43 protein-coding genes are annotated in these 47,936 nt (G+C 35.1%); 14 read left to right on the top strand and 29 right to left on the bottom strand.

Annotated features, from left to right (window positions below; translation table 11 throughout):
• The 4 genes from U9Q18_01160 to U9Q18_01145 form a co-directional block, all read left to right on the top strand.
• On the top strand, nt 1-620 hold a 620-nt coding region (locus U9Q18_01160), incomplete at its 5' end, for a copper amine oxidase N-terminal domain-containing protein (protein MEA3312969.1).
• Between the two features lie 161 nt (nt 621-781).
• Nucleotides 782-1,693: an NAD(+) synthase gene (gene nadE / locus U9Q18_01155; protein ID MEA3312968.1), complete on the top strand. Its 912-nt coding sequence runs from the start codon at nt 782-784 to the stop codon at nt 1,691-1,693.
• Entirely contained in the window at nt 1,677-3,671 is a 1,995-nt protein-coding gene (gene uvrB, locus U9Q18_01150) for an excinuclease ABC subunit UvrB (GenBank protein MEA3312967.1), read from the top strand. The genes nadE and uvrB overlap by 17 nt, the downstream gene beginning before the upstream one ends.
• Nucleotides 3,668-4,468, top strand: coding sequence for a patatin-like phospholipase family protein (locus U9Q18_01145; GenBank protein ID MEA3312966.1), 801 nt, complete (start codon nt 3,668-3,670; stop codon nt 4,466-4,468). Before uvrB ends, U9Q18_01145 begins: the two co-directional genes overlap by 4 nt.
• Nucleotides 4,469-4,492: 24 nt before the next feature.
• On the opposite strand, the gene U9Q18_01140 is transcribed toward U9Q18_01145, so the two are convergent.
• The 3 genes from U9Q18_01140 to U9Q18_01130 all read right to left on the bottom strand — a co-directional run bounded on the left by U9Q18_01140 (nt 4,493) and on the right by U9Q18_01130 (nt 7,217).
• The gene (locus U9Q18_01140) at nt 4,493-5,704 is read right to left on the bottom strand and encodes a PLP-dependent aminotransferase family protein (GenBank protein MEA3312965.1); all 1,212 of its coding nucleotides are present in this window, start codon (nt 5,702-5,704) and stop codon (nt 4,493-4,495) included.
• A gap of 103 nt (nt 5,705-5,807) precedes the next feature.
• Complete coding sequence (locus U9Q18_01135) at nt 5,808-6,089, bottom strand: DUF503 domain-containing protein (protein MEA3312964.1); 282 nt, start codon at nt 6,087-6,089, stop codon at nt 5,808-5,810.
• 9 nt (nt 6,090-6,098) lie between these two features.
• Complete coding sequence (locus U9Q18_01130; protein ID MEA3312963.1) at nt 6,099-7,217, bottom strand: ABC transporter ATP-binding protein; 1,119 nt, start codon at nt 7,215-7,217, stop codon at nt 6,099-6,101.
• Nucleotides 7,218-7,321: 104 nt separating this feature from the next.
• Between U9Q18_01130 and U9Q18_01125 the strand changes: the two genes are divergently transcribed.
• The 8 genes from U9Q18_01125 to gmk are packed head-to-tail and all read left to right on the top strand — an operon-like array spanning nt 7,322 to nt 17,734.
• Nucleotides 7,322-8,797, top strand: a complete 1,476-nt coding sequence (locus U9Q18_01125; protein ID MEA3312962.1) for a glycoside hydrolase family 57 protein — start codon at nt 7,322-7,324, stop codon at nt 8,795-8,797.
• Nucleotides 8,794-10,731, top strand: coding sequence for an alpha-amylase/4-alpha-glucanotransferase domain-containing protein (locus tag U9Q18_01120; protein ID MEA3312961.1), 1,938 nt, complete (start codon nt 8,794-8,796; stop codon nt 10,729-10,731). Before U9Q18_01125 ends, U9Q18_01120 begins: the two co-directional genes overlap by 4 nt.
• A 15-nt stretch (nt 10,732-10,746) precedes the next feature.
• Nucleotides 10,747-11,751, top strand: coding sequence for a galactose-1-phosphate uridylyltransferase (gene galT / locus U9Q18_01115; GenBank protein ID MEA3312960.1), 1,005 nt, complete (start codon nt 10,747-10,749; stop codon nt 11,749-11,751).
• A 3-nt stretch (nt 11,752-11,754) separates the two neighbouring features.
• Nucleotides 11,755-13,179 carry a glycogen synthase GlgA gene (gene glgA, locus U9Q18_01110; GenBank protein ID MEA3312959.1) on the top strand — a complete coding sequence of 475 codons (1,425 nt, stop codon included), beginning with the start codon at nt 11,755-11,757 and terminating at the stop codon, nt 13,177-13,179.
• Nucleotides 13,180-14,595: a phosphoglucomutase/phosphomannomutase family protein gene (locus U9Q18_01105; protein MEA3312958.1), complete on the top strand. Its 1,416-nt coding sequence runs from the start codon at nt 13,180-13,182 to the stop codon at nt 14,593-14,595.
• Between the two features lie 32 nt (nt 14,596-14,627).
• Nucleotides 14,628-16,019, top strand: a complete 1,392-nt coding sequence (locus tag U9Q18_01100) for a glucose-6-phosphate isomerase (protein MEA3312957.1) — start codon at nt 14,628-14,630, stop codon at nt 16,017-16,019.
• A gap of 21 nt (nt 16,020-16,040) precedes the next feature.
• Nucleotides 16,041-17,189: a S41 family peptidase gene (locus U9Q18_01095; protein ID MEA3312956.1), complete on the top strand. Its 1,149-nt coding sequence runs from the start codon at nt 16,041-16,043 to the stop codon at nt 17,187-17,189.
• Nucleotides 17,186-17,734 (top strand): guanylate kinase, encoded by a 549-nt coding sequence (gene gmk / locus U9Q18_01090; protein ID MEA3312955.1) that lies wholly within the window; start codon nt 17,186-17,188, stop codon nt 17,732-17,734. Before U9Q18_01095 ends, gmk begins: the two co-directional genes overlap by 4 nt.
• Nucleotides 17,735-17,741: 7 nt before the next feature.
• Here gmk and U9Q18_01085 read toward each other — a convergent pair whose 3' ends face one another.
• The 12 genes from U9Q18_01085 to U9Q18_01030 all read right to left on the bottom strand — a co-directional run bounded on the left by U9Q18_01085 (nt 17,742) and on the right by U9Q18_01030 (nt 31,660).
• Nucleotides 17,742-18,464: a hypothetical protein gene (locus U9Q18_01085; protein ID MEA3312954.1), complete on the bottom strand. Its 723-nt coding sequence runs from the start codon at nt 18,462-18,464 to the stop codon at nt 17,742-17,744.
• 81 nt (nt 18,465-18,545) lie between these two features.
• Nucleotides 18,546-20,162, bottom strand: a complete 1,617-nt coding sequence (locus U9Q18_01080; GenBank protein MEA3312953.1) for a stalk domain-containing protein — start codon at nt 20,160-20,162, stop codon at nt 18,546-18,548.
• A gap of 79 nt (nt 20,163-20,241) precedes the next feature.
• Complete coding sequence (locus U9Q18_01075) at nt 20,242-20,985, bottom strand: PD-(D/E)XK nuclease family protein (GenBank protein MEA3312952.1); 744 nt, start codon at nt 20,983-20,985, stop codon at nt 20,242-20,244.
• Nucleotides 20,958-21,557: a dephospho-CoA kinase gene (gene coaE / locus U9Q18_01070; protein ID MEA3312951.1), complete on the bottom strand. Its 600-nt coding sequence runs from the start codon at nt 21,555-21,557 to the stop codon at nt 20,958-20,960. Before coaE ends, U9Q18_01075 begins: the two co-directional genes overlap by 28 nt.
• A complete protein-coding gene (gene polA / locus U9Q18_01065) occupies nt 21,554-24,058 on the bottom strand; it encodes a DNA polymerase I (GenBank protein MEA3312950.1) in 2,505 nt (834 codons plus the stop codon). The genes coaE and polA overlap by 4 nt, the downstream gene beginning before the upstream one ends.
• Before the next feature lie 27 nt (nt 24,059-24,085).
• A complete protein-coding gene (locus U9Q18_01060) occupies nt 24,086-25,984 on the bottom strand; it encodes a ComEC/Rec2 family competence protein (protein MEA3312949.1) in 1,899 nt (632 codons plus the stop codon).
• Between the two features lie 95 nt (nt 25,985-26,079).
• Entirely contained in the window at nt 26,080-26,673 is a 594-nt protein-coding gene (locus U9Q18_01055) for a ComEA family DNA-binding protein (GenBank protein MEA3312948.1), read from the bottom strand.
• A gap of 71 nt (nt 26,674-26,744) precedes the next feature.
• The gene (eno, locus tag U9Q18_01050) at nt 26,745-28,034 is read right to left on the bottom strand and encodes a phosphopyruvate hydratase (protein MEA3312947.1); all 1,290 of its coding nucleotides are present in this window, start codon (nt 28,032-28,034) and stop codon (nt 26,745-26,747) included.
• Nucleotides 28,035-28,051: 17 nt separating this feature from the next.
• Entirely contained in the window at nt 28,052-28,651 is a 600-nt protein-coding gene (gene recR / locus U9Q18_01045; protein MEA3312946.1) for a recombination mediator RecR, read from the bottom strand.
• 9 nt (nt 28,652-28,660) lie between these two features.
• The gene (locus tag U9Q18_01040) at nt 28,661-28,975 is read right to left on the bottom strand and encodes a YbaB/EbfC family nucleoid-associated protein (protein MEA3312945.1); all 315 of its coding nucleotides are present in this window, start codon (nt 28,973-28,975) and stop codon (nt 28,661-28,663) included.
• Nucleotides 28,959-30,542, bottom strand: coding sequence for a DNA polymerase III subunit gamma/tau (dnaX, locus tag U9Q18_01035; protein ID MEA3312944.1), 1,584 nt, complete (start codon nt 30,540-30,542; stop codon nt 28,959-28,961). Before dnaX ends, U9Q18_01040 begins: the two co-directional genes overlap by 17 nt.
• A 56-nt stretch (nt 30,543-30,598) precedes the next feature.
• Nucleotides 30,599-31,660: a mechanosensitive ion channel family protein gene (locus U9Q18_01030; GenBank protein ID MEA3312943.1), complete on the bottom strand. Its 1,062-nt coding sequence runs from the start codon at nt 31,658-31,660 to the stop codon at nt 30,599-30,601.
• A gap of 180 nt (nt 31,661-31,840) precedes the next feature.
• Between U9Q18_01030 and U9Q18_01025 the strand changes: the two genes are divergently transcribed.
• A complete protein-coding gene (locus U9Q18_01025) occupies nt 31,841-32,875 on the top strand; it encodes a low specificity L-threonine aldolase (protein MEA3312942.1) in 1,035 nt (344 codons plus the stop codon).
• 68 nt (nt 32,876-32,943) lie between these two features.
• Nucleotides 32,944-34,242 carry an MFS transporter gene (locus U9Q18_01020; protein MEA3312941.1) on the top strand — a complete coding sequence of 433 codons (1,299 nt, stop codon included), beginning with the start codon at nt 32,944-32,946 and terminating at the stop codon, nt 34,240-34,242.
• A 143-nt stretch (nt 34,243-34,385) separates the two neighbouring features.
• Here the strand turns inward: U9Q18_01020 and U9Q18_01015 are convergent, their stop codons facing one another.
• The 14 genes from U9Q18_01015 to U9Q18_00950 all read right to left on the bottom strand — a co-directional run.
• Complete coding sequence (locus U9Q18_01015) at nt 34,386-35,024, bottom strand: TIGR01906 family membrane protein (GenBank protein MEA3312940.1); 639 nt, start codon at nt 35,022-35,024, stop codon at nt 34,386-34,388.
• The gene (locus U9Q18_01010; protein ID MEA3312939.1) at nt 35,021-37,279 is read right to left on the bottom strand and encodes a DEAD/DEAH box helicase; all 2,259 of its coding nucleotides are present in this window, start codon (nt 37,277-37,279) and stop codon (nt 35,021-35,023) included. Before U9Q18_01010 ends, U9Q18_01015 begins: the two co-directional genes overlap by 4 nt.
• Nucleotides 37,280-37,366: 87 nt before the next feature.
• Nucleotides 37,367-37,801, bottom strand: a complete 435-nt coding sequence (locus tag U9Q18_01005; protein ID MEA3312938.1) for a hypothetical protein — start codon at nt 37,799-37,801, stop codon at nt 37,367-37,369.
• A 33-nt stretch (nt 37,802-37,834) separates the two neighbouring features.
• Nucleotides 37,835-38,602, bottom strand: coding sequence for a triose-phosphate isomerase (gene tpiA, locus U9Q18_01000; GenBank protein ID MEA3312937.1), 768 nt, complete (start codon nt 38,600-38,602; stop codon nt 37,835-37,837).
• Nucleotide 38,603: 1 nt separating this feature from the next.
• Nucleotides 38,604-38,999 carry a cytidine deaminase gene (gene cdd / locus U9Q18_00995; GenBank protein ID MEA3312936.1) on the bottom strand — a complete coding sequence of 132 codons (396 nt, stop codon included), beginning with the start codon at nt 38,997-38,999 and terminating at the stop codon, nt 38,604-38,606.
• An 8-nt stretch (nt 39,000-39,007) separates the two neighbouring features.
• Complete coding sequence (locus tag U9Q18_00990; GenBank protein MEA3312935.1) at nt 39,008-40,288, bottom strand: hemolysin family protein; 1,281 nt, start codon at nt 40,286-40,288, stop codon at nt 39,008-39,010.
• Nucleotides 40,288-40,728 (bottom strand): rRNA maturation RNase YbeY, encoded by a 441-nt coding sequence (ybeY, locus tag U9Q18_00985; protein ID MEA3312934.1) that lies wholly within the window; start codon nt 40,726-40,728, stop codon nt 40,288-40,290. Before ybeY ends, U9Q18_00990 begins: the two co-directional genes overlap by 1 nt.
• On the bottom strand, nt 40,721-42,811 hold the full coding sequence (locus U9Q18_00980) for an HDIG domain-containing protein (GenBank protein ID MEA3312933.1): 2,091 nt from the start codon (nt 42,809-42,811) through the stop codon (nt 40,721-40,723). The genes ybeY and U9Q18_00980 overlap by 8 nt, the downstream gene beginning before the upstream one ends.
• Nucleotides 42,798-43,775 (bottom strand): PhoH family protein, encoded by a 978-nt coding sequence (locus U9Q18_00975; protein MEA3312932.1) that lies wholly within the window; start codon nt 43,773-43,775, stop codon nt 42,798-42,800. Before U9Q18_00975 ends, U9Q18_00980 begins: the two co-directional genes overlap by 14 nt.
• Before the next feature lie 101 nt (nt 43,776-43,876).
• Nucleotides 43,877-44,923: a flavodoxin-dependent (E)-4-hydroxy-3-methylbut-2-enyl-diphosphate synthase gene (gene ispG / locus U9Q18_00970; GenBank protein ID MEA3312931.1), complete on the bottom strand. Its 1,047-nt coding sequence runs from the start codon at nt 44,921-44,923 to the stop codon at nt 43,877-43,879.
• The gene (gene rseP, locus U9Q18_00965) at nt 44,920-45,945 is read right to left on the bottom strand and encodes an RIP metalloprotease RseP (protein ID MEA3312930.1); all 1,026 of its coding nucleotides are present in this window, start codon (nt 45,943-45,945) and stop codon (nt 44,920-44,922) included. Before rseP ends, ispG begins: the two co-directional genes overlap by 4 nt.
• Nucleotides 45,942-47,093 (bottom strand): 1-deoxy-D-xylulose-5-phosphate reductoisomerase, encoded by a 1,152-nt coding sequence (gene dxr, locus U9Q18_00960; protein MEA3312929.1) that lies wholly within the window; start codon nt 47,091-47,093, stop codon nt 45,942-45,944. Before dxr ends, rseP begins: the two co-directional genes overlap by 4 nt.
• Nucleotides 47,090-47,788 carry a polyprenyl diphosphate synthase gene (gene uppS / locus U9Q18_00955; GenBank protein MEA3312928.1) on the bottom strand — a complete coding sequence of 233 codons (699 nt, stop codon included), beginning with the start codon at nt 47,786-47,788 and terminating at the stop codon, nt 47,090-47,092. Before uppS ends, dxr begins: the two co-directional genes overlap by 4 nt.
• On the bottom strand, nt 47,788-47,936 hold a 149-nt coding region (locus tag U9Q18_00950), incomplete at its 5' end, for a ribosome recycling factor (protein ID MEA3312927.1). The genes uppS and U9Q18_00950, both read right to left, overlap by 1 nt.

Here is a 47,936-nt window from a genome sequence, read left to right as displayed (position 1 = left end):
TATCTCTTTCTGCAGTAGGCTTACCAACTGGTGTAACAGCTACATTTGCTCCATTCACTCTTGTCCCTACAAATTCCTCAACTTTAACAGTTTCTACTTCTGCTTCAACACCAGCAGATAGTTACACAATAACAATCACTGCAACAGGCGGAGGTAAAACACATACAGCTACTGTTACATTAAATGTTACTTACGAGAAGCCTGTTCAGAAAATTGTTATTACTTTGCAGCCTGATAATCCATATATGGTCGTTAACGGCGTTTCACAGGAAATAGACCCTGGAAGAGGAACAAAGCCAGTTATTATCCCTGAGTGGGAGAGGACAGTTGTGCCAATCAGAGCAATTGTTGAAGCACTTGGTGGAACAATCAGCTGGGAAGGTGAGACAAGAAAGATAACGATTAATTTTAAAGGAACAACAATTGAGCTCTGGATAAAAAATCCAGAGGCAGAAGTAAATGGTGTTACAAAATGGATAGATGAAAACAATCACGCCGTAATGCCAATTATAATAAATAGCAGAACAATGTTGCCTCTAAGATTTGTTGCAGAATCCCTTGGCTGTACAGTCGGTTGGGACAATGATACCAGGACAATAACGATAACATACGGTGGGTAATTAAATTAAAAAATAATTAAATTTTTGAGGGGGCAGGTGTACACCTGCCTTTTTTTCTTTGTCATTCTGCTCTTTTCCTTGGCATGCATTACGCCAAGTGACAAGAAAAAAGGGTAGCCCTCACTTTTTCTCATTCAAAATTGTTGTATAATTAAACCGAAATGAAAGAATTTAAATTGATTGGAAAGGAAATAGTTCAGCAAATTGTTGATTTTATTGCTCAATACGCCGGCAAACTTAAAAAAGAGGGTGCAGTAATTGGGATAAGCGGAGGTATTGACAGTGCAGTTATTGCAGCAGTTGCAAAAGAAGCAATCGGAAAAGACAACCTCACTCTCGTACACATATCTGAAAGAGATACACCTAAAGCAAATAAAATTAATGCACAGATCATTGCCGATTTTATAGGCGTGCCACTTAAAAAAAAGAATATTACCGCCTCGCTGCTCAACCTTGGTGTTTATAACCTTCAGTCGGTTTTGGGCTTTTTCGTTCCTGAAAACGCAAAAGTAAAGTATGCAAAAAAACGTTTTAATGAAATTAACAAAGAGAAACAAGCATATCTGAATCATATTTCAGGAAAAGGTAATGAGCAATACAGGAAAGATATTGCATATTATGAAACAAAAGCCCGCTTTATAACTGTCGTTCTATATGTGTACGCTAATTTAGAAAACAAAATAGTAATAGACACAAGCAATAAAACAGAATTAAGCATTGGCCATTGCATAAGATACGGCGAAGTCGGAGATATAATGCCTCTTGGAGATTTGTATAAAACCGAAGTGATAGAATTAGCAAAATATATGGGCGTACCGGAGCAAATTTTAAACAAACCACCATCTCCAGATATTATACCAGGTATTACAGATGAATTAGCGATAGGTTTGCCATATAAAAAAGTCGATCAAATCCTTTTATGCCTTGAAAATAAATTGCACGAAAAAGAAATAGCGAAAGAACTCAAAATCGACGAGAGAGAGATACAATACATCAAAAAGCTATGTGAAAGTGCAAAATTTTACGCAGATATTCCTGTAAAATTAAAACTAAAATATGGAAAACAAATTTAAGCTCGTTTCAGACTTTAAGCCCACGGGTGATCAACCAGAAGCTATAGAAAAACTTATCGATGGCATAAAAAAAGGTTATAAGTTTCAAACACTACTCGGAGTCACAGGGTCAGGCAAAACATTTACAATGGCAAATGTAATCGAAAAGATACAAAAACCCACACTGGTTCTGTCTCACAATAAAACATTAGCAGCACAACTATACGCAGAGTTTAAGCGATTCTTCCCTGAAAATGCAGTGCACTATTTTGTAAGCTACTACGATTTTTATCGGCCTGAAGCATACATACCACAATTCGACCTGTATATCGATAAAACGGCAGACATAAATGAAGATATAGCGAGGCTAAGACATGCAACAGTAAGAGCCCTGCTAGAACGAAAAGACGTGATTGTAGTAGCATCAGTCTCCTGCATATATGGATGGGACTCGCCCGAAGAATACAAAGAGCAGCTGTTAACAGTAAAAATAGGACAAAAGATATTAAGAAATACTTTGGCAGTAAATCTTGCAAGATTACAATACGAGAGAAACGATTTTGATTTTCGCAATGGACGTTTTAGGTTGAAGGGAGATGTAGTTGAAGTGTTTCCAAAAGAATCAGAAACTGCAATTCGCCTTGAACTTTTTGATGATAAAATCGATTCAATTGCAGAATTTGACCCTCTGACAAGAGATATTATAAAAAAGTATTCTTCGTACACATTTTTCCCGGCGTCACAGTTTATTACAACTACAGAACGAATTCATAAATATGCAAAGGAAATACGAAAAGAGCTTGCACAACGCGTTGAGTTTTTCAAACAAAGACAAAAATTTGTAGAGGCACAAAGAATAGAAGAAAGGACAAATTACGACCTTGAAATGTTAGAAAACGTTGGTTACTGCCCCGGTATAGAGAACTATTCACGATACTTTTCAGGAAGACAGCCAGGAGAAGAACCCTACACTTTGTTAAATTTCTTTCCAAAAGATTTTTTCATGATTATCGACGAATCACATATAACACTTCCTCAAACACGAGGGATGTTCAGTGGAGACCATCAAAGGAAACTCACTCTGGTAAAATATGGGTTTAGACTTCCATCTGCATTAGACAATAGGCCACTACGGTTTGATGAATTTCTTAAACATATCAATCAATGTATTTTTGTGTCTGCAACACCTTCCAAAAACGAGATAGATTATAGCAACCAAGTAGCTGAACAGCTTATTCGCCCAACAGGACTCGTAGACCCAGAAGTTGAGATACACCCAGCAACGAGCCAGATCAACAGTCTTATAAAAGAGGTACAGAAAAGAGCGAAAAAGAGAGAAAGAGTACTCGTCACAACGCTCACAAAAAAATTTGCAGAAGATCTAGCAATGTTCCTTACAGAAAAAGGAATAAAAGCAAAATACCTTCACTCCGACATAAAAACACTGGAACGAGTAAAAATTCTTAAATCACTACGTGAGGGAAGCTTTGACTGCCTTGTAGGCGTAAACTTATTGAGAGAAGGGCTTGATTTGCCTGAAGTTTCACTGGTTGCCATCTTAGATGCAGATAAAGAAGGCTTTTTAAGATCCGAAGTATCGCTCATACAAACAATGGGACGAACAGCAAGAAATGTATCCGGAAAAGTAATTATGTATGCAGATAATATCACAGATTCAATGAAAAAAGCAATAAAAGAAACAGATAGAAGAAGGAAAAAACAAATTGCCTACAACACAGAACATAATATTACGCCAAAAACTATAAGAAAGGCCATTTCAGATCTGATCGACCTTCCGTGGAAGAACGAAAAAGAAATTGAAAAAATAGGTGATAAAACACTTTTAGCTCTTTCCGCAGAACAGTTCAGTGCTTTGATTACAGAACTCGAAGAAGAAATGCACCTCAAAGCAGATATTTTAGAATTTGAAGAGGCTGCAAAGATAAGAGATAAAATTGGCGAGCTGACCAAATTTTATAAAAAAAGGAGAAAAAAATGAGAAAAATTGGACTTGCGCTGGGAAGTGGCGGTCCGAAAGGACTTTCCCACATAGGAGTACTTAAAGTATTAGAAAAAGCTGGCATTCAAATTGATATGATTGCAGGTTCGAGTATTGGTGCGCTAGTGGGAAGCATCTATGCAGTGACAGAGAGCGCAAAAAGAATTGAAGAAATCGCTGTAGGCACAAATATGAATACTGTGCTTTCTGTTCTCTTTGATCCAACATTGAAACTAGGGCTTGTACGAGGAAAAAAAATAACAAAACTGTTTCAGGAAATAATCGGAGACTATAAAATTGAAAGTTTGCCAAAAAAATTTATTGCCGTTTCCACTGACCTTGCCACAGGAAACCCAATTTTCTTTGAAGAAGGTAATCTTCTTGACGCAGTCCGTGCTAGTATCTCAATACCTTTCATGTTTCAGCCAATAAGAATAGAAAATACACTACTTGCCGATGGAGGACTTTCTCTACAAGTACCAATAGAGCCACTTAAAAAATGTGGAGCAGATATTGTCATTGCAGTAAATTTATTAGAAAACTCTTTTAAACCATCAAAATTTACTGGAAAATTCATAAACACTCCCAGAGAACTTTACGAAGTTGCATCAAATTCAATAAATATCTTACAATATAACATTGCAAGAGAAAATTGTAAAAAAGCAGACATCATTGTTGCTCCTGATGTAAAAAATATCAAATGGGATAGCTTTTGGAAACCACAAAAAGCTATCCGAAGAGGAGAAAAAGCAATGAAAGAAAAACTGCCAGACCTCCTTAAAATCCTAAAGGAATAAAAAAGCCCCTTACGGGGCTTTATATTAATGTATTTTTTTCTTTAGTAAAATACCCAGTCGTTTTATTCCTTCATCAATTTGTTCCGGTGTTGGAAGAGAAAAGTTAAGTCTCATATGATGTTTATCCTCTCCATGGGGATAGAAAGCACTACCTACGACATAAGCAACTTTTTCCTCAATTGCTTCCTTAAACATCTCGGTTGTATCGATATAATCCGGCAGAGTAACCCAAATAAACATGCCACCTTCCGGTTTTGTCCATTCTGCTTCTTTTGGGAAGTACTTTTCAATCGCTTGAAGCATTAAGTCTTTTTTCTTTTTATATGTTTGCCGCACAAGCTCAAGATACTGTTTTAAATGTCCCTTCCTGATAAATTCATAAGCAATATACTGAGTAGAAGAAGGAGAACAAAGGTCTGAGCTCTGCTTTGCAATCACAAATTTGCTAATAGCCTCTTGGTCTGCAATCATCCAACCGAGTCGCAATCCAGGAGCAAGGATTTTAGAAAAGGTTCTGAGTGCAATGACATTACCAATATTGTCCATTTCCACAAGAGAAGGAATTTTTTCTCCTTCAAAGCGAATTTCTCCATACGGATCGTCTTCTATAATAGGTACATCATGTTGATGACTCAATTCTAATATCTTTTTCCTTCGTTCAAAGCTAAGCGTAACACCTGCTGGATTTTGAAAATTAGGAATAAGATACATAAATTTTATATTTACCCCATTTTTTTCAGCTTCTCTGAGCTTTTCTTCTAAAATATCTGTTTTTATCCCATCTTTATCAAGCGGTACTGTAATAAAATCTGCTTCATAAGCACAAAAAGCTTGTAAACCACCTACATAAGACGGAGCTTCAACAATAATTGCATCTCCCGGATCAATAAATACTTTACCTACAAGATCCAGTCCTTGCTGAGACGCAGTAGTTACAATAAGATTCTCTTTCACAAGGTTCTGTATTCCCTCCTCTATACCAGCGTTAACAAGCGCCTCCCTTAGAGCTGGGATTCCTTCGGTTGCACCATACTGAAGTGCTTTGTTGCCATAGTTAAGAAAGATATCTCTGGAAATCTCTGCAAGAACTTTTTTAGGAAATAGAGTCGGATCAGGCATACCTCCGGCAAGTGAAATGATTTCCGGATTGTCTACAAGTTTTAATAATTCTCTAATTGCTGAGGCTTTCATTGCTTTGCTTCTAGTAGAAAACTTTTTGCCCCATTCTAAAGCCATCTTTGCCTCCTTTAACTATTTTTATTTTAGTGACACTTTTTAATTATATCAACAAACTACAAATAGTTTAAACAATCAAAATGTCCTTACAAAAATAACGATGCTACAACACTTCAGTTGTATAGTTTTCTATATTCAGTCGACAATCTTTCTTTATAAATTCAACAACCTTTGATAGTGTGCTGTATAAATGTGCCTTCTCCGTATTCACAGTAACAACAGCAATAACAGATTTTCGGTACGAATTTTGCTGTCCAATCTCTACCAATGAGATGTTGAAATTTTTCCTGAGACGTGAAAAAAGGCTCGAACATACCTGCCGTTTCTCTTTTAAAGAAAACGTACCGGGTATGCCAAGCCAAACTACGCAAATTCCTATTTGCATCCGGCTGTATCAAATGATGGTTTTCAAACTTTCTTCATCAAAAAGATGAATATTAAAAGGATCAATATAAAACATCACGGTATCTCCCATTGCATAATCATGATCAGAGCTTGCCCTTGCAACAAACTTTATATCGCCATCACCAAGTCTAAAATGAATGAACGTTTCAGAGCCCATGAGCTCTACAAAATCTATCAGCACCTTAAACGGCTGCATTGCCATTTTTCCATCCTTTTTAACTTCAACCTCGCTGAATAAATCCTTGGGCCTTATCCCCATTATCATATTTTTGCCAATATAACCTTCTTTCGCAAGAATGTCTTGATGTGCATCTACAATTTTCAATTCAAATCCTTCTGAAACTGCATATATCTTTTTGTTTTTTTCTACAATTTGAACATTAACAAAATTCATTGGTGGAGTCCCGACAAAACCTGCAACAAACCTATTCACCGGATTATCAAATACTTCCTTTGGTTTTCCTTCTTGTTGTATTTCACCTTCGTTCATAACAACTACTCTGTCGCCAAGTGTCATTGCTTCCACCTGATCATGAGTGACATAAACAGTAGTAACTCCCAGCCTTTTATGCAACTTTATAAGTTCGCCTCTCGTCTGCACACGAAGCTTTGCATCAAGATTGGATAAAGGTTCATCCATAAGATACACCTTCGGATTTCTTACTACTGCCCTTGCAAGTGCAACTCTTTGTTTTTGTCCGCCTGAAAGCTCCTTTGGTTTTCTTTTAAGAAGCTCCTCGATACCTAACATCTCAGCAGCCTTCTTTACTCTTTGATCTATTTCATCTTTTGGTGTTTTCCTTAACCTTAGCCCAAAAGAAATATTTTGATACACATTCATATGGGGGTATAACGCATAGTTTTGAAAAACCATTGCAATATCTCTATCTTTCGGAGGGATATTGTTCACAAGCTTATCCCCGATATAGATTTCTCCTTCAGTCGGTTCTTCCAAGCCCGCAACAAGTCTAAGCGTAGTAGTTTTGCCACACCCAGATGGTCCTAAAAGGACGAGAAATTCTCCATCATTAATTTTGAGATTTTCGTTTCTTACTGCGACAACGTTACCAAATTTTTTTGTCACACCTTTGAGCGTTACTTTGGCCATATTTTTCTCCTTCACTAATTTTTAATCTAACGTAATGATTTTGTTTAAAGTATATCTTTGTATAGAATATAGTCAAGATTAAGCCAGCTAAAAGGAGAAACCAGATGCATAAAGAAAATAAAATTATGTTGTGGTTGCATATGCACCAGCCAGATTATTTAAACCCTCTCAGTAATGAACAAACCCTGCCGTGGACAAGAAGGCATATGCTTAATAGTTATTATGAAATTCCAAAACTGTTATTGTCATCGTCTGCAAGGATTAATATCAATTTTTCCGGAGTACTGTTAAAACAAATTGTCTCCTATGCAGAAGAAGGGTTGGAAGATACCTGGGAAACATTGGAAAAAAAAGATGCAGATTCTCTTACTGAAAGCGAAAAAGAATTTATACTAAGAAATTTCCTTAACCCTATGGCCAATTTCAACTCAAATAGATTTATTGAACTAATCAACCAGAAAAAAAACAGAGAGAAATTTAGCACACAAGATATGCGAGATGCTCAAATGCTTTATGCTATATCGGCAATTTCTCCTATCCTTACCGAAGTTAAGGATTTAATAAATAAAAAAGAAAATTATTCAGAAAAAGATAAGATAGAAGAAAAAAAGATAGAGAGAAAGATATTCAAATCAATCATTCCAATGTACAAAGAACTTTTTGACAGAGAACAGATTGAACTAACAATATCTCCGATGCAACATCCCATTTTGCCTCTTCTTATAGATTCGTCCATTGCATACAGAAGTAAGCAAGAAACAATTCTACCCCTGGCTCAATTTGCTTACTTAGACGATGCGATAAAACAGATAGAAGATGCCATTTCATTGTTCAGCAAAACTTTTGGTAAAATTCCACAAGGCATGTGGCCATCTGAAGGAAGTATTTCAAACAAGACAATAGATATTATAAAGCAGAAAGGAATCAAGTGGATTGGAACAGATGAAAGTATACTAATAAAAACCAATCCCTATATAAAAAAAGAAGACATATCCATTCCAAGAAATGTAAGAGATTTAAAAATATTTTTCCGGAATCATTCCCTCTCAGACAAAATAGGATTTGTATACAATAAAATGAATGCAGTAGATGCAGTAAAAGACTTACTTCAAGCAGTAAAATCATCAAAAAACGGAGAAATAATTATATTAGACGGAGAAAATCCATGGGACTTCTACCCCGAACATGGAGTACCATTTCTCTCTAAATTATTCAGCGCATTAAATCAAAAAAACAGTGCATTAGGCCATGAAATAGAAGCCACAGGCAGCATTGAATCCATACACCCCGGCTCCTGGATAAACGGTTATTTTGATACCTGGATAGGCGATGAAGAATCAAATAGGGCATGGACATATCTCGCTGATGCAAGAAAAACGGTGGGAAACATACAAGAATCTCTCAATCAAATCTATATTGCAGAAGGAAGCGATTGGTTTTGGTGGTACAGCAATTTTCACAAAAATGAAGTAGACTTTACCTTTGACACACTATTTCGAGCTCACCTTATTACTGCTTATCAAAAGGCAGGAATAAAGATACCTTCATATCTATTCCAGCCCATAAGAGAGGTAAAATGAACCTAATATTTATCATACATAACCACCAACCGGTAGGAAACTTTGATTATGTGATTGAAGATGCATACAAAAAAGCATATTTACCCTTTATAAATGAAGTCCTAGATACAAATCATTTCAGATTTGGCATACATTTTTCAGGATATCTTCTGCAATATATCGAAAAAAATCATCCTGAATACATAGAGAAACTTCGCCTTCTTATCAAGAAAAATAGATGCGAAATTCTTTCGGGAGGCATGTATGAGCCAATTCTCACATTGCTCCCTGAAAAAGACCGGAATGAACAGATTAAGAGAATGAACGAATACATATGGAGGTTATTCAAAACACAACCAAAAGGCTTCTGGGTCGCAGAAAGAGTATGGGAACAACATCTAACAAAAACACTTTCGCAAAATGGAATACAATATACCGTACTGGACGATACACATTTTAAAAAAGAAGGCAAAACAGATGAGGATTTATCAAGGCATTTTATTACAGAAGATGATGGAGAAACATTAAACATATTTCCCATAAGTAAAAATCTACGCTATCTCATACCGTTTAAACCAGTAGAGCAAATAATAAAATATTTTGAGGAAACAGAAAAAAAAGATAAAAACCGCCTTGAGCTATTTGGAGACGATGGAGAAAAATTTGGCATCTGGCCCAAAACATATAGTTATGTTTATGAAAAAAAATGGTTAAAAAAGTTTTTGAAGGCTCTTAAAGATAACTCGAGTTGGCTTACAATCAATCTTCCTTCGGAATATATTGCTAATAACCCCCCGAAAGAATTGATTTATTTGAGAGAATGCTCATATGAAGAAATGATGGAATGGTCTAAAGGTAATTTCAGAAAATTTCTTACTAAATATCCCGAGAGCAACGATATGAACAAAAAGGCACTTTCCCTGAGTAAAAGAGTGAAAGGAAAATTTCCTGAGGAATTGCTAAAGGGAGAAACAAACGATGCCCTATGGCACGGAGTTTTTGGTGGGTTGTACCTTCCACATTTAAGAATAGCAATATATGAAAACCTGATAAAAGCAGAGAAAAAGATAGATCCACTTTCATTTAAAATAGAAGAAAACGATGTCAATAAGGACGGCAAAAAAGAGTTTATACTGGAAACGCCAAAGCTAAATTTATACTTTACAAAAAAAGGCGGAACCCTTTACGAGCTGGACGACAAAATAAAGGAACTAAACATACAAAATGTGCTTACAAGAAGAAAAGAGCCATATCATAAAAAAATTCTCAAATTAAATAAAATAAATAATAAAAATCAGGAAGAAATAGACACAATTCATAATATTACAACAACAAAAGAAAGCAATTTAGATAAATTTTTAATATACGATTGGTATAGAAGAAATTCTTTTATTGACCACTTTTTTAGAGCAGATACAACAGTTGAATCCATTCACAAAATGCAGTTTGGAGAGCAAGGAGATTTTGTGCTTGGCAAATATAATGGAAAAACAGAAAAAACAAACAACAGTTTATCCCTTTTACTTCAAAGAGACGGACATGTTTGGTGTGGAGAAAATTGGGAAGAGGTTTCGTTAAAAAAAGAAATTATTGTTCCAAAAGAAAGGAGAGAAATTCGGGCTAAGTATGAAATACACGCCGATAAAGAACTCCCCTTATTCTTCGGAATAGAATTCAATTTCATGTTCTTTAAAGATGGACTTAAGATAAACAAGCAAGATTGTAAAAACCACATAAAGCTTCAAGACAAAGAGTTTGAAATAGAAGAATTTATCCAGAACATAAGCCTTAGCATTAGCTTCACGGAAAAGGTTCAATTATGGACATTTCCCATATATACTGTTTCACAATCTGAAAGCGGGTTTGAAAGAACGTTTCAAGGACTTTCTTTTATTTTTAGCAAAAAAGATATAATTAAAGAAAAGATAATAAATATAAACTTGCAAATAAAATAGGGAGGTTAGTTATAAATGCCAGAATTAAGAAAAGATCCGATCACGGGAAGATGGGTAATCATCGCAATTGAGCGAGCAATGAGACCAAGTGATTTTAAGACAAAAGAAATAGTTGAAAAAGAACCAAAAGCAGGCCCATTTTCTGAAGGAAATGAGTCACAAACACCGCCAGAAATTCTATCATACAGAACACCAGGAACTGCGCCCAATACACCCGGATGGTGGGTGAGAGTGATCCCCAACAAGTTTCCTGCACTAAAAATAGAGGGAGATTTAAATAGAAAAGGGATTGGCGTATATGATATGATGAACGGCATCGGAGCCCATGAAGTCATTATTGAATCTCCAAATCCAGCAGATTCACTAGAAAATCTGCCTGTAAAGCACATAGAAGATATTTTATGGGCATTTAGAGACCGATTCTTGGATTTAAGAAAGGATACACGTCTTAAGTATATCATCGTATTTAAAAACAAAGGGAAGGAAGCAGGAGCATCACTCTCACACACACATTCACAACTTATTGCAACACCTGTTGTGCCAAAAACGGTAAAAGAAGAATTGGAAGGAAGCAGACGATATTATGATTATAAAGAAAGGTGTGTATATTGTGATATGGTAGCACAAGAAATAGGAGATAAACAAAGACTTGTTTTAGAAAATCAAGGATTCGTTGCCTTTGTGCCATTTGCATCAATTGTTCCTTTTGAAACATGGATTCTTCCAAAACAACATAGTTCAGACTATGCAGAAATAAAACGTAGTGAAATTTCTTATTTAGCAGATGCATTACAACGGACATTGAAAATGCTATCTAAAGTAGTACCGAATGTGCCGTACAACTTTTATATACATTCTGCTCCGCTTAACAATTTGCGCTTGCCACATTACCATTGGCATATAGAAATTGTCCCACGGCTCACGCAAACAGCTGGGTTTGAATGGGGTACAGGGCTCTATATTAACCCGATGTCGCCAGAAAATGCAGCAAAATTCTTGAGAGAAACGGAAGGGAAATAAGATATGAAAATAGGAATAGTAACAAGCGAAGCAGTTCCTTTTGCAAAATCAGGAGGATTAGCTGATATAGCAGGAACACTATTCAATGTATATCATACGGAAGAAAATGAAATTTATCTCTTTATGCCAATGTATAAAACAATTAAAAATACCCCATCTGATCTAAAAATAGAAGGAAGCATTGCAATTCAAATAGGATCTCAAGAAACAAAAGGACAGATTTTATCAAAAGAGATAGAAAAAGGTAAAACTCTGGTTTTAATAAAGCAAGACCATTATTTTGGAAGAGACAGCTTGTACGGAACAAAACAAAGAGATTATCCAGATAATGCAGAACGGTTTGGATATTTCGCCCTTGCAGTACTTAAGGCAATCGACATTATGGGGATAAATATAGACATTCTTCACTTAAATGATTGGCAAACAGGACTTATTCCTCTATTTATTAAAGATAAACGCCTCAATATAAAAACTCTGTTTACCATTCACAACCTGGGATACCAGGGTAATTTTCCACCGGGTATTCTTGATTTGCTTCATATCGATAGAAAATACTTTAGCCCTGATAAAATCGAATTTTACAGTAATGTAAGTTTTCTTAAATCAGGAATTGTCTACTCAGATTTTATCAGCACTGTAAGCCCGACATACGCAAAAGAAATTCGCACAAAAGAGTACGGAGTTGGGATGGACGGCATATTAAATACAAGAAAAAATTTTCTAATAGGCATCTTGAACGGTATTGATTACTCTCTGTGGGATCCGGAAACAGATCAATTGATCTACAAAAACTATTCAATCAACACAGTCAAAGACAAAGAAGAAAATAAAATAAAATTGGGCGAAGAATTTAACTTTGATGTAAAAGGCAAACCGCTTTACGGTCTGGTCGGTAGACTTGCAGGGCAAAAAGGAATAGATATACTGGTAGACATGCTGAATAGTTTTCTTAAGGAAGACATAAGAGTAATTATACTCGGCACCGGGGAAAAAGCATTGGAAGATGTTTTGATTAGCTTACAAAAACAGTACCCGGATAAGCTTAAGACACTAATCAAATTTGATGAAGCAACTGCCCACAAAATTTATGCCGGAAGTGATTTTTTTATGATGCCATCACAATATGAACCATGCGGATTGGGACAACTCATCTCCCTCAAATATGGTACACTCCCCATAGCACGAGAAACTGGCGGTCTCAAGGATACGGTAGATAATTATAATGAATATACTCATTGCGGAAATGGCATATCGTTTAGTGAGTATTGTTCAGATGATTTTCTTGAGGCTATGCAGAGAGCAAAAAAAATATACGACAATGTAAAACTATACAAACAACTACAACAAAATGCCATGCAATGTGATTTTTCCTGGAAACGCTCTGCCGATATTTATATGAAATTATTTAAACGAATACTTCAAAGTTAAATGAACATACACTTCGGCACATCAGGTTGGAGAAGTATCATAGCCAAAGATTTTACATTTGAAAATGTAGAAGTTGCAAGTTATGCAATAGCTCAACATCTTTTAGCTAAAGGTGGCAAATCTTTAGTAATAGGATACGACACAAGATTTTTATCAAATGAATTTGCAAAAACTTCTGCAAAAGTTCTTGCAGCGTATGGAATAAAGAGTTATTTTTCTCTTACTGATATTCCGACCCCCGTTATAGCATATCTCACTGTAGCAAAAAAGACAGATGGCGCAATTAATATTACAGCTTCGCACAATGATCCATACTATAATGGGATTAAATTCTCTTCAAAATCTGGCGGACCTGCCCTGCCTGAAGAAACAGAAGACATAGAAAAAAGAATAAATAAATTTTTTAAAAATAAAAAAATAATTAAAAAGATGCTGTTTGAAAAAGCAGTAGAAAAAAAACTAATAATTCCTTTCAACGAAAATGAATATACGGATGCAATAAGAAAACTGATTGACTTCACGCCAATAAAGAAAAAAAGACCAAAAATAATTTACGATCCTTTTTATGCAACAGGTAGTCGCTATTTACCAAAAATATTAAAAGAGTACACGGATTTTACAATGATCCACGGCAAAAAAGATGTACTGTTTGGTGGCCTGCACCCTGAACCTACGGGAGAAAATCTCGATCCCTTAATTAAAAAAGTTCAATCATCTAAAGCTGATTTGGGTATTGCAACAGATGGAGATGCTGACAGATTTGGAATTATAGATTTTGACGGGAGTTATATTTCTCCCAATATGGTACTCCCTATTATATACTACTACTTTCTCACTGAAAGAGGAATTAATGGTAATGCTGTGAGAACCGTTGCTACAACACACTTAATAGATAAGATTGCAAAGCATTTTGGCTACCAGGTCAAAGAAACACCCGTAGGATTTAAATACATTGGAGACGCAATCATGAAAGGCGAAGCTGTATTTGGAGGAGAAGAAAGCGGAGGAGCATCAATGAAGGGATGGCTAGCCGACAAAGACGGGATTCTTGTGGATCTCCTCGTCACGGAAATCTTTTCTCGAAGAAAAAAACCGATGAAAGAATTATTCAAAGAACTCACCAATAAATTTGGGGATACATACTCAAAGCGGCTTGATTTTGAGTATAAAGGCGATAGAAAAACAATTGAAAGAAAATTAAAAAATACCGTAAAAACCTTTTCAAAAGAGATGTCTATCAAAAAGATTAACGAACTAGATGGAACAAAAATTATTTTAGCCGATAAAAGTTGGATTCTATTTAGATTCTCAGGGACAGAACCTAAAATACGTATATATGCAGAGTCTGACAATGAAAAAAAGTTTAAAACACTACTTGAAAAGGGAAAAGAAATAGTTCAAAGAGCAACATTTTGAGATAGGAATATGTTTAAACGGGAGGAGAGAAAATGAAACTTAACTATGGAAACATACTGGAAGAAGCCATAGGCAAGCATGGATTGCCACTAAATAGTCTGCTAAAATCTAGAACCTCTCTAAATCAAATTAAAGAACGTATTCAGAAAAAAATAAATAAAGATTACTATCCGTTGCAACTCCCGGAAGCAATGATGCCGTATCTTGATAAAATAAAAAAAACAGCAAAAAAAATTAAAGAAAATTATGAAAACTTCGTCATTGTAGGAATAGGGGGCTCTTCCCTTGGTAACGAATTACTTCACTATGCAATAAACGGCATATACTATAATGATTCCATATATAGAAAAACGCCTCGCATATACTTTATGGATAATATTGATCCAGAATCTACAAAGACACTACTCACAGCCATAGACCTAAAAAAAACTATGTTCAATGTTATTACAAAATCAGGAAATACTGCTGAAACAATGCAGAATTTGCTATCAATTACGGATGCTTTAAAAAAGGAAAATCTTGATTTGAAAAAACACCTCATATTTACTACTGACCCGGAAAAAGGATCGCTTCGTAAATTATCACATGAATTCTCTATAGAAACTTTTGCAATTCATCCACTTGTCGGAGGAAGATACTCGGTACTTTCTTCCGTAGGGCTTTTATCTGCAGCTGTAGAAGGAATAAATATTGATGCTTTGCTACATGGAGCAGGGCTTGTTAAAAAAAATATAACAAAAGAGAGCAATTCTACGCACTGTGCCGCACTTCTCCTCCCACTCATCCAATATAAATTATATAAAGAAAGAGGAGTAAATATAAATACGCTATTTATTTATTCAGATGGATTAAGTCATTTAGGAACATGGTACAGACAGCTTCTCTCCGAGAGCATTGGTAAACGATTCACGCGCAGTGAAGAACAAATATTTACAGGCATAACACCAATAGGAGTACGAGGTGCAACCGATCAACATTCTATGCTCCAACTGTTTATGGAAGGTCCATTTGATAAATTTATTATATTTATTGCACCTGTTAAATACCGTAAAGATTTTATCCTGAAAGGAAATCTTATAAATAACGAAGATATTAATTATTTAAAAAATAAAAAAGCATCACAACTCATAAAAAGTGAATTTCTAGCAGCACAAGCAGCAATAAAAGCATCAGGAAAACCGTCTGTCGCAATTGAAATTCCAGAAATAAATGAAGAAGAACTAGGCAAGCTTATATATTTTGCTGAATACGAAGTCATTGCCTTAGGAGAAATGCTAAATGTAGACCCAATTAGCCAACCTGCAGTGGAGTTTGGAAAACAGCTTACATATGGTATTATGAAAAGGAAAGGATTTGAAGAAAAAAATGAAAAAATTATGGAATTTAAAAAAGTACATAAAAAACATATAATTAAAATAGAATAATCAAGGAAGAAGGAGTAATAAATGCATAGAATAAAAAATAAAATTTCGGTGATACTTATAGTTGTACTCTTGTTAGTCGGAGGGTACTATTTAGGACTTAAATATCCGCCTTCGCGCATAATAAATATCATGCATACACAAGATGGATTCGAAAATTTAATCGATGACCACTCCTTGCTTAAAAGAACAATAGACATCATTGAAAACAATTTCTATAAATCAATAAAAGAAGAAGATTTGATAAAGGGTATGGTAGATTCATTAAATGATCCATATAGTGTATTTTACAATCCCGAACAAACAAAACAATTCAATGAAGAAATACAGGGAAAATATACAGGCATAGGCATCGTAATCACTAAAAATGAAGATCTAGCCCTTCCGGAAATTGTTTCTGTATTCCCCGACTCTCCTGCAAAAAAAGCAGGACTTCAAAAAGGAGACATCATAGTTGACGCTGATGGCGCACAGCTAGTAGGATTATCTCTTGAAGAAGTAGCTATGAAAGTAAAAGGGAAAAGCGGAACAGAAGTAGAATTAAAAATTAAAAGAAACGGTGAAACCATTATTGTTGCAGTAAAAAGAGCAGAAATCCATATTCCGCTTGTCGAGGTAAATTACTTAAATGATGGAAAAATCGGATATCTAAAAATTAATATGTTTTCCGAGGGAGTAGGAAAACAAGTTGCAAACATAATTAAAGAGATGAATAAAAACAACGTAAAAGGTATTATACTTGATTTAAGAGACAACCCAGGAGGGCTTCTCTATGAATGCGAAAAAGTAGCCAGCCAATTCATTTCTTCCGGAGTATTGCTCTGGACAAAAGATAGAGAAGGCAAAATGGTTTCTCTAAAAATTTCAGGACATAAACCTACCGTGCCTATAATCGTACTTGTAAATAAAGGAACGGCAAGTGCAGCAGAAATACTTGCCGGAGCCATAAAAGATTATAAAACCGGAATAATAATAGGCGAAACTACATTCGGCAAAGGAGTAATACAAAAAATATTTTCACTACCAGGAGAATATACACTTAAAATTACAGTACAAGAGTATCTTACGCCAGATAAAAAGGAAATAAATAAAAAGGGAGTAGAGCCTGACATTCAATTAGAAGAAACCGAAGATCCATTAGATAAAGCTTTGGAGTTATTGGAAGAACAATGATCATTGTAATATCAGGACCATCTGGAGTAGGTAAAGGAACTGTCGTGCAAAAACTGATAGAGAAAAATCCATGTTTTGTGCGGTCCATTTCTTGTACAACAAGAAAACCAAGAGAGGGAGAAAAAAACGGAAGGGATTACCATTTTATAAATGAAGATAAATTTTTTGAGCTTGTACAAAAAAATGATCTAGCAGAATTTGCTTTTGTTCATGGATGCTACTATGGAACCCCATTAAAAAATCTTACAAAAGAAAAAACAGACGTAATTTTACAGATTGATGTACAGGGAGCAAAAAAAATTAAGAACCGCTTCCCAAAAGCATTGCTAATTTTTTTACTCCCACCCAGCATGGAAATTCTTATTAATCGCCTTACCGAAAGAGGAACGGAAACAGAAGAGGAACAGGAAAAACGATTAAAAAGAGCAAAAGAAGAGATAGAAGAACGTACGTTTTATGACTACATTTTAGTAAATGATGATATTGAAAGAGTAGTTAGCAAAATTGAAAAAATCATAGAGAAAGAACATAAGTTGCACCACTAAAACAAAACTACTTCTTCTTAATAATTGTTTTGAGTTTTTCTAAAGTTTCTTTAAGTCTATTTTTTAAAGGATCATTCCCTTCTGTGGTCACATCATCTTTATTCTCAAAAATTGCATACGGCACTTTCATTCCCTTGCATTCAATAAATTCTGAATTTCCGCTGCTAAATTCTTCCCAATCAATTTCTTTATAAAGTCTTGTTAGTTTTTCATCTGTTAAAGAATGATGGAGAATACTATCGGGACGCAATGGATCAAACCGCATTTTATTTTTTCTTAAAGATTCTTCAAATGGTACATTCACATATATGATAACGGCATATTTAAGGAGTTCTTCCGAAACATGCTGAAACGCCTTTTTGTAACCACCATGTTCTTTGCCTCTGGAAAACTCTACAATTGTAGTATAGTCTTTCGTATAATCAGAAATATCCCGAATTCGTTTTTTATATTCTAAAGAAATTCTTTCAATAAGGAGATGCCAGAAATATTGGTGCTTAAAGTACCCGTCGTCAGTAGTATGAAGTCTTTGCTTATGAAATTTGCTTTCAAGGATGTCATCCTCCTCGTACCAGGTCCAAAGCATTGGGAAATCATCAATCACATCAATTTTTCCCATACAGAACTGTTCTTTTCTTGTTCTGTCTGGAAGTTTTAAAAGAAAATTGATAATTTCTGATTTTCCAGCTGCCGGACGCCCTAATAAAAAAATCACGTTAAACTTATCCATTTTCTTGCTCCATCATAATAAATTCATAAGGAAAGCAATAAAATAATTAAATTCCCACGAGACAGATCTTTCAAGCATAGACTAAGGTGTATAATAGATAGTAATTTCACGCGTGTTGCCATTCCATTGCACAGTACTTCCAAAAGTTTCAGTGATGAACCGAATTGGTACCATTGTTCTGCCAGGAAGAATAATGAGTGGTGCAACATCAATTGTCTTTTCTTCTAAATTTACACGGAGAGTTTTGCGATCAATCCACATTTCAATGAGTAGAGAAGGGTGATGTGTAGTTGCACTCTTCTTAATAGTAACTTTTCTTTCATTGCCGTCCCACTCGACCGTTGCGCCAAACGTCTCTGAAATAAAACGGATAGGAACAAGCGTCCTACTTGCCTCTTTCACAATAAAAGGAGCCGCATCAAGATCTACTCTTTTCCCATTAACATACGCAATTGGAGAATCTATCTTTAACTTTATATTAATAGCGGGAGCCTGGATAACTTTAAAGGAAATGTAAACCGTTTTATTTCCGCCGTTAGAATTAATGCTTACTGGCTGCTTAAAACTACCAATGGAAAGAGCAGAAGTATCAATCAAAAAATGTAATTTACCTGCAGCTGTAAACGAATTAGTATCAAACTTTATGAAGTATGGCCCACTAACTGTTCCCTTGAGAATCCCTCCCCCAAGATTTACAAGAAAAATGTCTTTCTCAACACTGCTTCCCTGTGGAACACTTCCAACATCAATCTGCTCACTGCATTGCAAATATGGCCGAGTTGTGTCAAAGTAGAAAAGATTACCATCTACATCTCCTATAAAAAGAGCATTGTTTTTGGAATCAAAAAACAATGCATCAGGATTTGGCACCACGCCCCCACCTACCTTATAAAAATTGCTGCCATCAACCGACCCAAATAGTCCAAAATACAGAAAAGCTACAAAAATTTTATTATCTGTCTTTGCCACATAAGAAACGTAAGGAGATCCTCCAATAAACTGAATTTTCTGGAAATTATTATTCTCTATATTGCCTTTAAAAAATCCCTCTGTTGTGCCAACAAAAAGGTAATTCCCAAGATAACTAAGAGAAGTGATTGAATAATCCGTCAACACATTCTTCCAACTACATTCATCTCCTACGGTATTAGAATAAAACAACCCAAATTGCCTGGTCCCAAGAAAATATTTTTCTGAAGATATTTTAACAAAAGAGGTAGTTTCTACGGTGGGAAGGCCATTATTTCGTTTAACCCAGGTTTGTCCACTATCGCTGCTTATATAAAAACCAGAACAAAGTGATGTGACATAAATTAAATTTTCATCGCTTGATATGGAAGAAATAGTAGGACAATCCAATTTGTTCATCAGTGATTCCCAGTGTTTGCCCAAATCGTATGAAATATATGCTCCTGCATTCTCTGTGCCTAAAAAAATATTTCCATCAAAAAAAGCAATTCCGGTGATGTGCAAATCAGACAAACCAGTATCACGCTCAGAAAAATGACTGCCTGAATCAGTAGAAACAAAAAAACCATTTAATGTACCAGCAAGTATCAAAGAACCATCGGTATGGATAGAAGTAATTTGGTAAGGAAGCAGGCTTAACAATCGCAAAGAATCACTTTCTCCATGTGCTGCAGGAATTATATTAAGTAATATTATAAATATAATAACAAAGATAAAAAATTTTTTCATAGCATCCTCCTGTTCCTTTTTGAATAATTATAATATAAAGAATGGTTTAATAAAATGTCTCCTAAATATTGTCGCTAATTTACTGAAAACCAGCGCATCTGTCTTTAAACTCACATGTAGAACACGCACTGCCTGGTTTTGGAGAAAATTCATTGCATTGTATTGCTTTTCCGACTTGCAGGATTTTCTGCTTCCCCTCTTCTGCCATTTTATCTGAGATATTAAATTCTACTTTTTTGTTAAAACGCACAAAATACATGAAAATAGAGCTTATTTTATTTAGGCCTAAAGATTCCTTCGCGCCTAAATAATAAATAACTGGCTGTAAGAGATTTATTTTTTTAAACAAAGATGGCAAGATTCTATTTGTTTTATAATCAATGATACTATAACCATCATTTTCTCGATCTATTCGATCTATTCTCCCAATTACTCTGAACCCATTCAATTCAAAAGAGAAACTCTTCTCAACCAGATATGCCGGTTGGAATCCAAATATCGTTTCCCTGTAAAATTTTGTGAGAAGCTGCGTTGCTTCATCTTTTGCCTTGTTTTCCTGATATTCAGTATTATATCCAGCAGAAATCCAGTGTTCATCCAGCAGGTTCAATAAATAATTTAAAGGAGGGGTTTTAGCTGTTATAAAATTTTCTTCGGGATGATAAAAAAGTTCAAGCACCTTATGAATCGAATTACCAAAACTAAAATAACTACGTGCCGCAGTAGGCAATTTATCAACATAGATAAATTTATAACGGAGAGGGCAATTATCATATATAGATATTCTTGAATAACTTAAATGGAATTCTGAATTTTCTTCCATAACTCTAAAATTTGGGATTCCATCTGCGAAAAATCCCCACTATTGTCAATTACCACATCAGCCATTTTAATCTTTTCAGAAATGGGCATTTGTGAATCTATCCTCATTAATGCCTCTTCCCTTCTAATATTTTCTCTTTTCATTAATCTTTCCAGCTGCAACTTTTTGGGGATATAGACAACCCAGACAGTGTCAACAATCTTATCCCAGTTTGCCTCAAACAGAATTGCTGCATCAACAACAAGAACCTTCGTCCCTGACACTCGCTTTTTCTCTATTATTTTCTTTACAACTTCAGTCATTACGGGTATCATAATCTCATTAAGCTTATTTAACTTCTCTTTATCTGAAAAAACAATACTGCCCAATTTTTTTCTGTTTACTTTGCCATTTGAAACAATTTCTTTTCCAAAAACCTTTTCCATCTTGTCTACAATGTCATTAACATTTTGAGATTGAATTTTCTTGGCAAGCTGGTCCAAATCAACAATATCGGCACTCAATTTCTTTAAGAATTTGGATACAGCACTTTTTCCAGACGCAATATTGCCTGTAAGCCCAATTACAATCATCCTTTTGCCTCTCTCAGATTATTCCCGTACGCAATATTCACCACTAACGGCACGGAAAGGGAATAAGCAGATTCCATTTCTTCTTTTACAATTTGTTTCACTTTCTCAATTCGCTCTTTACCTACTTCGAGAACTAATTCATCGTGAATTTGCAATACAATATGGTCACCACTGTCTTTTATCCTGTTAAACACCTTTAGCATTGCAATTTTTATAATATCAGCAGCGCTTCCTTGAATAGGAGTATTTATAGCAAATCTTCTTGCTTCATCCTTCGATCTACCGAAGCCACTATTTAAACCTGGAATTTTTCTTCTGCGTCCGAAAATTGTCCTTGCCTCGCCTGATTTTATCGTACTCCTTACAAGCTCCTCTAAAAATTCCCGAACAGTTGGGAACCTGGCAAAATATCTATTAATGTATTCTTTTGCTTCATTAGCAGAACAGCCTAGCTGCTTTGCAACACCATAAGAAGACATTCCATATATAATTCCAAAATTAAGAATTTTAGCACTTCTCCTCATTTCTTTTGTAACTTCCTCATCCTTTACGTTAAATACAAGGGATGCAGTGCGTGTATGAACATCAGCACCATTCATAAATGCATTAATAAGGTTTTTATCCTTAGATAGATGAGCGAGTATTCTTAACTCAATTTGCGAATAGTCTGCACTAAGCAAAAAATGCCCATCCGATGCAACAAAACCAGCTCGTATCTTTTCGCCCCAGTCAGTCCTAATAGGTATATTTTGTAAATTTGGTTTTGAACTTCGTAACCTCCCCGTAATTGTACCCAGCTGATGAAATGTCGTATGTAACCGAAAATCTTCTTTAGACACAAGTTTAGGCAAGGCTACAACATATCCAGAATACAATTTAGAAAGACTTCTATACTCTAGTACAAGTGAAATTATAGGATGCTCCAAGATAAGATCTGCTAATACTGTACTGCTCGTTGAATATCCTGTTTTTCCCATCTTTGATGGTTTTAATCCTAAATTATCAAAAAGCACAGCTGCAAGTTGTTTTGAAGAGTTAATATTAAAAGAAATACCGGAAAGGTCATATATCTTATTTTCCAATATCTCAAGCTCTTTTTCAATCTCACTTTTTAGATTCTCAAGATGTTTCACATCGATTTTTATACCAGTAATTTCCATGTCAGCCAATATCTCTGATAGCGGTTTTTCTATATCATTGTAAAGTGCCATAAGATTATATTCTTCTAACTCCTTGTCTTCAACATATGAAAGCTGCAAAAGTTGTTTAGCATATTCAGACAAAGACTCCCCTTCGTAGAAAACAGAAAATGTATCGCATAACTCTTTGATGGAGTAATTTCTTATATCCGGATTAAGAAGATGTCCTGCAAGTGCCAAATCAAGATGAATATTTGAGAGTTTAATTCCATAATGGTGTGCTACTTTGTAAAGTTCCTTTAAGTTAAGAATTTCTTTCTTTTTGTCATTTTCAAGTAGATCTTTCAAAATTTTTAGCGCCTCTGTGTTAGCAAAAAGTTCTTCGCCAATGTTAAATTCTTCCACATTTTTCTCCGTAGCCATAGCAAAATGCTGAACTTGTCCATTCCTTGCCTCAATATACAATCCTATTCGATCATCTGCTTTGATATGTGTGTGTTTATTATTCAAATTTATTCCAAGCTCGTTTAAAAGACTGGTAAATTCAAAGCGGCTTAAAATATTTTTCAACTTTTCTTCATCAAACCCACCTAACTTCATTTCATCAATATTAAACTCTATCGGTGTATCAAACATTAATGTGCACAATTCTTTTCCGCTAATTAGACGATCTTTATATTTTTCAATAAGATCGCCTTTTTTAATCTCGCCAGTATGTAATAACAACTCCTCGATATTTCCATACTCAGATAGAAGTTTTGCTGCAGTTTTTGGCCCTATACCCGGTAAACCAGGAATATTATCAGAAGGATCTCCCGTTAAAGCCTTAAAATCTGGTATTTGCTCAGGATAAATACCTAATATTTCTTTAAGCCGTTCTCTATCAAATTCCTCAAGGGTTGTAACGCCTTTCCGTGTAACCTTTATTTTAATCTTTTCTGATATAAGCTGCGTGAGATCCATGTCACCAGAAATAACAACTGTTAAAAATTCATTTTTTTCAGCAGTTTTTGCTATCGTTCCTATTATATCATCCGCTTCATATCCATCCATTTCATATACATTAATATTCAATGCCTCAAGCAATTCATGTATTGTTGTAAATTGAGGAGACAACTCGTCTGGCATGGGAGGACGTTGTGCTTTATACTCTTTATACTGTATATGCCTTTTTGTAGGAGCTCTCCTATCAAATGCAATAGCTAGATACTGAGGTTTTTCGTCCTTTAAAACACGTAAAAGCATTCTAATAAAACCATACAGGGCCCCTGTAGGTTCATTGTTTTTTGTAGTAAAATGAGGAAGAGCAAAAAAAGCTCTATACATAATACTGCTCCCGTCTATTAGCACTAATTTTTTCATATGCGTCACCCTTTGTTATATACTATATTAATACCCATGGATTTCTCCAAATCTTAACTGAGCATTTTTTAACTTTTCTAATAAGTTTTGGGGAAAATATGCCACATCGACATGAAAGGGTAAATTATCAAGTTTAAACTGTCTGCCCGCCAGTAAAAATGTTCGTCCTTCATGTTCCAAGATTACAGAATAAGCATCGCTTACGCCTGGGACAAACCTAAAAATCATATCCCCAAAATGAATTTTGTCAGTATCCGAAACTGTATATATCTGAGTTTTACCAGCATTTAGAGTAATAAAAGCATTTTGAAGATCGCTTTCAATTTTGGGGAGAACAACACTTTTTACGGAAAATTGTTCTATAAGTTTAACACTACTAGCCTCTCTTTGCTTAAACGGCGCATTAAAAATCATAAGATCAATTTTGTTTATGCCCCTCTCCTTCAACGAAAGCTGTATAGAATATAAATCTTTATCTTCACTTGTCAAACAGGTTGGAGAGCTTATATATACAACATCGTAACCAGATTGAACAATAAAACCATCTTCGCCAACAAGTTGAAGTGGTGTAATACAGAACCCGGGTCTTACAAAAATGGAAGCAGCTACTAATAAAATGAGCGGAATAAAAACAAGCTTTCTCCACGTCTTTTTTTTAGTATAAGAAAAAATAAGAAGAGAAATAACGATAAAATATGTTACCACAAAATACCCATTAAACTGTATATTTAATGCTGCAAAGGGTGCTTTTGAAAACATTTTTGCCAGAAAAATAAGAATAGAAAAAAAGAAATTTGTTACAGGAGCGAAAAACAGTGCTAACCGAAAACTTATTACAGTTAGAACAAGTTGTATTAAACTAATAGGCATAAGGAGATACAAAAATGGAATTACAATAAAATTTGCCATAATTGCAATAAGTGAAACAGTATGAAAATAATAAGCAAAAAGAGGAAAAAGTAGGAGCTGAACAGAAACCACTTCTGCAAGCATTTTAAAGCCGAAATTTTGCGGAAGACGCTGATAAAAGAGTGGTGCAATAATTAAAATGGCAAAAATAGCAAGAAATGATAGCTGGAAACTCACCGAAAAAAGAGCAAGTGGATTGGCAAGAAGTATAATAAGTGCTGCAAAAGAAAGCGTATTAAGCGGTATAAGTTCTTTCCCGGTCGCTTTAGCAAGCACACAAGCACCGTACATAAAAAACGCACGGAGGGCAGAAACCCTGAATCCGACAAGAAAAAGAAAAAAAGCAAGTATCACAAACGAAAACTCATAAGCAAATGGGGTAAACAAGGCTAAAGTTTTATAAGAAGTCTCTCCCAAAATCCCGAAGTGGAGTCCCGATATAGCGAAAAGGTGTGCAGTGCCTGTCTCTATAAATGGCAATTTTTCGTCACTCGTCATCGAAGAAATGCCAGGTATTGATGAAAGAAAGAGAAAAGCTTCTTCACTTTTCATAGAGAGAAGTATTCTATCCTCTATCGTATTTCTAAGGTCAGTAAAAAAATCGAAAAGAGCAAAACTCCGGGTCACAGACACGTCTTCACTAAAAACTGTACAATTATACCTTGTAATTTTTTGAAAATCATCCTGAGAGCTGTTTTTAGAAATAACTCCTTTTACAACCACAGTACTGAAAGGCGCAGGAGCTGTTTCTGCATACACTCTTGCGCTGCCTGCAAATTTTTCTCCCTCTATAGATAAATGTGAGATTTCAAAATTCTTTGTATAGCCCGTCCCTTTAGAAAATTCTTTAACCTTTCCTGTAATCTGAATTTCCACACCACATAGATGTTCTGGGATTTCAGGATTTTTAAAGGGAGTTACAGCTAGAGTCGTTGTGAAAACACCCAAGATAAAGAAAAGAATAATATAAATATAGTACCGCTTATCAACAAGCAGCAAAAGTAGTAATACAAACAAAAAAATAATACATAGAACAAGAAAATTTCTATTAAAAATAGAAAATAATGAAAAAATACCCGCAATCTCTCCAAGTAAAGCAAATAACGCAGGCATTAAGGAATGACTATGAGGTCCTTTATATTTTCAAATGTTATCTCGCCAATACCTGAAACATTCATAATATCTCTAATATCTCTGAACAAACCATAATCTTTCCTGTACTGAACAATGGCCTTAGATTTTACTTCTCCGATTCCAGGTAATGCCTCGAGTTCCTTAGCTGAGGCAGTGTTAATATTTATCTTTCCGCTACTGTTTGTGCCTACAGTGCTATTCAAATTGCCTGAATCGTTTGAATCTGATAGAAATACTTGTTTAGCCGGTACAATAATTTCTTCTCCATCTTTCACTTTTCTTGCAAGGTTTATCGCGACAAGATCTGCATCTTCTGTGGGACCACCAGCTTTTTCTATTGCATCTTTTACGATGCTGTTTATAGGAAGCTCATATACATCAGGATTATTAACTGCACCCACTACATAACTGGTAATATAAATAGGTTCTTCCGAATTTTCAATTACTACTTGCTCAGAAGGCACTACCTCCGTCTCTACAAAGTTTTTTCCAATAACCATTCCTATCCCTAGCATAACAACACCCACCAAAACAACTACACTAATCCATTGCTTTAAAGATAAGTCCTTCATCGTGCCTCCTAATTCATATATCTTCCCATATTAATTTTTATACCAGTCAGGTACCTTTGTTTCAATACTCTTTATTTGTTTAGGTTAGAAAATTTCTTAAATATAGATTTTCCTGCGTAGATTGCAGCACTTCCTAATTCCTCTTCTATGCGTAAAAGTTGATTATATTTTTCTACCCTTTCAATTCTACATGGTGCACCACTCTTTAACTGACCTGCATTCATACCAACAGCAAAATCAGCTATAAAAGAATCGGCAGTTTCTCCGGATCTATGTGAAACAACTGAAGTAAACCCTGCACTTTCGCCAAGCTTAATTGCCTGTATCGTCTCTGTAATAGTCCCTATTTGGTTAAGTTTTATCAAAACAGAATTAGAAGCCTGTAATTCTATCCCCCGCTGCAATCTTTTAGGGTTAGTAACATAGATATCATCTCCCACAAGCTGAATTTTTTTACCCAACCGCTTCTCTAATTCTACCCAGCCGTTCCAGTCTTCCTCTTCAAGGCCATCTTCTATAGAAATAAGTGGATAACTATTCGATAAATATTCATAATAATCAATCATCTTTTTTGCTGTCCATTTCTTTCCTTCGTACATATATTTACCCTTTAGGTAAAAAGATGAAGCAGCAGCATCCAACCCTAAATAAACATTTTTGCCTGGCTTATATCCAGCCTCTTCAATGGCTCTCACAATAAATTTTAGTGCCTCTTCACCGTTCTTTAAATGCGGAGCAAATCCTCCCTCATCTCCTACTCCCACACTATAGTTATTTTTTTTCAAGATATCTTTCAAAGTATGATACACTTCCGAACCACATCGGAGCGCCTCTTTAAAACTGAAAGCTCCAACAGGTAAAATCAAAAATTCTTGTATATCCAATCCGGAATCAGCATGTTTTCCTCCATTTAAAATATTAAATTGTGGAACAGGGAGAAGAGCTTCTTTGATTCCGCCAATATATCTGTACAGAGGAATCTCATATTCATTTGCTGTTGCTCTAGCAACTGCCATTGAAACACTAAGCATTGCATTTGCCCCAAGTCTTGCTTTATTCTCTGTGCCATCAAGCTCTATCATTGCTTTATCAATAGCTGCCTGATTTTCTGAAAACATTCCGGTTACTTCTGTGGCAATCGAGCCATTCACATTTTCTACCGCTTCCAATACTCCTTTGCCCTTAAATCGTTTAGGTCCTCCGTCTCGTAATTCCGCAGCTTCATACTTTCCAGTCGAAGCACCAGACGGGACTGCTGCTCGTCCTGAAGCTCCACTTTCAAGCAACACTTCTGTTTCTACAGTTGGATTTCCTCTTGAATCTAAAATTTCTCTTGCAAAAATAGAAACAATTTCACTCATTTCCCCCTCCTTAATATTTATATTTCTTTGCGATCTTTCATTGCCATTGATAATGTCACAGAATCAACAAAATCAATTTCTGTACCCTTCGGAAGACCAGTAGCAATACGTGTAATTCTAATGTCATAAGGTTTCAAAAGTCTTTGAATATAAAGTGCTGTAATGTCTCCATTAAAATTAGGATTTGTTGCAATAATAATTTCTTTTACTTCCCCTTCACTAACACGTTTAACAAGCTCTTTCATTTTCAAGTTTTCCGGAGAAATATGGTTCATCGGATCAATTCTACCATGAAGAACATGGAAAACTCCATCATAATACTTTCCTTTTTCAATAGCAAACAAATCTCTAACTTCCTCCACAACACAAATGACAGAATGATTTCTGTTAGAATCAGCACACACGCTACATCTTTCCTTATCCGTAATATTAAAACATACAGGACATAGATGCATGTTTTCTTTTGCCTTTTGAATTATACTTACAAATTTTTCGACTTCACTCTTATTCTTACTAAGAATATATAGAGATATTCTTTCTGCGCTCTTTGGACCTATACCTGGGAGAGAAGAAATTTCTTTAATAAGATCCTCAATTCTATTAGGAAAATCGCTCATTTAAGTAGCTTAGTTTGGAAAACTTGGCATGTTTCCAGGCATTCCAAGTGCAGCCAATTTCTCCTGAGAAATTTTCTTTGCTTTCCCTTGCGCTTCCTTTACTGCTGCAACGATCATGTCCTCGAGTATTTCTTTATCATCTCTAACAATCACTTCTTCAGAAATATCTATAGAAACAATTCCCAATTTACCTGAAACAACTGCTTTTACAACTCCTCCACCTGCAACACCGGTTACTCTGATTTCTTCCAGTTCTTTATTAATTTCTTCCATTTTTCTTTGTAATTCTTGAGCTTTCTTCATTAATTCATTCATGTTTCTCATTATGTCCATCCTCCTTAACTTGTGCTACATCCGTAACAACTCCATCAAACTCTTCTTTTATCAACTTTACCTCCTCAACATCTTCTGCTTTTTTTATTTCTTCCTTTTTATCAAATATCTTTTCCTCTTTAGGAGAAGCAAAAGAAACTCTGAATTCTTTCAGCAAAACTTTTTTTAATACCCTTTTTAATATGTCAATATTGCCCGGTTTATTCAGCATCTCAATATAAAACTTTTTTTCAGGAATAAGTGTAAGCAAATCCTCCTTAAGTTCAGCAGGCATTACTCTCGTAAGCATTGCAGCTAAAGCTGGGCTTTCTTTCTTTACCTCTCTTACTATCTCATCCCAGTGCCCCCTGACAACGCCCAACGTATCAGATCCCTCTATCGGTACTTTTTCTTCTGGTTTGTTTTTTTCTTCCACTTCGAGCTTTCCATTGATTATGAGTTTTTCCTCTTCACCACTCTCGCTTATCACAGCAGCCTCTTCATCAATACAGGAAAGCGCAGAAAGTTGAATAGGAAAAAATGGATCAGGAAAAAATTTTAGATCATTTAATGCGTTGGCAAAAATAAAAGAAATTTTCACAAGTTTTTTCTCAGAAATATACTTTGCCTGCTCCTTCATTGCCTTTAAAATTTCTTGGTCTCTCCTACCAGTCAAATGCTCAAATCCAAGAATTTTACCCATAATAAGATCCTGAAGATACATGAGAAATTCATTAATAAATACTTTACCATCTTTGCCGCTATCGCCTATCGAGGAAATAATTTGTAATACACCTCCGGAGTCATTGTTAATAATGTTATACAAAAGACTTTTTAACACATCTTCCTCTGGAATTCCTATAAGTGATCGGACATCATTTTCGCTGATTTTGTCAAACATTGTTATAGATTGATCAAGAAAGCTCAAAGCATTGCGTAATGAGCCAGATGAAAAGCGAGCAATAAGCATTGCCCCACCATCCGTAACCTCTGCATTCTCTAGCTCTGCGACTTCTTTTATTTTTCGTACAAGTCCTTCTATCGAGATTGGTTTAAAATAAAAGCGTTCGCATCGCGAGAGGATTGTTGCTGGAAGCTTTTCAGGTGCCGTTGTAGCAAAAACAAAAACCACGTTTTCTGGCGGTTCTTCTAATGTTTTCAACAACGCATTAAATGCCTGCGGAGTAAGCATATGTACTTCATCGATGATATAAACCTTATATTTTGAGGAAACAGAAACATACTTTACTTTCTCTTTCAAATCTCTTATTTCGTTAATACCTCTATTTGAAGCCGCATCAATTTCGATAACATCCAAATTAGTGCCATTGGTAATAGTAAGACATTTCTGGCATTGCATACAGGGTACTGGGGTAGGCCCATTTTCACAATTTAAACCCTTTGCAAAGATTCTAGCAAGAGAGGTTTTACCACTTCCCTTTGGCCCTGCAAAAAGATATGCATGCCCCACTTTATTCTGCCTCAATGCCTCTTGCAGAATTTTTACAACTGTTTTCTGCTCAACCATTTCCTCAAATGTCTGAGGTCTATACTTCCGATAAAGTGCTAGATATTTCATATTTCCATTATAATTAAATTCATAAAAAACTCAATTTAAAAATATGTTCAGAGCATTTATTTGCCATCATTTTTGCCCATATAAATAACTTGAGTGGGATATGCAAAGCTAATGCCTCTTTTTCCAAATTCCTCAACAATTTTAAGATTGAATTCGTTCTGAATATTTACGTATTTTAAATAATCTCTATCAGAGACATAATACACTATTTCAAAATTGAGACTAAAATCGCCGAAAGAAATAAAAGGTGCTCTATCAAATGTAGCATTTTCAATTTCGTCTATAATGGATTTTATTATAATTGGAATTTCTTTAAGCAGCACAAGTGGCGTTTCATAGACTACTCCTATACGGAAAACTACTCTTCTTTGCTTCATTCTTCTGTAATTTCTAACGCCTGTGCCAGTAAGATCTGAATTTGAAACAATAATTTCTTCGCCGCTTAAACTTTTAACTCGTGTCGATTTTAACCCTATTCGATCAACAGTCCCGGAAAAATCTCTGAATGCTATAAAATCGCCTTCCTCAAAAGGTTTGTCAAGAACAATTGTAAAATAACTAAAAAGATCACCTAATACTGATTGAACAGCAAGGGCCACTGCAATGCCCCCAATGCCGAGACCCGTAAGCAGTGTAGATATATTGATGTTTAAATTATTTAAGAGTAGTAAAAAACCAAAAACATACACAATGAATTTGGCAAATTTTGATATTCCTTTTACTGACCTGGCCTTTACGTTGATGCCTTCTTTCTTTATATATTGTCCTGCCACCCAATCTATTGCATTTAAAAGAATATACACCACATACAATACAACAATCACCTTCAATGAAGTAAGACAAAGAACTTTCATACTGTCACTCAAAGTAAGCGCAGAAATGCTTGCGTACAAAACTACTATATAAAACATAGGAATAGATTTTCTAAATAAAATTATAATCAAATCGTCCAGAATGTTTTTTGTCTTTTTTGCTTTCGTTTCTAATCTTTGCAATATAAACTTATCAACCATTTTTATCGCAAACACAGCTACTAGAAAAATCAATAAAACCGAAAAATATTTTGCAATGGTATTATTATAAAATGTAATCTGCAAAAATGTTTTTAACTGTTCCATATAAATTATTTCCTCCTTTGATTATTTTTGCTTAAAATCCGAACCCAACTTATATTATGAATGAATTCGCCTTAAAGTCAACTTGTCAGAATGAAAATTGTTTATCGTTTTGAAATACATTTTACTCTTGACTACAACACTATATTATCATACCATAGATAAAAGGTCTAGGAGGCTATCATGTTGGCTAAAAAATCATTTGCAAGCGATAATAACGCGCCTGTCCACCCACGTATCTTAAAAGCAATAAGAAATGCAAATCAAGGAGACTACGTTGCCTATGGAGATGATCCCTACACTGAAAAAGCTGTAGAAAAATTTAAAGAGCATTTTGGAAAAAATATCGAGGTGTATTTCACGCTTACGGGTACTGGAGCAAATGTACTTGGATTAAAAGCCGTTACTAACTCATTCAATTCCATTATTACAGCAGAAACAGCACATATAAACACGGATGAGTGCGGAGCTCCTGAGAAATTCACGGGATGTAAGCTCATCGCTATTCCAACCACAAACGGAAAAATCACAGTAGCTGAAATAAAAAAACTTATGCACGGAATAGACGATGCTCACCATTCGCAACCAAGGGTTGTGTCAATTACTCAAAGCACCGAAATGGGCACTGTATATAAGAAAAAAGAGATTGAAGAGATAGCAAACTTTACCCATAAACACAATATGCTTCTTCATATGGATGGCGCAAGAATTGCAAATGCAGCAGCTTCGTTGAATATGAGTTTTAGAAAGTTTACAACAGATACAGGTGTGGACATTCTTTCCTTTGGTGGCACAAAAAACGGCATGCTGCTCGGTGAAGCAGTTCTCTTCTTTAATAAAGAAATATCGGAAAATTTTAAATTCATAAGAAAACAAGGAGCACAACTTTTTTCTAAAATGCGCTATATCTCTGCGCAATTTATAGAATACTTGTCCAATGCCCTCTGGCTAAAGAATGCAACTCGCGCAAATGAGATGGCAAAGATTTTAGAAAAAGAAATAAGAAAAATAGATAAAATAAAAATCACTCAACCAGTTGAAGCAAATGGAATTTTTGCTATTATACCCAAAAAATATATTTCCAGTCTACAGAAAAAATCCTTTTTCTACGTATGGAATGAAGAAAGAGGAGAAATAAGATGGATGACTTCCTTTAATACAACCAAAGCAGATGTACATAACTTTGTAGCAAGTATAAAAGAAATATTGAGAAAGTAGCCAAAAAAATCCCTATAAAAAATTTACTTTAAAAAAGGGTACTGAAAAAACAGAAAGAAGAATAAGAAATGAAAAAAAATAATATCGGGTTCGTATTTCTTATACTTATAACTATCTTTTTAACTGCAGATCAAGCGGCACTAATTCCTAACTATCTTCTGATTGAAAAAGAATTTGGGATAACACATGCTCAAATGGGAATTGTAAGTTCGGTTTTCATCATAATTGGAGCACTGGCAACTCTACTATGGGGATATTTAACAGACAAATATTCACGGAAAAAGCTCCTTCTAATAGGAACTTTAATGGGCGAGATTCCTTGTTTTCTAACCGCATTTGTAAATAATTATGCTCAGCTCTTTACCATAAGGGCAGCAACAGGTTTGGGGATTGGCATGATACTACCAGTGTCTTTGTCTTTGCTTGGCGATTATTTTCCTTCTAAAGAGAGAGGGAAGGGGAATGGGTGGCTCCTATTTGCAACCGGGGTTGGATATCTATTTGGGGCAGGCATAGCCGGGATCATCGGGCCAAGATTCAATTGGAGATACGCCTTTATTATTATCTCCATACCAAATCTCTTCTTACTTCCTTTGTTCTACCGTTTTGTGAAAGAACCAAAAAGAGGGGAAGGGGAAGCAGAAGTTAAAGAGCTGTTAGAATCGGGAGCCATTTATGACTATACGGCAAAATTATCTGATTTTAAAAAAGCTATAACTATAAAAACGAATCTCTTTTTAAACCTACAGAGTTTCTTTGGATGCTTGCCATTCGGGATACTTTCAAGCTGGGTTATAACATTTTTTGCACAAGAAAAAGAATTTTCCGTTACACTGGCTACCGCACTTATGATGAGCTTTATTGGAATAAGAGTAGTTGGAAATGTTATGGGAGGATATTTAGGCGATTATTTGTGCAAAAAAAGAATTGTATACCGTACAATACTCTGTATATTTTCAATTCTTTTAGGTATACCGTTCATTATTGGCGCTATAAAATATCAAACTCCCTCTCCCCCTGTTTTTTACCAGACTTTACCAATCTTTTTTATTGGAAGTCTCGGAGCAATTATTCCATCTATAGCCAGTCCTAATGCCAGAGCTATTCTTTTAGATACAAATGTACCTGAAAATCGCGGAACAATTTTTTCTGTTGCCAATCTTACAGATATCATAGGGGGAGGTATTGGCCCTTTCATTGGAGGAATTCTCGCCGATAGATACGGCTTTTCCTCCACACTTATTATCGCCACCCTTTTCTGGATACCATGTGCTATACTTTGGATTCCGCTACTAAGAACAGTTCCTTTAGATATGGATATCGTAAAGAAAAAAATGAAAGAGCGCTCAAATCTCCTTAGATTGTAAAGATCTTTTTATAATTGTCTCTCAAGAATAAGTCCATAGTAATCTCAGTTTTTTGTATATCTTCAAATTTTAAGTTAGGCAAGTTATTAAAATAGAGTGTGCGGCAAAGAAAGATAAACTGCTATAAAAATAAAAGATAAGTTTTATTTCTGAAAAATTTTTTCCAACCAAATATCAAGGAATATTATACTAGCACTAATTACTGCAACAATAGCCCCCCAAAATAGTGCAAAATCAACAAAAAAAGATTCAGGAAACATCCGTATTAATACTGCATTTTCGGGAAGAAGCCAAAAATCATTTCTAAAAAGAATTTTATGAAACAGCGTAAAAGTACCATTAAAATTCATGACAATCATAGTACTAATAAATAATACAAAAATTAAATTGCCAACTGCAGCACGTTGGAAAAGAATTTTTCTACTCTTCAATAATAAAATAAGAATAAAGCTAACAATAAACAAAGCGAATAAAATAGACAACGCCATTTGCATAACATTTTTTACATCTTGCATATGAATAATTTCCTTTCTGGAAAAAAAATTCTCAATAACATTTCCATTTTCATCGGTTATATAAAGGGTTCCTTTTCTGAAAAAGTATTGAACAATTTGGCTTGAATAGCTTACATATTGAAAGTTTGATAATTCCGAGGAAGATGATATATTTTGCTTTTCAAACTCATAAGAATAAAAATGTCTGCTAAACAAAAGAGAAAAAAAGCTTGCGAGAATAATAATAATGGCAATCGAAATAATTCCTACAAATTTTAAAAATTTCATTTAAGTATCTCTCTCAATAATACAATTGCGCCACGTTTGCTAAGGGGACTGTTTCTATTTCCGCACTTTGGAGAAAAAATGCAAGAAGGGCACCCTGTTTTGCAAGAACAAGTTAAAACTGTTTTATATGCAGCAGTAAACAGTTCTTCAGCGCGTTCAAAACCTTTTTCAGCAAGACCAACGCCTCCCTCTGCTCCATCATACACAAATATTGTTGCTTTACCAGTATCTGGATGAAGAGAATGAGAAACTCCTCCAACATCATTTCTATCACACATAACAACTATCGGCATCATTGCAACAAGTAAATGCTCAACAGCATGAATAGTGCCTAAAATGTCTTCTTCCGTCTCCTTAATAAGCTTTTCAAGAGATAAATTTAATGTAAACCAAAATGCTTTTGTAGTAAAAGTCATCATGGGAAGCTTCAGCTCTTCTTCGCCTATTTTTCTATCCGTACCATATTGCTTCTTCATAAAACCAATTGTCGCTTCACTAACCAAAACATCGCCAAAATACATATCTAAACCATGAAACTTTTCTTTCTTATTCATACCTTTGATATCTATCCTATGAATGGTAAGAGAATCTGTATAGTAGTTTAAATTAGTCTTTGAAAGAAGCGCGTATTTATCCTGTAAATTAAGTTCATGCACAAAATATGGATCAGCAAGGTGAAAGTAAATTGCCCCTTTAAAAACTTCCTCAACGGCTCTTCTCATAGAAACTATCTCAAGCACTTCGTTAGTTTCTTCGCTTATGAGCATAATATCCTGACCACTACCACCCCTGATATGTACTTTAGCAGCAGGGTAATCTCTTAAAGCATAGTAAAATTTATATCCTCTTCGCTCTAAAACTTCTTGACGAGAGAGAGTGCTTAAACTGTCCTTCAAGTTTCTCCCAAAGTATTCGAAGTCTATAGTGTCATTGATCGGCATTTCATAAGAAGCACATTTAATATGAGGAGTAAGAATGTGAGGATTATCCGGGTTAATTGCAATACTTTCAAAGCTTTCTCTGAAAAGGTAATCCGGATCTTTAACAAAATATTGATCGAGTGGATTTACTCCTGCAATAAAAATTGTAACAGATTCACTGTTCCTACCCGAACGCCCCGATTCCTGAAAAACACTAGAAATTGTTCCGGGATAACCAATAATAATAGTCACATCAAGATCTCCGATGTCTATGCCTAACTCAAGCGCATTTGTAGTAATAATGATTTTAATTTCGCCATTTCGTAGTTTCTCTTCAATGTCATTTCTCAATTTCTTCAAGTAACCCGCTCTATATGACGAAATAAGGCTCCTATCAGTAGTATTTACTTTGCTCAAAAGGTCTTTCGTTACCATTTCAACGCCTCGTCTTGACCGTGCAAAAACAATAGTTCGCAGATTGTTTTTTAAAAGTTCTTCCATAATCCAAGCTGCTTCTTTGTAAATACTCCTTTTTAAGTTTGTTTTAGCATCAATGCAAAGTGGGTCAAAAATAATAAAGTATTTTTTAAAAGGAGCCGCAGTTAAAAATCCCACCTTTCGTACTCGCTCCCCTATAAGCTTAAACGCAAATTCCTCCGGATTTTGAAGCGTCGCAGATGATAAGATAAACTGAGGAAAACTTCCATAGTAATGAGAAATACGCCTTAACCTCCTCATTACTTCACTCATATGTGAACCCAAAATTCCCCTATAATAATGAGCTTCATCGATTACAACAAATTTTAGTCGAGAAAAAAATTTGCTCCAGTTCGTATGATATGGCAAAATGCCAACATGAAGTATGTCAGGATTTGTAAGGAGAATGCAAGCTCTTTTCTTTAAAAAATTTCTTTCAGAAAAAGGCGTATCTCCATCATAAGCCCCAAGTATAATATCTTCATTGACAAGTATGTCGTTAATCTTTTTAAGCTGGTCATGTGCCAATGCTTTTGTAGGATAAATATAAAGAGCAGTGCTGCTTTTATTTTTCAGAAGATAATCTAGCACTGGCAGATTAAAGGACAGTGTTTTGCCGGTTGCTGTACCAGTTGTAATAATAACATTTTCTCCGTTTTTAATAGAATTTATTGTCTTAATCTGGTGAGGAAAAAGCGATAATATACCCTGCTGTAAGAGATATTGCCGAAGAGTGTCATGCAAAAAATCTGGAATAGAAAGCAAATCAAAAGACTTGCCTGGAACTTCAAATATCCTTACAAATTGATTGTAGTAGTTCTTATTTTTCTTAAGTTCTTCAATAATATATTTAATCATATTTAATAAAAATAGAGGGAAATACTCCCTCTATTTTCTACTTCATCGCTACTTTCTTCTTTCTTAGAGGGCGGAAGATCTCCTCTTCTATTTTTTCGTTTCCCGCTTTTTTGTCTTTCTCTTTTTTTTAGTTGTTTTACCAATATCTTTAGGTTTTTCTGGAGTCTTTCTCTTTTTTTTAGTTGTTTTACCAATATCTTTAGGTTTCTCTGGAGTCTTTCTCTTTTTTCCCATATCCTTTTTTTCCATTACCGGTCCAACTTGCTTAGTTTTTTCCTTCACTTCTTTTTCAATACCATCTAATTTTTCTAGAATGTCTCGAACTTCAGTTTTGGTCTTTTCTGATAATTTTTCTTTCCTGTACAAAAAATAGATCTTTTCTCCCAACTCTATAAATTTGCCTCTTTTAGAGGAATTGAGTGAAGCAATTTCAGCTTTAATTTTTGCAGTCTTTCCAAACCAAGCAGCCTTTTCACTGGCTTCCTGCGCACCTTTTTTTACTTTTTCCCAAAATTCATCCATTATAACACCTCCTCTTTTAAAGTAATTAGAAATTTATAACTTTTTACAATCTGCTAATATCTTACCAATATCGTAAAAATCTTCACATTTTAGGCTGGCTCCACCTACAAGTCCTCCGTCAATTTCGTCTAATATAGCAAATTCTCTAAAGTTCTTGGGTTTTATGCTTCCACCATAAAGAATTGTCGTATTCTCCCCCATACCTCTACCGAACAAGTCATCCAGAATAGACCTTATAAATTTATGTATATCAGCTGCTTCATCCGGACTTGCAGTAACTCCCGCACCAATTGCCCATACAGGTTCATATGCAACAATAATACGATCAAGAACTTCCCTAGAAATGCCATCAAGAGCTATTCTAATTTCTTTGTTGATAACTTCCTCTGTTCTTCCAGCATCCCTCTCTTCAATTTTTTCTCCCACACAAAGTATCGCATCCATCCCATTTTCAACCACCGAACGAATTTTCTTTTTTATAAGTTCATCTGGTTCCTTAAAAATGTTCCTGCGCTCGGAATGCCCTACAATCACATACCTAGCCCCTGCTTCCTTAAGCATTATTGGAGAAATTTCTCCAGTAAAAGCTCCTTCCTTTTCAAAATAGACATTTTGCCCACCGACACTTATATTGGTGCCCTTTAATAATTCGCTTATAAAATAAAGAGCTGTAAAGGAAGGAAAAATAATTACATTAAGCGGTAATCCAGCAAATTTTTCCTTTAGGCACACAGCAATCTCTTTGCTCGCCTTAATAGTTTTGTGCATCTTCCAATTTCCTGCAAGAATAATGTCTCTCATTTCATATTCCTAAATCTTCTTTCGTAAATGCATCTGGCAGTATCTGATCAAGTAATGCTTCTTTCACCTTGCCATCAATATTTATTGCATAAATTTTAAGGTTAGGAGCAAATTCCGATAATACTTGCCGACATATACCACACGGCATCACAGGTTTTTTAGTATCGGTTGCAATAGCAATAGATAAAAATTCTTTTTCACCTTCGCTCACTGCTGTAAACAATGCGACTCTTTCTGCGCAAACACTTGCGCCATAGCTTGAGTTCTCTATATTGCATCCACTATATACTTTCCCATTTTTTGCGAGTATCGCCGCCCCTACTTTAAAATGAGAATAAGGAGCATAAGCATTATTTCGTGCTTTAATAGCCATTTTCAGTAATTCGTCCCTGTTCATTGAATTTCTTAACCTCCTGGTTTTAGAATTACTTTCACTTTAAGGATTCTTCTCCCTCTGATTTTACTCACAATTAATTTAAAACCGTCAAAATTCACTTCTTCCCCGGGATGAGGCAACCTTCCCAACCTTTCTAATATAATACCACCAATTGTATCTGCCTCTCCGCTAGGCAAATTCTTTCCAAAAAACTCATTAAATTCATCAATACCCATTGTACCTGATGCAAGATATGCGTTTTCTCCAATTTTTTGAAAGATTTCTTCGCCTTTTTCGTGTTCATCCTGGATCTCTCCTACAATTTCCTCTAACAAATCCTCCATTGTAACAATACCGGAGATGCCACCATATTCATCAAAGACAAGAGCTATCTGTATTTTTTTAGTTTGCATCTCTCTAAAAAGCTCGTCCACACACTTTGTCTCTGGCACAAAATACGCTTCTCTCGCTATATTCTCAAGGTCAATTTCAGATTTTCCACTTGCAAACAGTTTAAAAAGATCCTTTACATATAAAACACCTATAATTTCATCCATTTTTTCTGCATATACGGGAATTCTCGAGTGATTACTTTGCACAACTACATCCAAAATATGCTCCCGATTAGCATCTACAGGGAGAGCTATAACATCAACCCTTGGTATCATCACTTCTCGTACATGCGTGTCGCCAAACTCAAAAATACTAAAAATCATTTCCTCTTCGTTTTTTTTAATTATTCCTTCTTCTTTACTGAGATGCAGCATATCAAGAACCTCAGTATGATCAACAAATACTTTTTGCTTCTCATGTTTTATGCCAAAAAGTACAAGAAATCCTTTTGAAACTACAGACAAAAACCAGGCAAAAGGGAAAAAAAGATACCAAAAAAATAAAAAAGGAGAATAAAATGTTATAGATACCTTTTCAGGATGATAAGAGGAAATGCTTTTGGGAATCATCTCGCCAAACAGTACAATAATAACTGTCATACCTACAGTAGTAATGGCAATTGCTGAAGATTGGGGAAGTTGTCTTGCCGCAGCAAAAGAAACACTCAAATAAGCAGCTAAAACTGAAGCAAGAATATTTACAAAGTTATTCCCAAGTACAATAGACCCTATAAACTTTTCTGGCTTTTTCTTCAATTCCAAAATCTTTTTAGCTACAGCAGATCCACGTAAAGCCATAGATTCAAGTTTAATTCTCGATGCGGAAAAAAGAGCAGCCTCTATTCCAGAAAAAAATGCAGAAAAGATCAACAATAAGATTAAGGCCAAAAGATAATAAATCCAACTCGATAATTCCATCAATGCCCAGCCTCCTTTATAAAATTCCACCGTGGAATACTCTTGAATATTTCTTCTTCTTTCTTTTCCATAAGTAATTGATCTTCTTTCCTAATATGATCATAGCCCAACAAATGCAAAAAACCATGGATCAAAAGAAATGTAATATGATCAACAAAATTATTACCATACTTGTTTGCCTCTTCTGATGCAACAATTGGGCAAATTACAACATCACCAATAATCTTCTCATCTGCTACAACATCCAGAAACGAGAAAGAAATAACATTTGTCGTTTTATTACTTTTTCTAAAACGTTTGTTTATATTTCTTATTCTCTTTTTCCCCACAAACGATATGCTAACAATACCGTCTCTGTAGTTTACAAGCTCGCCAATACGCTTGACCAATTTCTCTAACTTCTTTATATCAATAATATACTTTTGAGTGTAATTAATCATTTCCACTTTCATCGCTCTCCGGATAACTCTCCCTTGTATGAAATAAAGAAAGTAACGTTCCTACAAACGAATCTTTAATTTCTGCTAAATCTTTATACGTAATGTCTGATTCATTTAATTGACCGTCACTGATTCTACTTTTTATAATAGAATTTACCATCTCTTCAATTTTGTTAAAATCAGGATTTGAAACAGTATGTCCAACTGCTTCTACGGCATCTGCAAGCATAACAATAGCTGTTTCCTTATTTTGAGGAAGAGGCCCTGGATAACGAAAATCGCTTTTTTGTACTGCGCCATTACTCTCTTTGGATTTATGATAAAAGTAGGACACGACAGTGGTTCCATGGTGTGTCGCAATAAAATCGATTATTTCCTGGGGTAAACGGGATTTTTTCGCCAGATGTATACCGTCCTTAACATGATTGATAATGACAGTTTTACTAAGATTTGGAGTAAGTTCATCATGTATGTTTGGGATCGCTTGTTGGTTTTCTGTAAAAAAATAAGGGTGAAACATCTTTCCGATATCATGATAGTATGCGCCAACTCTTGCAAGCAGCGCATTTGCCCCAATTTTTTCAGCAGCCGAAGAAGCAAGATTAGAAACAATCATGCTGTGCTGATACGTGCCCGGGGCTTTAATAAGCAACTCTCTTAGTAAAGGAGCTCCTGTATCTCCTAATTCTAATAACCTTAGTGTAGTTGCCTCATTAAACAGATGGTCCATAACAAAAACCATTCCCAATGCAACAATAGAACCTCCCAAAAAATTTATAAAACCAAAAGATATGTTTAATCCAATTTGTTTAAAAACAAGCTTGGAAGACAAGCCCATAAATAAGGCAATGAAGGACATAGACAGGCCTCCAACAATGCCTGCATAAAGAAATGTAATCGTTTTCGCCATTTTACGAAGCAAAAACATAGAAATTATGGACGAAACTATAACAGCAAACATGATAGGAGATCTTAAATCTAAAGGAAATGAAAGTAAAAAAGAAAAAGCAAGAGTAACAGTTAAGGCAGTAGTGAAATCAAAGAAAGCAAAAACAAGCATAGCAAGTAAAGGAATAGGAACAAGGTACGGAGAAATATTGTCTAAGAATATCGATACGATATAAACAATACTAATGATAATTGTAAATTCCGCAGTTTTTTTCACAATATTGCCAGGATTAACAACAACGGATCTTTTAATTGCGATAAAGGAAAGAAGTAAAAAAATGCAAGTAAAAGCAAAAATACTAAGCACTACTTTCCAATCATCCCCTGTACGAATCACCCCAAGAGCCTCTAATACTTTTATTTTATCAGCCGTAATTTTCTCTCCTTCTCTCACTACTACATCTCCCTTTACAATCGTAATGACGACAGGAGACACTGCATTTTTTACTTTTTTAATCTCTCTTTCGGTAGCTTCTTTATCATATATTAAATTAGGCTGAATAGTATGATTTAATGCATAGATCAAAAGCTCTTTCTCCTCTTCTTCTAAGTCTAACTCGGCAATTGTTTCTAATCCCATTTTGGTAGCTTGAGAAATTTTATCGCTCCTCACTCCAGTCAACATCAACTTATACACGATGCCTTCCAAAGTTTTGCGCAACTGCTCTATTCTTCCAATTGGTTCATGCAAGAAAAAATCAGCAATCTGGGTATTATTTGTTAAGAGATCAAGTAATTTTTCTCTTTTCAATATCTCATCATCTTTGCTCGACAAAATTGATGTTAAAGAATCAAAAAAATTATTTATGCTAGAAAAAACCTCATCTTCTTTGCTTCTATCAAGAAGATACACCGGAGAAACAGATTCTAACATCTTTTCTTGTAGTTCTTCAGTTTTAGCAACATCAATGTACGATACATCTCTATTAGCTATAATTTCATGAGGGCTTACATCGCCTTCTTTGAGGTTAAGCTTTGCCGGAAAATAGGAATAGAACATCGGTACAATAATGATAATGGCAAGAAAAATTACTAAGATAATAGGAACTATATTGCTCTTAAAATACAAAATGAAATTACGAATAATATTTTTCTCAGTAAAAATATTATAAGAAAAACGGCTATTCCTTGTCATGTTCTATCCTCTCGTATGCATTAATAATTCTCTGCACAAGTTTGTGCCGTACAACATCTTCACTTGTAAGATAATTAAAGCTAACACCCTCAATCTCTTTCAATATCCTTTTTATTTTATGTAAACCAGATTCGCTGTGTACAAAATCAAGATCGCTTTGAGTTATATCTCCTGTTATGACCATCTTAGATCCAGCCCCAAGCCTTGTGAGAAACATTTTCATTTGCAATGGTGTTGTATTCTGAGCTTCATCTAAAATAACAAAAGCATTATTTAACGTTCTCCCCCGCATATAAGCTAGCGGTGCAATCTCTATTGTTTTATTTTCAATAAACTTATATACTTTTTCTTGCCCTAATAAATCGTACAAGGCATCATATATTGGTCTAAAGTAAGGATCTACTTTTTGCTGTATATCTCCAGGGAGAAAACCTAATTTTTCACCCGCCTCGATTACGGGACGAGTCAAAACAATACGCATTACCCTACCTGTTAAAAGATATTTTACAGCAATAGCCACAGAAAGATACGTCTTTCCCGTCCCAGCCGGGCCAATAACAAATGTAATATCGCTTTTTTCCACCGCCTGTACAAAATTTCTCTGCCCAAAAGTTTTAGGAATAACGTTTCTTCCCTTAATATCTGCAATAATAACAGTTTCCGGAAGATTTTGAAGAAAGCTTTTACCCTGGGAATGTTTTATTGCATAGATAATTTCATCCACTGAGAAGTTATAATGTTTTTTTACCATATTCTCAATTTGTTGAAGAACTTTTTTAGCAATATGGACATTTCTTTCTTCCCCTATAAGATGTATCACTTCGTCTCGCAAAATAATATCAATGCCAAGCTCATTCTCAATTGCTTTGACATTTTCATCTAATACTCCAAATATCATCTGAGCATCTTTCTTATTTCTTATATCTACTATATCTTCTACTGCGCTTTTAACTTTTTCTTTCATTATCCATTATGATACTATATTATTTAGCTTTTTCAAATTTTATCACCTGTTCAAAACATTCCTTAAAAAATTTACTCGTCGTTATCTGAAGTTTTAGAAAATTATTTCTTGCTTTCAATGAGTTTTTTTAATTCATCTCTAAAAGCAGAATAGAGGTGCTCCTCTTTTACAATTCTTACTGCTTTGCCTTTTCTAAATATTACTCCACTTTTCTTGCCTCCAGCAAGGCCAATATCAGCATCAGCTGCCTCTCCAGGGCCATTTACCACACATCCCATAATAGCAACCCTTACAGGGATATCAACCTCTTTAAATTCCTCTTTTACTTGTTTTACAATTTCAAAAAGATTGATCTCACATCGCCCACAGGTTGGACAAGATACAATTTCTAATCCTCCCTTTCTTAAACGGAGACTCCTGAGTAAAGTTATTCCAGCTTTTATTTCTTCAACTGGATCTGCTGTGATAGAATATCTGATAGTGTCACCAATACCCTCCATTAAAAGATATCCAATTCCAACGCTACTCTTCACCAGCGATTCTTCTTTTGGCCCAGCTTCTGTTATGCCGATATGCAAGGGATATCGAACAAGTTTAGCAATTTTTTCATTTGCCCTAACCGTTAGTATTATATCAGATGTTTTAATGGACACTATAATATTGCTAAAATTAATGCTCTCAAGTATCTTTATTTCGTCCAATGTATTTTTTACAAGTGCCTCAATAGGATTATCTGGCTTTTTTTTAAATGAACCAAGATTTGTACCAACACGAATAGGAATATTCCGCTTCTTCGCCCTAAGTGCAATTTTTTTAATCCACTCTTCGTCCTGAATGTTGGAAGGATTTAAACGTAATTTATCCGCTCCTTGCTTGATTGATTCCATCGCAATCAATGGGTCAAAATGAACATCAGCAATAAGTGGAATATGTATTTTACTTTTAATTTTTGAAAGCGCCTCCGCAGATTCGATATCTGGCACTGCTACGCGCACGAGATCACAACCTTCTTCTTCCAGACGCAATATTTGATTCACTGTTGATACAATATCTCTTGTATCTGTTTTAGTCATAGACTGGACAAGAATGGGGTTCCCTCCACCAATTGTCCTGTTCCCTATATTAACAGGAATTGATTTTGATCTCATCTGCTTATTAGACGTATAATATCATTGATGCTGACTAAAAACATGATACCTAAAATAACTATAAATCCTGCACCTTGAACAGAAAGCTGTTTTTCAGGTGGAACAGGTTTGTGAGTTATTGCTTCCCACAGTATGAGAATAATCCAACTTCCATCAAGAGCAGGTATTGGAAGAAGATTTGTAAAACCTATTGCAATACTGATAAACGCAGAAAACCAGAGTAAACTTGCAAAACCACCACTCGCAGCCCGGCCTGTCATTGCTGCAATACCAATAGGGCCAGCAACAGACGAAATTCCCTTCATGGTAAAAAGTAGTGGAATAGAAACAATCATCTGATGAAGCAATTTCCCAGTCCAAACAACACCTTCCCACAAAGCTCTGAATGGAGAGTATTTTTCAGTTGACGAATAAACTCCAATGACCCATGCATTTGAAATAGGGTCTTTTTCAGGTATTATAGTCAATGAAATCTTTTCATCTTTTCTTTCAACCATAACCTGTAATGCTCTTCCATCACTCGCACGAATAATATCCGTCATTTCTTCCCAGGAGTCAATGTACTCACCATCTATTTCGATAATTTTGTCTCCTTGTTGCATGCCTGCTACATATGCAGGACTTTCTGCCATCACAGAAGAAATTGTTGTAGTGCGAATAAACGGATTGCCAAAAGAAGCAAAAACAATAGCAAATATAATAATTGCAAAAATAAAATTCATTCCAGGCCCCATAAAAATAGAAATAAACCTTTGCCACAACGTTTTTGTATAGAACCCATCAGGAGCATCAAGATTATCATCCATTCCTCGAAGCTTTGCATAGCCTAAGATAGGAATAACTCCTATTTTATAAAGAGTCCCACCCATTTTTTTCTTCATAATTGCTGGGCCAAATCCTATACTAAATTCTTCAACAGCAATACCAGATTTTTTAGCAGCAAAAAAATGTCCAAATTCATGAACAAGAGCAATTATGCTGATTATAATTATACCATACACAATTTGTAAAGCTAAATTCATCTCACACTCCTTTTAATCATCTCTTCACATAACAGTATACCTTCATTATAAACTTCTACAACATCAGACACTGAATCAATTTTTTTATAGGTAAATTGGCTTAAACCTTTCTCTAAAAGACGTGGGATGTCAGAAAAGCTTATCATTTCTTTAAGAAAGGCGTCAACCAAAACCTTATCTATAGCAATGAGAAGAGGTAAAAAATTGCCGCCACGCTTCCCATACTCCAATGCAGCCAAAAACCCTGGAAATTTATTGTCATTTAACGAATAAAATGTAAGTTTCTCTACTTTTTCAAGATCTAACCTAGATTCAGGAAAAGAATTTATAGCTCTTTCAGGGTAGGTAATTGCGTACTGCAAAGGAAAATACATCAGAGGAGTACTCATAAGCGCTTTCATATTCCCATCTACAAACTCTATCATTGAATGAATTATGCTCTCTCTATGCACAATTACTTCAATTTTTTCATAATCTATACCGAAGAAGAAATGAGATTCTATCACTTCAAATGCCTTATTAATAAGTGTTGCAGAATCTACTGTGATTTTTTTGCCCATTCGCCAGTTAGGGTGACGAAGAGCATCAGAGGGCGTAATCTTATCAAATGTAGTAATATCCCGTTCCCAAAAAGGTCCACCAGAGGCTGTAACTATAAATCTCTTCACTGCGTTCTTTTTTTCCCCAATAAGGCATTGAAATAAAGCAGACAGCTCACTATCTACAGGGATAATATATTTTTGCCTATTCGGAGAAAATATTATTTCCCCTCCAGCAATAATTGACTCTTTATTAGCAATTGCCACATATTTTTCATTACTCAGCAAAAGGTCAATTGATTTAAGAGCAGCTATATCAGAAGAAAGAAACAAAGTAAGGTCAGTCTCCACATCTAAAACAACTTCTTCCAAATCTTTTTCAACATCAAAAATATATTTACCTGGAAATTCTTTTTTGATGATCTCAAGATAATTTTCTCTCATCCCTACATACCGAGGATCAAAATCCTTTATCTGATTCAGCATTACATCAACATTTTGAAAACCGGTTATCCCAATAACTTTATAGTAATTACCAAGCTTTTTTATTACTTCCAGGGCTTCCTTGCCCAAAGATCCCGTCGAACCAACTATAAAGATATTTTTCACTTTAATGCACCGTATTTTCGTGTTCTTGTTGAAAACTCCCGCAAAATTTGCAAATATTCCTTTTCAGTAAAATCGGGCCACAACGTATCAGTAAAAACCAGCTCTGAGTACGCAGATTGGTACAAAAGAAAATTGCTCAACCTCTTTTCACCTCCTGTCCTTATAATAAGGTCTGGGTCAGGCTGATCTTTAGTATATAAAAATTGCTTAAATGTTTCTTCTGTAATTTCATGTGTTGTTCCTAAAAGAAGCAATTTTTCTACCACTTGAACAATTTCCCTTCTACTGCCATAGTTAAGAGCGATATTTAAGACTATTCTATTGTTGTTCTGCGTTGTCTTAGCTGCAAATTGCACCATATTTTTGACAAACAGAGGAAGAGGATCTATATCACCTATAAAATTAATTTTTACGCCATTTTCGTGCAATTCTGGAATATATGTGTTTATAGAATCCACTAATAAATGAAATAAAAAATTCACCTCTTTTGTGCCTCGCTTCCAATTTTCAGTAGAAAACGTAAAAAGAGTAAGAAATTTTATTCCATAATTTGCTGATATTTTAGTAATAATTCGAACTGACTTTACGCCATTTTTATGCCCTTCTGTTCGATTAAGCCCCCTCTCTTCAGCCCAACGACCATTCCCATCCATAATAATTGCTACATGGTCAGGAACAGGGTTTTCTTCGCTCATCAAACTTCGAGAATTTCCTCTTCTTTCCTCATTAGGTGTCCATTTACAATTTTGATATATTTATCTGTAAATTCCTGTACTTTCTCCTGCATCCTATATCGATCATCTTCAGATATTTCCTTGTCTTTTTCCCAACTCTTAACTTTAT

The sequence above is a fragment of the Caldisericota bacterium genome, assembly GCA_034717215.1.
Taxonomy (GTDB): Bacteria; Caldisericota; Caldisericia; order Caldisericales; family Caldisericaceae; genus UBA646.
The sequence above is the reverse complement of the archived record's forward strand: the minus strand, read 5'-3'. Positions and strand labels throughout refer to the sequence as shown.

What these genes read in the sequence shown, in the direction of transcription:
- U9Q18_00990 (MEA3312935.1), bottom strand. Translation starts at nt 40,288, where the DNA reads ATGGAATTATCGAGTTGGATTTATTATCTTTTGGCCTTAATCTTATTG.
- coaE (MEA3312951.1), bottom strand. Translation starts at nt 21,557, where the DNA reads ATGATTGTAATTGGGCTTACAGGCAATATTGCGTCTGGAAAAAGTGCT.
- U9Q18_01120 (MEA3312961.1), top strand. Translation starts at nt 8,794, where the DNA reads ATGAACCTAATATTTATCATACATAACCACCAACCGGTAGGAAACTTT.
- U9Q18_01125 (MEA3312962.1), top strand. Translation starts at nt 7,322, where the DNA reads ATGCATAAAGAAAATAAAATTATGTTGTGGTTGCATATGCACCAGCCA.
- ispG (MEA3312931.1), bottom strand. Translation starts at nt 44,923, where the DNA reads ATGAGATCAAAATCAATTCCTGTTAATATAGGGAACAGGACAATTGGT.
- eno (MEA3312947.1), bottom strand. Translation starts at nt 28,034, where the DNA reads ATGAGTGAAATTGTTTCTATTTTTGCAAGAGAAATTTTAGATTCAAGA.
- U9Q18_01140 (MEA3312965.1), bottom strand. Translation starts at nt 5,704, where the DNA reads ATGGCTTTAGAATGGGGCAAAAAGTTTTCTACTAGAAGCAAAGCAATG.
- recR (MEA3312946.1), bottom strand. Translation starts at nt 28,651, where the DNA reads ATGAGCGATTTTCCTAATAGAATTGAGGATCTTATTAAAGAAATTTCT.
- U9Q18_01135 (MEA3312964.1), bottom strand. Translation starts at nt 6,089, where the DNA reads ATGCAAATAGGAATTTGCGTAGTTTGGCTTGGCATACCCGGTACGTTT.
- U9Q18_00980 (MEA3312933.1), bottom strand. Translation starts at nt 42,811, where the DNA reads ATGACAAGGAATAGCCGTTTTTCTTATAATATTTTTACTGAGAAAAAT.
- rseP (MEA3312930.1), bottom strand. Translation starts at nt 45,945, where the DNA reads ATGAATTTAGCTTTACAAATTGTGTATGGTATAATTATAATCAGCATA.
- U9Q18_01020 (MEA3312941.1), top strand. Translation starts at nt 32,944, where the DNA reads ATGAAAAAAAATAATATCGGGTTCGTATTTCTTATACTTATAACTATC.
- gmk (MEA3312955.1), top strand. Translation starts at nt 17,186, where the DNA reads ATGATCATTGTAATATCAGGACCATCTGGAGTAGGTAAAGGAACTGTC.
- polA (MEA3312950.1), bottom strand. Translation starts at nt 24,058, where the DNA reads ATGAAAAAATTAGTGCTAATAGACGGGAGCAGTATTATGTATAGAGCT.
- U9Q18_01030 (MEA3312943.1), bottom strand. Translation starts at nt 31,660, where the DNA reads ATGGAACAGTTAAAAACATTTTTGCAGATTACATTTTATAATAATACC.
- U9Q18_01130 (MEA3312963.1), bottom strand. Translation starts at nt 7,217, where the DNA reads ATGGCCAAAGTAACGCTCAAAGGTGTGACAAAAAAATTTGGTAACGTT.
- U9Q18_01025 (MEA3312942.1), top strand. Translation starts at nt 31,841, where the DNA reads ATGTTGGCTAAAAAATCATTTGCAAGCGATAATAACGCGCCTGTCCAC.
- galT (MEA3312960.1), top strand. Translation starts at nt 10,747, where the DNA reads ATGCCAGAATTAAGAAAAGATCCGATCACGGGAAGATGGGTAATCATC.
- U9Q18_01055 (MEA3312948.1), bottom strand. Translation starts at nt 26,673, where the DNA reads ATGAAGGACTTATCTTTAAAGCAATGGATTAGTGTAGTTGTTTTGGTG.
- glgA (MEA3312959.1), top strand. Translation starts at nt 11,755, where the DNA reads ATGAAAATAGGAATAGTAACAAGCGAAGCAGTTCCTTTTGCAAAATCA.
- cdd (MEA3312936.1), bottom strand. Translation starts at nt 38,999, where the DNA reads ATGAACAGGGACGAATTACTGAAAATGGCTATTAAAGCACGAAATAAT.
- ybeY (MEA3312934.1), bottom strand. Translation starts at nt 40,728, where the DNA reads ATGATTAATTACACTCAAAAGTATATTATTGATATAAAGAAGTTAGAG.
- U9Q18_01075 (MEA3312952.1), bottom strand. Translation starts at nt 20,985, where the DNA reads ATGGAAGAAAATTCAGAATTCCATTTAAGTTATTCAAGAATATCTATA.
- U9Q18_01145 (MEA3312966.1), top strand. Translation starts at nt 3,668, where the DNA reads ATGAGAAAAATTGGACTTGCGCTGGGAAGTGGCGGTCCGAAAGGACTT.
- U9Q18_01100 (MEA3312957.1), top strand. Translation starts at nt 14,628, where the DNA reads ATGAAACTTAACTATGGAAACATACTGGAAGAAGCCATAGGCAAGCAT.
- U9Q18_01005 (MEA3312938.1), bottom strand. Translation starts at nt 37,801, where the DNA reads ATGGATGAATTTTGGGAAAAAGTAAAAAAAGGTGCGCAGGAAGCCAGT.
- uvrB (MEA3312967.1), top strand. Translation starts at nt 1,677, where the DNA reads ATGGAAAACAAATTTAAGCTCGTTTCAGACTTTAAGCCCACGGGTGAT.
- U9Q18_01040 (MEA3312945.1), bottom strand. Translation starts at nt 28,975, where the DNA reads ATGAGAAACATGAATGAATTAATGAAGAAAGCTCAAGAATTACAAAGA.
- nadE (MEA3312968.1), top strand. Translation starts at nt 782, where the DNA reads ATGAAAGAATTTAAATTGATTGGAAAGGAAATAGTTCAGCAAATTGTT.
- uppS (MEA3312928.1), bottom strand. Translation starts at nt 47,788, where the DNA reads ATGAGCGAAGAAAACCCTGTTCCTGACCATGTAGCAATTATTATGGAT.
- dnaX (MEA3312944.1), bottom strand. Translation starts at nt 30,542, where the DNA reads ATGAAATATCTAGCACTTTATCGGAAGTATAGACCTCAGACATTTGAG.
- tpiA (MEA3312937.1), bottom strand. Translation starts at nt 38,602, where the DNA reads ATGAGAGACATTATTCTTGCAGGAAATTGGAAGATGCACAAAACTATT.
- U9Q18_01010 (MEA3312939.1), bottom strand. Translation starts at nt 37,279, where the DNA reads ATGATTAAATATATTATTGAAGAACTTAAGAAAAATAAGAACTACTAC.
- U9Q18_01080 (MEA3312953.1), bottom strand. Translation starts at nt 20,162, where the DNA reads ATGAAAAAATTTTTTATCTTTGTTATTATATTTATAATATTACTTAAT.
- U9Q18_01015 (MEA3312940.1), bottom strand. Translation starts at nt 35,024, where the DNA reads ATGAAATTTTTAAAATTTGTAGGAATTATTTCGATTGCCATTATTATT.
- U9Q18_01105 (MEA3312958.1), top strand. Translation starts at nt 13,180, where the DNA reads ATGAACATACACTTCGGCACATCAGGTTGGAGAAGTATCATAGCCAAA.
- U9Q18_01085 (MEA3312954.1), bottom strand. Translation starts at nt 18,464, where the DNA reads ATGGATAAGTTTAACGTGATTTTTTTATTAGGGCGTCCGGCAGCTGGA.
- U9Q18_01095 (MEA3312956.1), top strand. Translation starts at nt 16,041, where the DNA reads ATGCATAGAATAAAAAATAAAATTTCGGTGATACTTATAGTTGTACTC.
- U9Q18_00975 (MEA3312932.1), bottom strand. Translation starts at nt 43,775, where the DNA reads ATGAAAGAAAAAGTTAAAAGCGCAGTAGAAGATATAGTAGATATAAGA.